At 71.2% G+C, this 57,671-nt stretch carries 52 protein-coding genes (2 of these 52 cut by a window edge); 46 read left to right on the top strand and 6 right to left on the bottom strand.

All coding sequences use genetic code 11. The annotated features are described in order from the left end of the window. The 15 genes from atpA to EDF24_RS16350 form a co-directional block, all read left to right on the top strand. Positions 1-165, top strand: partial view of a F0F1 ATP synthase subunit alpha gene (gene atpA, locus EDF24_RS16280; RefSeq protein WP_123653604.1) — the 3' portion only. The gene continues 1,464 nt to the left of window position 1, outside the view; the window shows 165 of its 1,629 coding nt (coding positions 1,465-1,629); the start codon falls outside the window, past its left edge; the stop codon is at positions 163-165. Beyond that, positions 166-1,068, top strand: a complete 903-nt coding sequence (locus EDF24_RS16285; protein ID WP_123653603.1) for a F0F1 ATP synthase subunit gamma — start codon at positions 166-168, stop codon at positions 1,066-1,068. Between the two features lie 47 nt (positions 1,069-1,115). Then, the gene (gene atpD, locus EDF24_RS16290) at positions 1,116-2,570 is read left to right on the top strand and encodes a F0F1 ATP synthase subunit beta (protein ID WP_123653602.1); all 1,455 of its coding nucleotides are present in this window, start codon (positions 1,116-1,118) and stop codon (positions 2,568-2,570) included. 1 nt (position 2,571) lies between these two features. Further along, positions 2,572-2,835 (top strand): F0F1 ATP synthase subunit epsilon, encoded by a 264-nt coding sequence (locus EDF24_RS16295; protein ID WP_056124084.1) that lies wholly within the window; start codon positions 2,572-2,574, stop codon positions 2,833-2,835. 5 nt (positions 2,836-2,840) lie between these two features. Further along, the gene (locus EDF24_RS16300; RefSeq protein ID WP_123704251.1) at positions 2,841-3,602 is read left to right on the top strand and encodes a YaaA family protein; all 762 of its coding nucleotides are present in this window, start codon (positions 2,841-2,843) and stop codon (positions 3,600-3,602) included. A gap of 116 nt (positions 3,603-3,718) precedes the next feature. Beyond that, on the top strand, positions 3,719-4,261 hold the full coding sequence (locus EDF24_RS16305; RefSeq protein ID WP_123653600.1) for a hypothetical protein: 543 nt from the start codon (positions 3,719-3,721) through the stop codon (positions 4,259-4,261). A gap of 31 nt (positions 4,262-4,292) precedes the next feature. Beyond that, the gene (locus EDF24_RS16310; protein WP_132049591.1) at positions 4,293-5,009 is read left to right on the top strand and encodes an FHA domain-containing protein; all 717 of its coding nucleotides are present in this window, start codon (positions 4,293-4,295) and stop codon (positions 5,007-5,009) included. Positions 5,010-5,046: 37 nt separating this feature from the next. After that, positions 5,047-5,868 carry a PP2C family serine/threonine-protein phosphatase gene (locus EDF24_RS16315; RefSeq protein ID WP_243698368.1) on the top strand — a complete coding sequence of 274 codons (822 nt, stop codon included), beginning with the start codon at positions 5,047-5,049 and terminating at the stop codon, positions 5,866-5,868. 140 nt (positions 5,869-6,008) lie between these two features. Beyond that, on the top strand, positions 6,009-7,421 hold the full coding sequence (locus tag EDF24_RS16320; RefSeq protein ID WP_123704256.1) for a serine/threonine-protein kinase: 1,413 nt from the start codon (positions 6,009-6,011) through the stop codon (positions 7,419-7,421). Next, positions 7,418-13,309 carry an Ig-like domain-containing protein gene (locus tag EDF24_RS16325; protein ID WP_148070914.1) on the top strand — a complete coding sequence of 1,964 codons (5,892 nt, stop codon included), beginning with the start codon at positions 7,418-7,420 and terminating at the stop codon, positions 13,307-13,309. The genes EDF24_RS16320 and EDF24_RS16325 overlap by 4 nt, the downstream gene beginning before the upstream one ends. A gap of 76 nt (positions 13,310-13,385) precedes the next feature. Further along, positions 13,386-14,357 (top strand): MoxR family ATPase, encoded by a 972-nt coding sequence (locus tag EDF24_RS16330; RefSeq protein WP_123653596.1) that lies wholly within the window; start codon positions 13,386-13,388, stop codon positions 14,355-14,357. Then, positions 14,354-15,766: a DUF58 domain-containing protein gene (locus EDF24_RS16335; protein WP_123704260.1), complete on the top strand. Its 1,413-nt coding sequence runs from the start codon at positions 14,354-14,356 to the stop codon at positions 15,764-15,766. The genes EDF24_RS16330 and EDF24_RS16335 overlap by 4 nt, the downstream gene beginning before the upstream one ends. Continuing rightward, the gene (locus EDF24_RS16340; protein WP_123704262.1) at positions 15,763-18,261 is read left to right on the top strand and encodes a transglutaminaseTgpA domain-containing protein; all 2,499 of its coding nucleotides are present in this window, start codon (positions 15,763-15,765) and stop codon (positions 18,259-18,261) included. The genes EDF24_RS16335 and EDF24_RS16340 overlap by 4 nt, the downstream gene beginning before the upstream one ends. Positions 18,262-18,284: 23 nt before the next feature. Continuing rightward, positions 18,285-20,132: a hypothetical protein gene (locus EDF24_RS16345; RefSeq protein WP_123704264.1), complete on the top strand. Its 1,848-nt coding sequence runs from the start codon at positions 18,285-18,287 to the stop codon at positions 20,130-20,132. Between the two features lie 111 nt (positions 20,133-20,243). Beyond that, positions 20,244-20,873 carry a hypothetical protein gene (locus EDF24_RS16350; protein WP_123704266.1) on the top strand — a complete coding sequence of 210 codons (630 nt, stop codon included), beginning with the start codon at positions 20,244-20,246 and terminating at the stop codon, positions 20,871-20,873. Between the two features lie 11 nt (positions 20,874-20,884). On the opposite strand, the gene EDF24_RS16355 is transcribed toward EDF24_RS16350, so the two are convergent. After that, positions 20,885-21,877 (bottom strand): asparaginase, encoded by a 993-nt coding sequence (locus EDF24_RS16355; RefSeq protein WP_123704268.1) that lies wholly within the window; start codon positions 21,875-21,877, stop codon positions 20,885-20,887. Between the two features lie 110 nt (positions 21,878-21,987). Here EDF24_RS16355 and EDF24_RS16360 point away from each other — a divergent pair, with 110 nt between their 5' ends. The 12 genes from EDF24_RS16360 to rbfA all read left to right on the top strand — a co-directional run bounded on the left by EDF24_RS16360 (position 21,988) and on the right by rbfA (position 36,152). After that, the gene (locus tag EDF24_RS16360; protein ID WP_123704387.1) at positions 21,988-22,509 is read left to right on the top strand and encodes an OsmC family protein; all 522 of its coding nucleotides are present in this window, start codon (positions 21,988-21,990) and stop codon (positions 22,507-22,509) included. A 6-nt stretch (positions 22,510-22,515) separates the two neighbouring features. Next, positions 22,516-23,484, top strand: a complete 969-nt coding sequence (locus EDF24_RS16365) for an FKBP-type peptidyl-prolyl cis-trans isomerase (protein WP_123653590.1) — start codon at positions 22,516-22,518, stop codon at positions 23,482-23,484. 4 nt (positions 23,485-23,488) lie between these two features. Then, positions 23,489-24,613 (top strand): 1-deoxy-D-xylulose-5-phosphate reductoisomerase, encoded by a 1,125-nt coding sequence (gene dxr, locus EDF24_RS16370; RefSeq protein WP_260233480.1) that lies wholly within the window; start codon positions 23,489-23,491, stop codon positions 24,611-24,613. A gap of 98 nt (positions 24,614-24,711) precedes the next feature. Next, positions 24,712-26,040, top strand: a complete 1,329-nt coding sequence (locus tag EDF24_RS16375; RefSeq protein WP_185021699.1) for an RIP metalloprotease — start codon at positions 24,712-24,714, stop codon at positions 26,038-26,040. Positions 26,041-26,083: 43 nt separating this feature from the next. Continuing rightward, positions 26,084-27,571 carry a cytosine permease gene (locus tag EDF24_RS16380; RefSeq protein WP_123704270.1) on the top strand — a complete coding sequence of 496 codons (1,488 nt, stop codon included), beginning with the start codon at positions 26,084-26,086 and terminating at the stop codon, positions 27,569-27,571. Continuing rightward, positions 27,568-28,107, top strand: coding sequence for a cysteine hydrolase family protein (locus EDF24_RS16385; RefSeq protein WP_123704272.1), 540 nt, complete (start codon positions 27,568-27,570; stop codon positions 28,105-28,107). Before EDF24_RS16380 ends, EDF24_RS16385 begins: the two co-directional genes overlap by 4 nt. Before the next feature lie 65 nt (positions 28,108-28,172). After that, complete coding sequence (gene ispG, locus EDF24_RS16390; RefSeq protein WP_123653871.1) at positions 28,173-29,303, top strand: flavodoxin-dependent (E)-4-hydroxy-3-methylbut-2-enyl-diphosphate synthase; 1,131 nt, start codon at positions 28,173-28,175, stop codon at positions 29,301-29,303. 44 nt (positions 29,304-29,347) lie between these two features. Next, positions 29,348-31,099: a proline--tRNA ligase gene (locus tag EDF24_RS16395; RefSeq protein WP_123704274.1), complete on the top strand. Its 1,752-nt coding sequence runs from the start codon at positions 29,348-29,350 to the stop codon at positions 31,097-31,099. Between the two features lie 183 nt (positions 31,100-31,282). After that, positions 31,283-32,281, top strand: coding sequence for a transcription termination factor NusA (gene nusA / locus EDF24_RS16400; protein WP_123653584.1), 999 nt, complete (start codon positions 31,283-31,285; stop codon positions 32,279-32,281). Between the two features lie 108 nt (positions 32,282-32,389). Next, a complete protein-coding gene (locus EDF24_RS16405) occupies positions 32,390-32,728 on the top strand; it encodes a YlxR family protein (protein ID WP_123704276.1) in 339 nt (112 codons plus the stop codon). 74 nt (positions 32,729-32,802) lie between these two features. Then, complete coding sequence (gene infB, locus EDF24_RS16410) at positions 32,803-35,634, top strand: translation initiation factor IF-2 (protein WP_123653582.1); 2,832 nt, start codon at positions 32,803-32,805, stop codon at positions 35,632-35,634. A 71-nt stretch (positions 35,635-35,705) separates the two neighbouring features. After that, positions 35,706-36,152, top strand: a complete 447-nt coding sequence (gene rbfA / locus EDF24_RS16415) for a 30S ribosome-binding factor RbfA (RefSeq protein ID WP_123653581.1) — start codon at positions 35,706-35,708, stop codon at positions 36,150-36,152. Here the strand turns inward: rbfA and EDF24_RS16420 are convergent. Further along, a complete protein-coding gene (locus tag EDF24_RS16420; RefSeq protein WP_185021700.1) occupies positions 36,149-37,063 on the bottom strand; it encodes an A/G-specific adenine glycosylase in 915 nt (304 codons plus the stop codon). The genes rbfA and EDF24_RS16420 overlap by 4 nt on opposite strands. 52 nt (positions 37,064-37,115) lie before the next feature. Between EDF24_RS16420 and EDF24_RS16425 the strand changes: the two genes are divergently transcribed. From EDF24_RS16425 to EDF24_RS16445, 5 genes are all read left to right on the top strand, one after another. Next, positions 37,116-37,562: a hypothetical protein gene (locus EDF24_RS16425; protein WP_123704277.1), complete on the top strand. Its 447-nt coding sequence runs from the start codon at positions 37,116-37,118 to the stop codon at positions 37,560-37,562. A gap of 22 nt (positions 37,563-37,584) precedes the next feature. Further along, positions 37,585-38,526 carry a tRNA pseudouridine(55) synthase TruB gene (gene truB / locus EDF24_RS16430; protein WP_123653579.1) on the top strand — a complete coding sequence of 314 codons (942 nt, stop codon included), beginning with the start codon at positions 37,585-37,587 and terminating at the stop codon, positions 38,524-38,526. Then, entirely contained in the window at positions 38,523-38,888 is a 366-nt protein-coding gene (locus EDF24_RS16435) for a hypothetical protein (protein WP_123653578.1), read from the top strand. Before truB ends, EDF24_RS16435 begins: the two co-directional genes overlap by 4 nt. A 100-nt stretch (positions 38,889-38,988) precedes the next feature. Next, on the top strand, positions 38,989-39,435 hold the full coding sequence (locus EDF24_RS16440) for a hypothetical protein (protein WP_123704279.1): 447 nt from the start codon (positions 38,989-38,991) through the stop codon (positions 39,433-39,435). Positions 39,436-39,447: 12 nt separating this feature from the next. Then, positions 39,448-40,410 carry a bifunctional riboflavin kinase/FAD synthetase gene (locus EDF24_RS16445; RefSeq protein ID WP_123704281.1) on the top strand — a complete coding sequence of 321 codons (963 nt, stop codon included), beginning with the start codon at positions 39,448-39,450 and terminating at the stop codon, positions 40,408-40,410. 171 nt (positions 40,411-40,581) lie between these two features. Here the strand turns inward: EDF24_RS16445 and EDF24_RS16450 are convergent, their stop codons facing one another. Then, the gene (locus tag EDF24_RS16450) at positions 40,582-41,814 is read right to left on the bottom strand and encodes a DUF349 domain-containing protein (RefSeq protein WP_185021701.1); all 1,233 of its coding nucleotides are present in this window, start codon (positions 41,812-41,814) and stop codon (positions 40,582-40,584) included. A gap of 112 nt (positions 41,815-41,926) precedes the next feature. Next, on the bottom strand, positions 41,927-42,751 hold the full coding sequence (locus EDF24_RS16455) for a peptidylprolyl isomerase (RefSeq protein WP_123653575.1): 825 nt from the start codon (positions 42,749-42,751) through the stop codon (positions 41,927-41,929). Between the two features lie 115 nt (positions 42,752-42,866). Here EDF24_RS16455 and EDF24_RS16460 point away from each other — a divergent pair, with 115 nt between their 5' ends. The 9 genes from EDF24_RS16460 (at position 42,867) to aroB (ending at position 53,038) form a co-directional block, all read left to right on the top strand. Next, the gene (locus tag EDF24_RS16460) at positions 42,867-44,231 is read left to right on the top strand and encodes a replication-associated recombination protein A (protein WP_123704397.1); all 1,365 of its coding nucleotides are present in this window, start codon (positions 42,867-42,869) and stop codon (positions 44,229-44,231) included. 226 nt (positions 44,232-44,457) lie between these two features. Next, positions 44,458-45,087 carry a 30S ribosomal protein S4 gene (rpsD, locus tag EDF24_RS16465; protein WP_071300659.1) on the top strand — a complete coding sequence of 210 codons (630 nt, stop codon included), beginning with the start codon at positions 44,458-44,460 and terminating at the stop codon, positions 45,085-45,087. A gap of 118 nt (positions 45,088-45,205) precedes the next feature. Continuing rightward, on the top strand, positions 45,206-45,388 hold the full coding sequence (locus EDF24_RS16470; protein ID WP_123653574.1) for a hypothetical protein: 183 nt from the start codon (positions 45,206-45,208) through the stop codon (positions 45,386-45,388). A gap of 50 nt (positions 45,389-45,438) precedes the next feature. Next, positions 45,439-48,096: an alanine--tRNA ligase gene (gene alaS / locus EDF24_RS16475; protein ID WP_123704283.1), complete on the top strand. Its 2,658-nt coding sequence runs from the start codon at positions 45,439-45,441 to the stop codon at positions 48,094-48,096. 8 nt (positions 48,097-48,104) lie between these two features. Then, positions 48,105-48,551 carry a Holliday junction resolvase RuvX gene (gene ruvX / locus EDF24_RS16480; RefSeq protein WP_165931529.1) on the top strand — a complete coding sequence of 149 codons (447 nt, stop codon included), beginning with the start codon at positions 48,105-48,107 and terminating at the stop codon, positions 48,549-48,551. Positions 48,552-48,621: 70 nt separating this feature from the next. Beyond that, entirely contained in the window at positions 48,622-50,127 is a 1,506-nt protein-coding gene (gene mltG, locus EDF24_RS16485) for an endolytic transglycosylase MltG (protein WP_185021702.1), read from the top strand. A gap of 57 nt (positions 50,128-50,184) precedes the next feature. Further along, entirely contained in the window at positions 50,185-51,405 is a 1,221-nt protein-coding gene (aroC, locus tag EDF24_RS16490; protein WP_123653570.1) for a chorismate synthase, read from the top strand. Next, complete coding sequence (locus tag EDF24_RS16495; RefSeq protein ID WP_260233481.1) at positions 51,402-51,944, top strand: shikimate kinase; 543 nt, start codon at positions 51,402-51,404, stop codon at positions 51,942-51,944. Before aroC ends, EDF24_RS16495 begins: the two co-directional genes overlap by 4 nt. Next, positions 51,941-53,038 (top strand): 3-dehydroquinate synthase, encoded by a 1,098-nt coding sequence (gene aroB, locus EDF24_RS16500; protein WP_395868337.1) that lies wholly within the window; start codon positions 51,941-51,943, stop codon positions 53,036-53,038. The genes EDF24_RS16495 and aroB overlap by 4 nt, the downstream gene beginning before the upstream one ends. Positions 53,039-53,046: 8 nt before the next feature. Here aroB and EDF24_RS16505 read toward each other — a convergent pair whose 3' ends face one another. Both EDF24_RS16505 and EDF24_RS16510 read right to left on the bottom strand, forming a co-directional pair. Continuing rightward, positions 53,047-53,241, bottom strand: a complete 195-nt coding sequence (locus EDF24_RS16505; protein ID WP_123653569.1) for a hypothetical protein — start codon at positions 53,239-53,241, stop codon at positions 53,047-53,049. Beyond that, positions 53,241-53,543 carry a hypothetical protein gene (locus EDF24_RS16510; protein ID WP_123653568.1) on the bottom strand — a complete coding sequence of 101 codons (303 nt, stop codon included), beginning with the start codon at positions 53,541-53,543 and terminating at the stop codon, positions 53,241-53,243. The genes EDF24_RS16505 and EDF24_RS16510 overlap by 1 nt, the downstream gene beginning before the upstream one ends. Before the next feature lie 128 nt (positions 53,544-53,671). Here EDF24_RS16510 and EDF24_RS16515 point away from each other — a divergent pair, with 128 nt between their 5' ends. The 5 genes from EDF24_RS16515 to EDF24_RS16535 all read left to right on the top strand — a co-directional run. Then, positions 53,672-55,363, top strand: coding sequence for an AarF/ABC1/UbiB kinase family protein (locus EDF24_RS16515; protein WP_132049553.1), 1,692 nt, complete (start codon positions 53,672-53,674; stop codon positions 55,361-55,363). 78 nt (positions 55,364-55,441) lie between these two features. Next, entirely contained in the window at positions 55,442-56,005 is a 564-nt protein-coding gene (gene efp / locus EDF24_RS16520) for an elongation factor P (protein ID WP_123653567.1), read from the top strand. Positions 56,006-56,016: 11 nt separating this feature from the next. Further along, positions 56,017-56,469, top strand: a complete 453-nt coding sequence (gene nusB / locus EDF24_RS16525) for a transcription antitermination factor NusB (protein WP_123704287.1) — start codon at positions 56,017-56,019, stop codon at positions 56,467-56,469. A 58-nt stretch (positions 56,470-56,527) separates the two neighbouring features. Beyond that, positions 56,528-57,133 (top strand): bifunctional pyr operon transcriptional regulator/uracil phosphoribosyltransferase PyrR, encoded by a 606-nt coding sequence (gene pyrR, locus EDF24_RS16530; protein ID WP_123704288.1) that lies wholly within the window; start codon positions 56,528-56,530, stop codon positions 57,131-57,133. Beyond that, on the top strand, positions 57,130-57,671 hold the 5' portion of the coding sequence (locus tag EDF24_RS16535) for an aspartate carbamoyltransferase catalytic subunit (RefSeq protein ID WP_123704290.1). Its footprint extends 454 nt past the window's final position; the window shows 542 of its 996 coding nt (coding positions 1-542); the start codon lies at positions 57,130-57,132; its stop codon lies beyond the right edge, outside the window. The genes pyrR and EDF24_RS16535 overlap by 4 nt, the downstream gene beginning before the upstream one ends.

A 57,671-nucleotide genomic window follows, 5' to 3' on the forward strand; every position in this document is an offset into this window, starting at 1 on the left:
ACGAACCAGCTCAGCGACGACACCGTCGCCGAGATGGGCAAGCAGATCGACGAGTTCACGAAGAGCTTCCAGACGAGCGACGGCAAGACGCTCGGGTCGGAGCAGGTCCAGGCGGCTGACGCCGAGGACGTCGACCAGGAGCAGATCGTCAAGGGTCGTCGCTAGATGGCAGCCCAGGTCCGGGTCTACCGACAGCGAATCAAGTCCGCGAAGACCACGAAGAAGGTCACGCGCGCCATGGAGTTGATCTCGGCGTCGCGGATCCAGAAGGCCCAGGCCCGCATGGCCGCGTCCGGTCCGTACTCGCGTGCGGTGACCCGGGCCGTGTCGGCCGTGGCGACGTTCTCGAACGTCGACCACGTGCTGACCACCGAACCCGAGTCGTCGACCCGCGCCGCCGTGGTGCTGTTCACCTCGGACCGCGGCCTGAACGGCGCGTTCAGCACGAACGTCCTCAAGCAGGGCGAGGAGCTCGCCTCCCTGCTCCGCAGCGAGGGCAAGGACGTCGTCTACTACCTCGTCGGCCGCAAGTCCGTCGGGTACTTCGCGTTCCGTGAGCGTTCGTCCGAGCAGCAGTGGGTCGGCAACACCGACCAGCCCGAGTTCTCGACGGCCAAGGAGATCGGCGACGCGGTCGTGTCGAAGTTCCTCCAGGACACGGCAGAGGGCGGCGTGGACGAGATCCACATCGTGTTCAACCGCTTCCTGAGCCTCGCGACCCAGGAGCCGCAGGTCGTCCGCCTGCTCCCGCTCGAGGTCGTCGACGGCGTCGACGAGCCGACGGACAACGAGCCGCTCCCGCTCTACGAGTTCGAGCCGGACGCCGACGCGGTGCTCGACTCGCTGCTCCCGGTCTACATCGAGAGCCGCATCTTCAACGCCATGCTGCAGTCGGCTGCTTCCGAGCACGCCGCACGGCAGAAGGCGATGAAGGCGGCCAGCGACAACGCCGACTCGCTGATCCGTGACTTCACCCGACTCGCGAACAACGCGCGTCAGGCCGAGATCACGCAGCAGATCTCCGAGATCGTCGGCGGCGCCGACGCCCTCTCGTCGAAGAAGAAGTAGTCCGCGTCGTTCGCGGACAGCAACCCACCCTCAGGAAGGCACCAGCCATGACCGACACCGCTACCACCGCGGTCGAGACGTCGTCGGCGCCCGGTGTCGGCCGGATCGCCCGTGTCACGGGCCCCGTCGTCGACATCGAGTTCCCGCACGACGCAATCCCGGAGATGTACAACCTCCTCTTCACGACGATCACCATCGGTGACTCGTCGCAGGAGATCGGCCTCGAGGTCGCGCAGCACCTCGGCGACGACCTGGTCCGTGCCATCTCCCTGAAGCCGACCGACGGCCTCGTCCGTGGTCAGGAAGTCCGTGACTCGGGCGCCCCGATCTCGGTCCCCGTCGGCGACGTCACCAAGGGCAAGGTCTTCGACGTGCTGGGCAACGTGCTCAACAGCGACGAGAAGCTCGAGATCACCGAGCGCTGGCCGATCCACCGCAAGGCCCCGGCCTTCGACCAGCTCGAGTCCAAGACCTCGATGTTCGAGACCGGCATCAAGTCGATCGACCTCCTCACCCCGTACGTGCAGGGTGGCAAGATCGGTCTCTTCGGCGGTGCGGGCGTCGGCAAGACCGTCCTCATCCAGGAGATGATCCAGCGCGTCGCGCAGGACCACGGCGGTGTGTCGGTGTTCGCCGGTGTCGGCGAGCGCACCCGTGAGGGCAACGACCTCATCGGTGAGATGGAAGAGGCGGGGGTCTTCGACAAGACCGCCCTCGTGTTCGGCCAGATGGACGAGCCGCCGGGAACGCGTCTCCGTGTCGCCCTGTCGGCGCTGACGATGGCGGAGTACTTCCGCGATGTCCAGAAGCAGGACGTGCTCCTCTTCATCGACAACATCTTCCGCTTCACGCAGGCCGGCTCCGAGGTCTCGACGCTGCTCGGCCGCATGCCGTCCGCGGTGGGCTACCAGCCGAACCTCGCCGACGAGATGGGTGTGCTCCAGGAGCGCATCACCTCGACGCGTGGTCACTCGATCACCTCGCTGCAGGCGATCTACGTCCCGGCTGACGACTACACCGACCCGGCGCCGGCGACCACGTTCGCGCACCTCGACGCCACCACGGAGCTCTCCCGCGAGATCGCGTCGCAGGGTCTCTACCCGGCGATCGACCCGCTGACCTCGACGTCGCGCATCATGGACCCCCGGTACCTGGGCGCTGACCACTACGAGACGGCGACGCGCGTCAAGCAGATCCTCCAGAAGAACAAGGAACTGCAGGAGATCATCGCCATCCTCGGTGTCGACGAGCTCTCCGAAGAGGACAAGATCACGGTCGAGCGCGCTCGTCGTATCCAGCAGTTCCTCTCGCAGAACACGTACATGGCCAAGAAGTTCACGGGTGTCGAGGGCTCCACGGTGCCGCTGAAGGACACGATCGAGTCCTTCCGCGCCATCGCCGACGGTGAGTTCGACCACGTGGCCACGCAGGCCTTCTTCAACGTCGGTGGCATCAACGACGTCGAAGAGAAGTGGGCGCAGATCCAGAAGGAGAACCGCTGAGATGGCGGGTCTCACCGTGAGTGTCGTCTCGGCAGACCGCGAGGTCTGGACGGGCGACACCACCATGGTCGTCGCACGCACGACGGAAGGCCAGATCGGCATCCTGGCGGGTCACGAGCCGATGCTCGCGATCCTCGCCCAGGGCCAGGTCCGCATCACGCGGGCCGACGGCTCGACCGTCGCGGTCGACGCTGAGGACGGCTTCCTCTCCGTCGAGCACGACACGGTCACGATCGTGGCGCGGCAGGCCGCGCTGGCGTCCTGACCGGACTGACCGTCCTCCTCCCGCCTTCGGAGACGAAGCGGGAGGGCGGGGAACCGGGCAGCACACTCGATCTGGGTGTGCTCTCGTTCCCGGAACTGACCCGAGAGCGGGCCGCGGTGATCACCGCGGCCCGCTCCGTCAGTTCCGAGGAGTCCTCGGCGCGGACGGCGTTGAAGCTCGGTCCGAAGTCGATCAGCGAGCGGTTCCGGAACCTCGCGCTCGGGACCTCGCCGACGCTGCCGGCGATCGAGCGGTACACGGGTGTGCTCTACGACCCGCTCGACGTCCCTGCGGCGTCCGACGAGGTCCGCGACTGGTGGTCCCGGCACGTGGTCGTGCAGTCCGCGATGTTCGGACCGATCGGTGCGGGGGACCCGATCCCTGCGTACCGCCTGTCGCACGACTCGCGGCTCGCGCCGCTGCGGCTCGCCGCGCACTGGCCCGCCGTCTCCTCGCATGCGCTCGCGTCGCGTGCCGACGGGTTGGTGCTCGACCTCCGTTCCGAGGGGTACCGAGCGCTCGGCCCCGTCGGGGGTGCCGTGGCACTGCGCGTGGTGAGCGTCGACGGCTCTGGCCGTCGCAAGGCACTGAACCACTGGAACAAGACGGCGAAGGGGCGCCTGGTGTCACTGCTCGGGCGGACCGGTGCCGAGGTCGGGTCGATGGACGACCTCGTCGGCTGGGCGCGTGGAACCGGCGTGGTGCTCGAACAGGTCGACGGTGGGTGGGACCTCGTGGCGGAGAGCCTGGAGCCCGTCCGGATCTGACCGGTGCGGTCGTTCCTGCACAGGCAGGGTGACCGGTCGCGTTCTCCACGGGGTCCGGTCCGGCACCGGCCTGGAGGCTCGGATCACGCTTCGATGGCGACATGAACCCAGACGCCATGACCTCCACCGCTGACCCGTACGTCCGCTACCCGCGTGAGATCGCTGCCGCGGTCACACTGCCGGTGGCCGCCACGGCGCTCGTCGCGCCGGGCACCGATCCGCCGTCGCCCGGTGCCAGGTCCGCGATCGGCACCGCGTGCGGAGCGCTGGCCACCCGGATGGCGCTGATCCGCTTCCTGGCGGCGCCGACCGCCGGGGAGCGCGCTGCCGGGGTTCGCCCCTTCGATCCCTTCCGTGATCCCACGCCGCTCGCGCTGCACGGGCAGGGGCCGTCCCCGGACCGTGACCGCATCCGCATCGCGGGGGACCGCGCTGTCGCCGTGTGGCACGGGTGGAAGGCACAGGGATCACCGCGCGACGACCGGCGGGGTGTCGCCGGGGCACTGGCCCTCGGCGCCTGGTGCTCCTGGGCGCTCGGGTCGTCGGCGCGGGCCGCGGTCCGGGCGCAGTACGCGCTCGACACCGTGCCGGACGACGCCCTCGCCGGGCTGGTGCAGCGCTCGTGCGCCGCCGGTTCCGCTCCGTCGTGGCAAGGGTGATGCGCGGTGCACCGGATCGTCTACGGTGGTGGTGACCACGCAGGAAGGGCACCACGTGCACGACGACGACGCCGACGACATCGAGGACACGGTGCTCCGTCCTCGGGTGTCCCGTCCGTCGGGGGTCGACGGCGCACGTGACGATGCCCTCGACGATGCGCTGGGGGACACGGTCATCCGTGCTCCGCGGCCCGCTCGCGCCGAGGAGCCGGACGCCCTCGACGACACGGTGGTGCGTGCAGGGGGAACCGACCACGTGCCCTGGACGCCACCGGGCGACGGCCGTGCGGCCGGTCTGCCGGGGGCGACCACGGGCCTCCCGGCGGTCGCGGAGCCGGTGCGCACCCGAGTTCCGTCGATCCGGATCGGCGACCGTGTGATCCGTCTCGACCGTCCGGTGGTCGTCGGCCGACGGCCGGCACTCCCGCGCATCGTGCGCGGCCCGGAACCAGAGCTCGTGACGGTGCGGTCCCCGAGCGGGCTGGTGTCGTCGTCGCACCTGCTCCTGCACGCCGAGGGCGAAGTGGCGGTGGTCGACGACCTCCGTTCGACCAACGGGACCCTCGTCCGGCCGGCCGGGGCTCCGGCGTACCGGATGCCGTCCGGTGCGTCGATCGTCGCGCTGACGGGTACGGTAGTCGAGATCGGGGACGGGGTCGCCATCGAGATCCTCTCGCCGCACCTCCGGGTGACCCCGCCGCCGGACGGATTCCCGCCGTTCCAGCACCAGCCTCCGATCACCCGTTGACCGGCACGCCCCGAACCCCCAGAGAGCGATCCAGAACGTGACCGAACTCGGCCGAGCCGCCGCCGCCCACGCCATCGACGTCCCGGGCAGGGACGGCGCCACCCTCACGCTCTCGTGGGGTGCCGCGACCGACGTCGGTCGTCGTCGCGACCACAACGAGGACAGCTACATCGTCGAAGCGCCGTTCTTCGTCGTCGCCGACGGCATGGGCGGTCACCTCGCCGGTGACCGCGCGAGCGACGCCGTGGTCCGTCGCCTCGGTGACGCGGTGGACGGGCCGTTCGGCAGCCGTCAGGAGATCCAGCGTGCCCTGCTGCTCGCGACGGCCGACATCGAACGTGCTGCCGGGGGCAACGCGATCGGTGCCGGCACGACCGTCACCGGGCTCGCGCTCGTGGCGTCGCACGGGCAGCCCGCCGCGCTCGTCTTCAACGTCGGGGACTCCCGCACGTACCGGGTGGAGGACGGGGTGCTCCGTCGGATCACCGTCGACCACTCCGTCGTGCAGGAGATGGTGGACGCCGGCGTCCTCCGTGCCGAGGACGCCGAGGCGCACCCGGACAGCAACGTCATCACCCGCGCCGTGGGCTTCGGCGAGCCGCCGTCGCCGGACTGGTGGACCCTGCCGCTCCGGACCGGTGACCGGTACATCGTCTGCTCGGACGGGCTGACGAAGGAGATCGGCGACGCCGGCATCGGCCGGATCGCCGCGAAGGTCACCGACCCGCAGGAACTCGCCGAGCGGCTCGTCGGGGACGCCCTCGTCGCCGGCGGCCGGGACAACGTCACGGTCGTCGTGCTGCAGGTCGACGGAGCGCCGACCGACGGCGACCTCGAGGACACGCTGCCCCGCCACTGAACCGGCCGCCGAACTGCCCCCCGAACTGGGGGACGGTGGCCGTCCACCGGATGCTGGTGTGCAGTGTTCCGGTGTCCCACTTCCGTAGGATGGAAGGCCGCGACGTACAACGGGCCGTGTCGGCCGGAGGGGAGCGAACGATGGCCCGACGCCTGCCGTCGACACCCCCTGTCATCCCCGGGTTCAGCCCGGTCCACGTGCTCGGCTCCGGCGGGTTCGCCGACGTGTTCCTCTACGAGCAGGACATGCCGCGCCGTCAGGTCGCGGTGAAGGTCCTGCTCGACGAAGTGGTCGACGACCGGGTCCGCCAGATGTTCCAGGCCGAGGCGAACCTGATGGCGCGCCTCAGCACGCACCCCTCGATCCTCACCGTCTTCCAGGCGAGCGTGGCGGCGGACGGTCGTCCCTACCTGGTGATGGAGCTCTGCTCGTCCTCGCTCAGCGAGCGCTACCGGCGCGAACCCGTCCCGGTGTCCGAGGTCCTCTCGATCGGGATCCGGATCGGGTCCGCGCTCGAGACCGCGCACCGCGAAGGCGTGCTGCACCGCGACATCAAGCCCTCGAACATCCTGCTCACCGCGTACGGCAACCCGGTCCTGTCGGACTTCGGCATCGCCGCGACGATCGGTGGGACGGACCCGGACGAACCGATCGGCATGTCGATCCCGTGGTCGGCGCCCGAAGTCCTCATCGACGAGTCGCGCGGCACGATCCAGTCCGAGGTCTACGCCCTGGCGGCCACCGTGTTCTCGCTCCTCGCGGGCCGCAGCCCGTTCGAGGTGGTCGGCGGCAAGAACGGCGCGTCGGACCTGATGTCCCGCATCGACAAGGGCGGCGTGAAGCCCACCGGCCGAGCGGACGTCCCGCCGTCGCTCGAGCGCCTGCTCGCGACGGCGATGTCCCGGAAGACGCAGCTCCGGCCGGGCACCGTGATGGAGCTCGTCCGCGGCTTCCAGCAGGTCCAGGCCGAACTCGGCCTGCCGCAGACCGCGGCGGACGTCGCCGTGGAAGCCTGGTCCATCGCCACGCCGTCCCCGGACGGCGACCGCACCATGGTCCGCGAACTGCAGCCCCCGAGCCGCGTCGGCCGTCGCCGACGCACGCGTCGACCGGTGCAGGGCGGCGTCGCGGCCACCGGGTCGCGGAGCGTCGGCACCGTCCACCGCACCGGCTCGGTCACCCGCGGACGGCGTCGTTCCCGCCGGACGGTCGTGTGGGTGAGCTCGCTCGCCGCCGTGGTCGTCCTCGCCCTCGCCGCGACGACCGTGGTGCTCGTGTCCCGCGTCGGCTCCGGCGCGATCCCGACCGTGGCGGACGTCCGGGCGTCCTCCTCGTCGGAGTCGGTGACGTTCCGCTGGTCCGACCCCGGCCTCCACAACGGCGACACCTACGTGATCTCCTCGAACGGTGCGTCGAGCCAGCAGTCCGGCACCTCGTTCGTGGTCTCCGGCAGCAAGGGCGACGAAGAGTGCATCTCCGTCGCCGTGAACCGTGACGGCAAGACCGGCGTCGCGAGCGCCGAACGGTGCGCGACGATCGGCAGCGGGTCGTGATCCGACGTCTCCTGACGCAGCACCGGTCGGCAGCGGTGACGCTCGGGGTCTCGGTGCTCGTCGGTGCGCTCGTCGCCGGCGCCGCCGTCGTGTCGAGCGGCTACCACACACAGCGTGTGGCGCTCGGCGACGGGACCGTGTGGGTCCCCTCGGCCGAGTACGGCGCCGTCGGTCGCGCGAACACCGCCGTCCTGCAGCTGAACACCGCCATCGAGGCATCGTCCGACTCCCTGTCCGTGCTGCAGCGCGGCTCGACCGTCTACAGCGTGGACGAGACGAAGGGCACGGTCGCGAAGGTGGACGTCGCGGACGCCACCGTCGGGGACGCCGTCACCCTGCCGTCGGGCTCGCCCCAGGTGTTCTTCGCTGGCCGAACCGCGGTCATCGGCAACCAGGACACCGGTGAGCTCTGGTCGACGCCCGCGTCCGACCTCGACGAGTTCGACGCCTCGACCAAGGCGGACCTGACCCTCGGCGCCGATGCGGTCTTCGATGCCTCCGACGACCACGTCGCCGTCTACTCACCCCGCACCGGGACCGCCTCCCTGGTCGACGTCGGCACGACGCTCTCCGTCGCGAAGCGGTGGACCGTGCGGATGGACCGGAAGGACGACTTCCAGGTCGCGGCCGTCGGCACCCACGTCGCGGTGCTCGACCGGACCGACGGCACCCTGTCGGTCGACGGCGCCGAGGTCGACCTCGGCGACCGGGTCGGGGGGTCCCCGTCGCTCCAGCGGTCGACCACCGACGGCGACGCGGTCGTGGTCGCGGGCGCTGCCGGGCTCGTCCGGGTGACGCCGTCCGGCTCGGCGACGAGCACCGCCCTCGCCGTCTCCGGGCGTGCGGCCCGGCCCTACGTGGACGGCTCCTGCACCTACGGGGCCTGGAGCGGCGGTCAGGCGGTCGACACCTGCGCCGGCCGTGCCCTGCAGCGGCTCGACCAGGTGCCGGGCGCCGCGGCGCTGCAGATCGTGCACAACGGCGACACGATCGTCGCGAACGACCCGTCGACCGGCCGTGCGTGGGCGATCGACCGCAGCGGCCAGCTCATCGACAACTGGGCCGACCTCATCAAGCGGGACGACGACCAGCAGCAGGAACAGGTCTCCGACGACGACCCTGAGGTCGAGAAGGACCAGAAGCCGCCGGTCGCGGTCGACGACGACCTGGGCGCTCGTCCGGGACGCACCACGAGCCTCCCGGTCCTGCTCAACGACTACGACCCCAACGGCGACCCGATCGTGGTCAGCGAGATCGGGACGGTCAACGGAGCCGGCGGCTCCGTCGCCATCGTGGACGACGGCCAACGACTCCAGATCACCCTCGGCGACAGCGCCAGCGGCACCGTCGCCTTCCGGTACACGATCACCGACGGCAACGGCGGATCCGCCAGCGCGACGGTACGGGTGTCGGTGCGACCGGACTCCGAGAACGAAGCCCCACGCCAGGTCCGTGACACCAGCGCCGACGTCGTCCAGAACGGGCACGTGTCCTCGAACGTCCTGGGGGACTGGGTCGACCCGGACGGCGATCCCGTCTACCTGAAGTCGGCGACGGCGTCCGACGGCGACCAGGCGTCGACGACACCGGACGGTCTGCTCGACTTCCGGAACGCGAGCGGGCGCACGGGGGAGCGGAACGTCCAGCTCGTCGTCAGCGACGGACGCGCCGACGGCCGGGGCTCGCTGACGGTGCACGTCGCGAAGCAGGGCAGCGTCCCGCTCCGCGCCGACGCGTTCCCGGTGCAGGGGTACGCCGGCAAGGCCTTCACGGTCGACCCCCTCGAGCACGTGCGCGGGGGCAACGGCACGGTCACCCTGACGAGCGTCTCGTCGACGAGCGGCGTGACGATCACCCCGAGCTACGACGCCGGCACCTTCCGGGTGCAGGGCGACGCGGTGGGGGACCACCAGGTCGAGTACACGGTGACCGACGGCACGAAGACCGCGAGCGGCATCGTGCGGATCACGGTCCTGGCACCGCCGGACGCCTCCACCGCGCCGATCACCACCCCGAAGACCGTCTTCGTGAACACGCTGTCCACGAAGGACACCGACGTCACCGCGACCGACATCGACCCCGCCGGCGGCGTCCTGCTCGTCACCGCGCTCGACGGCCCGGACCGGACGTCCGGCGTGCAGGCGAGCATCCTCGACCAGCACACCGTCCGGACCACCCTCACGGCGCCGCTCGACGGCCCGGTCACCTTCACCTACACCGAGACGAACGGACTCGCCTCGGCGACCGGCACGGTCACCGTGGTCGAGATCCCGAAGCCCGACCGGATCCAGCCGCCCGTCGCCCAGTCCGACAGCGCGACCGTGCGGGTCGGAGACGTGGCGAACATCGACGTCCTCGCGAACGACACCCAGCCCGAGGGCGAGCCGCTCACCCTGCAGCCCGACCTCGTGCAGAACGTCCCGGGCGACGGCGGTCTGCTCTTCGCCTCCGGGGACCACCTCCGCTACCTCGCGCCGAAGACCCCCGGCAACTACACGGCCGTGTACCGCGTCGCCGGTCCCGACGGGCAGACCGCGGACGCCGCCGTCTCGATCTCCGTCCGGGAGAAGGACAGTGCGACGAACAACCCGCCGGTGCCGGAGACGGTGACCGCGCGGGTCGTGGCCGGACAGGCCGTGCGGATCTCGATCCCGCTCAACGCGATCGACCCCGACGGCGACTCCGTCCAGTTGGTCGGCGTCGGGTCGAACCCCGACAAGGGCTCCGTGAGCGACGTCGCCGCCGACTCCCTCACCTACGAAGCCGGTGACTACTCCGCGGGGACCGACGAGTTCACGTACACGGTGGTCGACGCCCTCGGCGCCCGTGCGACCGGCACGATCCGCGTCGGCATCGCCCCGCGGGCCGAACAGGCCGCCAACCCCGTCGCCGAGGCCGACCACGTGACGATCCGGCCGGGCGGGACGGTCACCGTCCGCGTGCTCCAGAACGACTCCGACCCCGAGGGCGGTGACCTCGCCGTCACGAAGGCCGAACCCACGGCGAAGGACGTCACGGCCAAGGTCCTCCGGAAGCAGGAGATCCGGGTCACCCCGCCGAAGACGGCGAAGTCCGGGGACTTCGCGGTGCTCTACACGGTCGCGAACGAGAACGGCGGCGCGAGCACCGCGTTCCTCACCGTCACCGTCGACAAGGACGCCAGCCCGCTGCGCCCGGAAGTCGACGACACCACCCTCGACCTGCAGGACATCCTGCACCGGCAGAGCGTCACCGTGGACGTCCTCGAGAACGTGTTCTTCGCCGAGGGCTCGACGTCCGACCTGACCGTCGGCGTCGTCGACGGGTACGGCGACACCGCCCGGGTCAACGACACCGGACGCATCGTCGTGCGGCTGACCGACGACTCACAGGTCATCCCGTTCTCCGTGGCGCGCCAGGACCACCCCGACATCGTGTCGTACGGCTTCATCCACGTGCCCGGCTTCGACGACGCGCTCCCGCAGGTGAACCGGACCGCCGGTGCCATCACCGTCAAGAGCGAGGCGACGGTCCGCATCCCGCTGTCGAAGTACGTCGTCACCGCGAACGGGCAGACCGCGAAGGTGACCGACTCCGGCACGGTGAAGGCCACCCACGCGAACGGCGCCGACCTCGTCGTCGACTCCTCGACGCTGCAGTTCACGTCCGCGAAGCTCTACTACGGCAACGCGTCGATCTCGTTCGAGGTCACCGACGGGTCGAACGCGAACGGCGGCAAGGGACGCGTCGCGACCCTCGTGCTGCCGGTGAAGGTCACTCCGCGGTCGAACCAGCCGCCGGCGTTCACCGGGTCCTCGATCGACATGCAGCCGGGGGACTCGCGGACGATCGACCTCACGAAGCTGACCGACTACCCGTACCCGAAGGACCTCCCCGAGCTGCGGTACTCGGTCGTCAGCCAGCCCGCCTCGGGCACCACGGCGACGATCTCGGGGCAGCGCCTGACCATCAAGGTCGCCGACTCCGCCCGGAAGAACACCACGGCGACGATCGGGGTCGGGGTGGCGGACGCCACGAACTCCGGCAGGTCCGGCCTCGTCCAGGTGGGGATCGTCGCCTCCACCCGACCACTCGTGCAACCCGGCGCCGACAAGGCCACCGTGAAGCGGGGGTCCTCGACCACCATCGACGTGCTCGCCAACGACCAGCCGACCAACCCGTTCCCGGACGAGCGGCTCACCGTGACGAACATCCGCGGACTCGCCGGCGGCCTGCCCTCCGGCGTCACCATCATCCCGAGCGCGGACAAGTCCCGCCTGCAGGTGAGCGTGTCCGACTCCGCGAAGCCCGGCAACACGAACCTGCAGTACCAGGTGTCCGACGCCACGAAGGACGCGGACCGCGCGGTCTGGGGTGACGTCACGATCTCCGTGCAGGACGTCCCCGACGCCCCGGGCGCGCCCACCCGGACCGGTTCCTACGACGGCGGCCAGGTGACGCTGACGTGGGCGACCCCGCAGGCGAACAACTCGCCGATCACGGGGTACCGCGTCACCGGGACCAACGGCGTCGCGAAGGACTGCGGGCTCGCCACGGTGTGCACGATCACCGGGCTCGACCCGACCGCGTCCTACCGGTTCACCGTCTCGGCCGTGAACGCCGTGGGCGCGTCGGACGCCTCGAAGCAGTCCGCGCCGATGAGCGCCGACTTCGTCCCGGCGCCGCCCAAGGACATCACCGTCACCGCGGACAAGAACACCCCGAACCAGCTCGACGTGTCGTGGAGCGCGGTCAAGGCGCCGAACAACGGCAGCGCGGTGAACAACTACGTCGTCACGATCGACGGCCCTGGCCTGTCCACCACGAAGAACGCCGGGACGTCGACGACCGCGACCTTCGGCGGTGCCCAGAGCGCGGCGCAGTACACGGTGACGGTGTCCCCGCGGAACAGTGCCGATCGCGACAACACGGTGGTGCAGTGGAACACCGGTTCCGCGACGGGCACGGCGATCGGCACCCCGAGCGCGCCGCGGTCCCTGTCAGCCACCGCGAGCACCGACCAGATCTCGAACGGCCGCTCGCCGGTGACGGTGAAGTGGAGCGCGGCTGACGCTGCCGGTGCGCCGTCGGTCAGTTACCGCGTCTACCGGATCGCGAGCGGCAGCCCGTCGTGCACGAGCCTCGGCGGCGACGTCGTCGGGACGAGCAGCCCGGTGACCGACAACAACCCCGGTCGCGGCAGCCAGCGGTACGCCGTGGTCGCCGACAACGGGTCCTTCTGCAACGTGGACTTCGTCGACTCGGTGACGTACTCGCAGGCGACGAGCACGGGCAACGCCAGTGTCGGCGTCGACCAGACCGGGACCAACCGCTGGAACGCCACGATCACGGCCCCGCGTGAGTCGGTCGACCACTACGTGCTCAGCGTCGGTGGGACGACGGTCACGCTCCAGCCCGGCGGCGTCTGGTCCGGCGTCCCGAGCGGTGGGTACAACGTCGCCACGAGCTTCACGCTCACGGCCTGCGGCGGCCCCGGGGACAACTTCTGCGCACCGGACTCGGGCCGGTCGTCCGGCACGGTCGCCGCACTGAACACCGCGGTGTCGGTGACCGACGCCCAGAAGGGCAGCGCACTCGCGGTGAGCGGCCCGCCGGCGGCGAGCGGCGTGACGATCCGGTACACCGCGGAGTGGTCCGTGGGCGCCATCCCGCTCTCCGAGTCGTCCTGGAACGCCGGCGACGAGCCGCCGACGGTTCCGCAGCTTGCGACCTCTGTCCGCGTGAGCGCGACCGCCACCCTCAACGGCACGCAGGTCCGGGTCGCCGGCTCGCAATCAGACGCATTCGAGGCCACCGACCCGCCGGACACCGGCGGCGGGGACACCGGCGGCGACCCGAGCACCCCGCCCGACACGGGTACGGACACGGACCCCGGCGCGGGCGGCTGAACCACCGCACGTCGACCAGCGACAATGTGAGTCGTGCCCCCGGGGCACGACCGACACCACGAGGAGAACTCCCCGCATGAGCATGACCCCCGAGCAGGCCACCTGGTTCGCCGACGTCGCCGGCCGCATCGTGACCAACGTCGAGCAGGTGCTCCTCGGGAAGACCTTCGTCATCCGCCTCGCGGTCACGGCGATGCTCAGCGAGGGCCACCTCCTCCTCGAGGACGTCCCCGGCACCGGCAAGACGAGCATGGCGCGGGCACTCGCGCAGAGCGTCCAGGGCTCGACGAACCGCATCCAGTTCACCCCGGACCTGCTCCCCGGCGACATCACCGGCATCAGCGTGTACGACCAGCGCAACCAGGAGTTCGAGTTCCACCGGGGTCCGGTGTTCGCGAACATCGTCCTGGCGGACGAGATCAACCGTGCGAGCCCGAAGACCCAGTCCGCACTGCTCGAGGCGATGGAGGAGGCCGCGATCACGGTGGATGGCGTCAACCACCGCCTGGCGGCCCCGTTCATGGTGATCGCGACGCAGAACCCCATCGAGCAGGCCGGCACGTACCGCCTGCCGGAGGCCCAGCTCGACCGCTTCCTCATGAAGACCTCGATCGGCTACCCGGACCACGCCGCGACGGTGAAGATCCTCGAGACGTCCTCCGCGCCGTCCTCGTCGGTGCCGCTCGCGAGCGTCGTCCCCGCCGCGACGATCACCGAGATGGCCGCCCTCGCCCGGACCGTGCACGTGGACGCGACGATCGCGGACTACGTCGCCCGCCTGGTGGACGCCACGCGCGCGGCGAGCGAGGTCCGCCTCGGCGTCAGCGTGCGCGGTGCGATGGGTCTGATGCGCGCCTCCCGCGTGTTCGCCGCGCTGAGCGGCCGTCACTACGTCACCCCCGACGACGTCAAGGCCCTCGCCGAGCCGGTCCTCGCGCACCGTCTCGTCCTCGACGCGGAGGCCGAGTTCGACGGCGTCAGCGCCACCAGTGTCGTCTCGCAGCTCCTCGTGGAGACCCCGCCGCCCGCGGACCGGGTCGCGTCGTGACGGACCGCCGGCCCGTCTCCACGCGCTCGCGTCGCCCCTCGTCGACGCGGTCGCGTCGCACGAGCACGGCGTACGAGCGCACGGGGACGGTCGCCGGCCTGACGAACGTCCGCACCCGCCTGGTCGGTGACCGTGACGGGGTGGCCGCGGATGCGGTCGTCGGTGTCGTCCGTCTGTGGCGGTCGGTCTGGAGGCTCGTCACGCGCTCCTGGGACGAGGTCTCGTCCGTGGTCACCGGTCTGGGCTGGACCGTGGCCGTCCTCACGCTCGTCGCGTTCGTCGTCGGGTACCGCTTCGGCCTGCGTGAGGTCGTGGTCGTCGGCTTCGCCGGCGCCGTGCTCGTGGTGGTCGCGGCGGTCGCGCTGATCGGCCGTTCGCGGTTGCTGATCCGGATGAGCCTGCCGGTCCGGCGGGTCGCGGTCGGCGACGAGGCCGGTGTCACGGTGACCGCGGAGAACCCCACCCGGCTGCCGTCCGTCCCGACCACCGTCGAGGTCCCGGTCGGCAGCGGCCTGGTCGACGTCGCGATCCCGACCATCGCCCCGCGCGGGACGTTCGAGCGTGCCGTCCCGGTGCCGACCCTGCGACGCGGCGTCCTGGACGTCGGCCCGGTGACCGGTGTCCGCGCGGACCCGGTCGGCCTGGTGCGCCGCGAACTCGTGTGGACCGAGCGGGAGCAGGTCATCGTGCACCCGCGGACCGTGGCGATCCCCGCGACGAGCACCGGCCTCGTTCGAGACCTGGAGGGCCAGGCGACGACGGACCTCTCCCCGGCGGACATCTCGTTCCACGCCATCCGCGAGTACATGCCGGGCGACGACCCCCGCACGATCCACTGGAAGTCGACGGCGAAGACCGGTGCCCTGATGGTGCGTCAGTTCGAGGACACCCGGCGGTCGCACCTCGTCGTGGCGCTGGGGATCTCCCGGACGGAGTTCGCCGACGACGAGGAGTTCGAGCTCGCGGTCAGCGCGGCGGCGTCCCTCGGCAGCCGGGCCGTTCGCGACGGCCGCGAGGTGACCGTGGTGGTGTCCGAGCGCACCCCGGAGTTCGCGAAGCGCCCGGTCTACGCCGTGCACGAGCTCCCCACGATCACGCCGACGCGCCTGCTCGACGACTTCGCGACGGTCTCGCTCGCGGACGCCTGTCTGCCCGTGGCGGAGGTCGCCCGGATCGTCGGCAACGACACCGCGGGCATCTCCGTCGCCTTCCTGGTCGTCGGTTCGACGGTCGAGCTGCCGGCACTCCGACTCGCGGCCACGCGGTTCCCGATCGGGGTCGAGGTCGTCGCGGTGATCTGCGAACCCGAGGCCGTCCCGCGCTTCGTGCGGGTCCCCGGACTGACCGTGATGACCATCGGCTACCTCGACGACCTCCGTCTCGCGCTGCACCGATCGGCCGCCGCATGAGCGCCCCCTCCGTCGCACCCGCACCCCCGGCGGCCCCGACCCCGCCGCGCCGGACCACCCGCCGCGCGGCCCGACGCGTCGCTCGTCGGGTCTCCCCGTTCCGGCTCGTCGGCGGCACCCTCGTCGTCTGGCTCCTGCTCGCCGTCGCCAGCGTCGCGTGGTGGCCGATCTACCGCAACAGTGGCATGCTCGTCGCCGCGGTCACGGCCGTCGTGTTCGGGACGCTCATCGCCCTCCTCGGCGCGGTGCTCCGGCTGCCGACCGTCGTCGTGGCCGTCGCGACGGTCGCGGCGTTCACGCTCACCGGCGTCCCCGCTGCCGTTCCCGGCCAGGCCGCCGGACTCCTGCCCACCGGCCACGGGCTCCTCGACCTGTACTCCGGCGTCGCCCTCGGGTGGAAGCGCCTGATCACCATCAGCCTGCCGGTCGGGACCTACGAGGCCCTGCTGGTCCCGTTCTTCGTGACGCTCCTCGTCGCCACGGTGACGGCCGTGAGCGTGGCGACCCGTGCCTCCCGGCAGGAACTGGCGAGCATCCCGGCACTGGTCCTGTTCGCGGCCGGTGTGGTCGTCGGGCCGAGCCGACTGGACACGTCGATCGTGGTCGCGGTCGCGCTGACCGCGATCGCCCTGGTGTGGGCGGTGACGGTGCGGCACGCGCGCCGCGCGGTCGCGGTGGCGGAGACCATCGGCGCTCCCGTCGCGGTCGGCAGGTCCGTGCTCCGTCCCGCGCTCGTCGGCACCGGGACCGTCGTCGCGGCAGCCGTCGTCGCGACCGGACTCGGACTCGTCGCACCGCCGAGCACGCCACGGACCGTGGCGCGGACCGACGTGGTGAAGCCGTTCGACCCGCGCGACTACGTCAGCCCGCTCAGCGGGTTCCGCGCCTACGAGGAATCGACCGAGGCAGAGACCACGCAGTTGCGGGTGACGGGGTTGCCGGAGAACGGGTTCGTGCGGATCGCGACGCTCGACACGTACGACGGGGTGACGTACCGGGTGGGCGGGACGGACGGCGCGTCGGCGTCCGGCACGTTCGAGCGGGTGCCGACCTCCGTGGACGTGCGCGGGGTCCGGGGCACGACGGTGCACGTCGGCGTGACCGTCGACGGGTACAGCGGCGTGTGGCTGCCGACCGTCGGCGACCTGGAACGCGTCGAGTTCGGCGGCAGCGCTGGGGACCGTGAGCGCGGCTCCTTCTTCTACAACGCATCCACGGGGACCGGGGCGGTCCTCGGTGGGGTCGACGACGGCACCCGCTACGACCTCACCGCCGTCGTGCCGGACCAGCCGACCGACGAGCAGCTCGCGAAGGCGCAGCCCGGCGACGCCGCCGTGCCCGCAGCCCGCAACGTGCCGGATGCGGTGCGCGACACCGTCGAGTCGACGACGAGCGACGCCGGGAGCGACGGCGCGAAGCTGATCGCGATGATCCGGGCACTCAAGCAGAACGGCTACATCAGCCACGGTGTGGGGGACGACCGCGTCAGCCGCTCCGGGCACGGAGCCGACCGCATCCAGGAGCTCCTCACGTCCCCGCTGATGCTCGGCGACCAGGAGCAGTACGCGGTCGCCGCGGCGCTCATGGCCGAGGACATCGGGTTCCCGACCCGCGTGGTGCTCGGGTTCGCCGCCGGCGGGGACTCCGGCACCACCGCGTCGACGAGCGGCAGCGCCGGGACGACGACGTTCCGCGGGTCCGACGTGACCGCCCGCATCGAGGTGGACACCGCGCAGTGGGGCTGGGTGACGATCAACCCGAACCCGGCCGTCCGGGAGATCCCCGCGGAGCAGCAGCAGACCCCGAAGCCGGTCACGCGCCCCGAGACCGTCGTCCCGCCGCCCCCTGCCGACCAGCAGGACCAGGACCAGCAGGCACCGCCGCAGAGCGACCGGAACACCCCTGACCAGCCGCCGTTGTGGTTGCAGATCCTCCTCGCGGCGCTGCCGTGGGTGATCGGGACGCTCGCCTTCGTGGCGCTCGTGCTGCTGCCGTTCGGCGTGATCGTCCTGGTCAAGCGCGTCCGTCGGCGTCGACGACGTCGCGCGGCGACCGCACGCGCGCGGATCACCGGCGCGTGGGACGAGTACCGCGACGCCCTGCTCGACCGGGGCGAGGACGTCCCGGTGACGGCCACCCGGCGCGAGGTCGCCGTGAGCGCACCCGGTGACGGCGGGAGCGGCCTCGCTGCACTCGCGGACCGTGCGGTGTTCGGACCGAGCGACGCCGACGACCGCGCGGCGGACCGGATGTGGGACGCGACCGACACCGCGATCGGGCAACTGCGGGAGGGCCGGACCCGACGGCAGCGGATCCGCACCGCGGTCTCGGTCCGGTCGCTCCGGACCGGGCCGGCGGCCGTCGCACGCGTCGGCCGGGCGGTCGCGGGACGTGCCCGCGCCGTGCGCCCCGGACGCGGAGCCGACGGTGACTACGATGTCCGGAGGCCCGCCGAGCGTCGCAGCGGGCCGGATGAGGACAGAGGCAACCTGTGATCAGATGCGAACACTGCGGATCGGTGCTCCCCGACGGGGCGATCTTCTGCGGTGAGTGCGGGCGTGCGGTGAACACGGCGTCCAGCCGCCGGACCGTCGCCCCCGAGCCCGTCGATCGGGGCACCCCGCCGCCGCTCCAGCAGCCCGACCCGCACGGGCGCCGGCCCGACCCTGCCGCCGAGGCGTGGTTGCCGGAGTCGACGCTCGACCCGGCGACCCGCGCGTGGCTGACCGGCGCCGACCGTCGCCGGAACGAGCCGGTCGCGCCGGTCCCGGTGCAGACGCCGGACTCCTTCGCCCCGCGCTCGGCGCCGACGCACGTGCACGGTGCCGGCAGCGGACTCGGCGAGTGGACCGGGGCGCCCGACTCGGCCGACGCCGCCGACCCCGTCGACGCGGTGGACTCCGTCCAGGCGTCCGCGCCCGCTGAACCGCCGCTCGACCCCGATGCGTTCCCCGCAGAACCCGCCCTCGCCGAGGACGACCCGGAGATCACCCGGGTCGCGCCGCGTGCGGACGCGCCGCCCGTGGTGCCGTCGGCAGCCGCCCCGTCGCCCGTCGCTCCGGCTCCGGCTCCTCCTCCTGCTCCTGCCCCTGCTCCGGCCGATCTTGCTCCCGCAGCTCCTGCGGAGTCCGCGGTGCCGTTCTGGGCTGCACCCGAGGAACCTGCCGCCGCACCGGCGCCGAGCGCTCCGTCATGGTGGATCGGCCGCGCGACCGACGAGCCCGCCGAGGAAGCCGCTCCGGACACCGACGACTCCGCGTCGACCGACGAGGCCGCCGCGGCTCCGGCCGACGGTGCCGCCACCGCCGACGACGCAGTTGCTGCGCCCACGGAGGCGCCGTCGCCGACGGACTCCGCCGCACCCGGAGCGCCTGCTGCTCCCGAAGCGCCCGAGGCTCCTCGGGCGGGGGACACCGTGGCCGTCGAGCCGCTGATCGACCGGCGCCCACCGCGCCCCACGCCGCTGGTGCAGCCGGGATCGCAGCCGACGACGTGCCACGTGTGCGGCAGTCGACTCGAGCCGGACGACATCTTCTGCAACGAGTGCGGGGCGGTCCGCCCGGCCGTGACCGCTGCCTTCACGGGCCCCGTGATGCCGCTGCCGATCGCCCGCCCGGACTGGGCGGCGCAGGACGACGTGGTCGCCGACGACGAGATCGTCGACGAGATCGCGGACGACGACGAGGACGACGAGGTCGCCGAGCATCTCGACGAGATCGTCGCGGACGAGGTGGCTGATTCGGTCATGTCCGACGCCCCGGCCGACGCCCCGTCCGTCGACTCGTCGGTCGATGAACCCTCGGTCCCCGCATCACCGACCGCACCGTCCTCGGTCCCCGCACCGGACGAGTCCGGCCCGGTCCTCTCCGCGACGCCGATGGTGCCGACCGCCGCACCGCTCCCGCCGATCCCCGGCGCAGCCACGCCGGAGCTCCCGCAGCCAGCGGAGGACGCCGCGCCCTCGAGCTCCGACGCCGACGAGAGCGCCCAGCTCGACGAGGACGTGGACGAGACCCGCATCGTCACGAAGACGCCGACCCGCGCACCCTTCGTCCTGCACTTCAGCACCGGCGAGCGACTCGGGGTCCACGGCACCGGACTCCTCGGGCGCCTGCCCCGCCCGGAGCCGGGCGAGCGGTTCGACGACCTGCTGACGATCCACGACCCGGGCAAGTCCGTGTCGAAGACGCACCTCGAGCTCGGGCGCGACGGGGACGACCTGTGGGTGTCGGACCGGTTCTCCGGCAACGGTTCGGTGATCCGGCACATCGACGGGTCCATCCGCCGGTGCGAGCCGGGCCGTCGCTACCGTGTCGAGCGCGGTGCGCGCGTGGACGTGGGGGAGCAGTTCTTCCTCGTGCAGTGACCCGCTCCTGCACGGCGCTCCGTTCCTGCACAGACACCTCGACGGCATCGGTTCTCCACCGGTGCCGTCGATCTGCGTCCAGGGGCCGACGGGTGCGCTGGACTGGTGCGCATGAGGGTGGTGCTCGTCCGGAGCGTGGTGATCGTGGCAGCGGTCGTGCTCGCCGTGGTCGGGTCCGACCGGGTCGTCGGCGCCGTCGCCACGCTGGCTGCCGCCGCCTGCCTGGTGGTCATCGCCTTGCTCGTGCGGAGCGTTCCCACACGCCCTGACGTCGCCGCGGTCGACGTCCGCGCACCTACCACGTCGGGAACGCGTGCACCGCCGGCCGCCGACCCGCGTTCACTGTCGGTGGGTTCGGCGTCCGACGGCAGCCCGGTCGGACTCGACGCGGCGACCGGCATCGTCGTCGTCGGTCGGGGCGCGCTCGCGGTCGGGGTGTTCGTGGCCCTGGCGGCCGAACTCGGTCGCTGTGCCACGGGTGACGACGAACTCCGCACGGTCGGTCCGTCAGCGGGTGCGCTGCCCGACGGAGTCGCCGTCGCGGTGGTCGTCGACCAGGCGGGCCAGCGCGTGGGGTCGGTCGTGCTGGTGCCCGACCTCCGGAGCACCCCGCGGCAGCGGTCGCCGACCATCGACGTCACGCGCTACGGGTGCGCCGTCCGCAGCGACCCGGACGCGCGCGCGAGCACGCGGGTCCTGCCACGCCTGCCGGTCCTCGACGGCCCGGCTGGTCCGCCGTGACCGAGTGCTGGTCAGCGCAGCCCGGCACCCGGTCGGATCGCCCCGACGCGCACCCCGCCGCCGAGCACCTTCTCGCCGGTGGCCGCGAGCACGTCGGCCACGCCGTCCGCCGGGACGACACCGTTGCGCTCCAGCATGGTCAGCGCGGCGAGGGTCCCGGCGCGGAGCGCTCCGTCGAGGACCTTGACGACGACGGCCGCCCCGCCGGGCTTCCCCATCACCATGACGCCCTCGGCGCCGAGCTTCGCGACGAGCCCGAGCCGTTCGATCGTGACGGTGTTCGCGCGGCCCACGCCGTCGATCGCCCACGCGTTCGCGAGCACCGCGTCGGTGAGCTCCGCGGAGTCGGCGTCGGCGCGCCGCACCAGGCCGGCGATGCCCCGAGCCAGGCCGGTGAGCGTCAGCGGGAACACCGGGGCGCCGCACCCGTCGATGCCGACGACGTCGACGGTCTCGCCGGTGGCGTCCTCCACGGTGGAACGCACGATGCGCTGCATCGGGTGGTCGATGTCGAGGTAGGTGGCCTCGTGCCAGCCGTTCACCCGGCACGCGGCGAGCATGCCGGCGTGCTTGCCGGAGCAGTTCATCGTCAGGCGCCGGGGCTCGGTCATGGTGCGTCCGGTGGCGCGGTCGTAGGGCATGTCCGGCGGGCACCCCAGGTCGGCCTCGACGTGGTCGAAGGACTCGAGCATGTGCTGCACGACCGCCTGGTGCGACGGCGTCCCGGCGTGACTCGCCGTGGTGAGGACGAGTTCGGCGTCGTGGAACACCGCACCGGCACGGCGGACCGCCAGCGCCTGGAACGGCTTCATCGTGGACCGCGGGTAGATGCTCGCGCCGATGTCCCCGACGGAGTCGATCACCGTGCCGCTAGCATCGACGACGACACCGGCGCCGACGTGGCGGCTCTCGTCGAACCCGGAGCGCTCGAGCACCGCCAGCTCGACGGACCCCGCTGCGGTGAGAGGATGGCGGTCGGTGCGGACATCGGTGCTTCCCGTCATGTCGACGATCGTACCGAGACCGAACGACGCCGACGGACGGCTCGGTGGCGCACCGCACGCCGACGGACGGCTCGGCACCGCACCGCACGCCGACGGACCAGGGAGTTGCCATGCAGGACCACAGCTACGAAGTCGCGATCCGGTGGACCGGCGACCGCGGGACCGGCACCAGCGGGTACCGCGAGTACGGCCGCGAGCACGTCGTCACCGCCGCGGGCAAGCCGGACCTGCCCGGCTCGGCCGACCCGACCTTCCGCGGCGACCGCGACCGCTGGAACCCGGAGGAGCTCGTCACCGCAGCGCTCGCGCAGTGCCACATGCTCAGCTACCTGCACGTCGCCGTCACCCAGGGCTTCACGGTCCTGGCGTACGAAGACCGTGCGACCGCGACGCTGAACCTCAACCGCGACGGCTCCGGCGAGCTGACCGGCGCGACGCTGCACCCCGTCGTGACCATCGCCGAGGCGGACCGGGTCGCGGACGCCGAAGCCGCCCACGCCGCCGCGAACGCCCTCTGCTTCATCGCCCGCTCCGTCGCTTTCCCGGTGCACCACGAGCCGGTGACCCGCGTGCAGGAGACCGTCGACGCAGACGCACTCGGAGCGGACTCATCGAAGCGTGAGGCAGACTAGGTCCCCGTGAAGCGTCTCCGCCTGCTCCCGATCGCCCTCGTTCCCGTCGTCGTCCTCGGGCTCGCCGCCTGCTCCGGCTCCGGCTCGAGCGACGCCTCTGCGTCCGCCACCGCCTCCGCGAGCGCGACGGCCTCCGCGATCACCAGCTGCCCGAAGCCCGGCAAGTCCTCCGCCGCGATCGACGTGTCCGGTGACTTCGGTGGCACGAAGGCCCCGACGGTCACGTTCGACAAGGGCCTGAAGGCGACCCCGCCGCAGGCCACCACCGTGATCAAGGGTTCCGGCGCGGCACTGAAGGACGGCGACTACGTCCAGGTCGCCTACAGCGTCTACAAGGCGTCCACGGCGAAGGCGCTCGGCACGGTCGGCTTCGACCAGGGCAACGCGCAGGTGCTCTCCGTCGGCGGGACCGGCTTCGGCGCGCTGCTCGCCTGCTCGCACGTCGGCGACCGCATCGCCGCCGTCGGCGCTTCCTCGGCGCTCGGCTTCAACACGGGCGGCAACATCGTGGTCGTCGCGGACGTCATCGCGCAGACGCCGACCAAGTCCACGGGTGCGGCGCAGACCCAGGACCCGAAGCTCCCGACCGTGAAGGACAAGGCCGACGGCGAGCCGGAGATCACGATCCCGAAGGTGGACGCGCCGTCGAAGACCACGGCCGAGGTCATCAAGCAGGGCACCGGTGACGAGATCGCCGACGGCGACACCGCACTCGTGCAGTACAAGGGCGTCCTCTACGACACGGGCAAGGAGTTCGACTCCTCCTGGTCGAAGGGTGCGCCGACGACGTTCACGGTCGCCGAGGGGTCCCTCATCAAGGGCTTCGTGACCGGTCTCGTCGGCCAGAAGATCGGTTCCCAGGTGATGATCGTCGTCACGCCGACCGACGGTTACGGCTCGACGCCGCCCGAGGGCTCTGACATCCCGAAGAACGCGACGCTCGTCTTCGTCGTCGACATCCTCGCCAAGGGCTGACCCGATGACCCAGGGTGCAGCCGCGATGACCACGGGGGCAGCCGCGACGACCCGCCGCCGCGTCGTCCTCCTCGGCAGCACGGGGTCGATCGGCACCCAGGCGCTCGACGTCATCGAGCGGAACCCCGACCGCTTCGAGGTCGTCGGCCTCACCGCGGGGTCCAACGCCGACCTCATGGCCGAACAGGCCGCCGCCCACGGGGTCCGCGACACCGCACTCGGCGCCGCCGACGCCGAGCGCCTCGTCCGGAGCGTCGAGGCGGACGTCGTCCTCAACGGCATCACCGGCTCCGTCGGCCTCGGCCCGACGCTCGCCACGCTCGAGACCGGCGCGACGCTGGCCCTGGCGAACAAGGAGAGCCTGATCGTCGGCGGCGCGCTCGTGCAGGCTGCCGCGGCGCCCGGCCAGATCGTCCCGGTCGACAGCGAGCACTCCGCCATCGCGCAGGCGCTCCGTTCCGGCACCGACGCCGAAGTCCGGCGCCTGGTCCTGACGGCGAGCGGCGGACCGTTCCGTGGCCGTTCGCGCGACGAGCTGCAGGGCGTCACCCCGGCCGAGGCGCTCGCCCACCCGACGTGGGACATGGGCCTCGTGGTCACCACGAACTCGGCGACGCTGGTGAACAAGGGCCTCGAGGTGATCGAGGCGCACCTGCTCTTCGGCGTCCCCTACGACCGCATCGACGTCACGGTGCACGCGCAGTCGATCGTGCACTCGATGGTCGAGTTCACCGACGGTTCGACGATCGCGCAGGCGTCCCCGCCGGACATGCGCCTGCCGATCGCGCTCGGCCTGGCGTGGCCGCACCGCGTGCCCGGTGTGGGCGTCCCGCTCGACTGGACCACGGCGAGCACCTGGACGTTCGAGCCGCTCGACACCGATGCGTTCGGCGCGGTCGCGCTCGCGAAGCGCGTCGGGGTGCTCGGCGGGACGTACCCGGCGGTCTTCAACGCGGCGAACGAGCAGGCGGTCGCGGCGTTCCACGCCGGTGCGATCGGGTTCCTCGACATCGTGGACACGGTCGAGCGGATCGTGGAGTCGCACACGCCGGGGGAGTCGTCCCTCGAGGGTGTGCTCGCCGCGGAGCGCTGGGCGCGCGACGCCGCCGACCGCGCGTTGGCACGCTGACGGACGGGCAGCGCTGACACGCGTCTGGCCGGGAGGCTCGACCCACCACCCAGCGCACGCTCGGCTGGTTCTTTGGCTGCGTCCCGTACGCTCGTCCGGTGACCGTCGGAACCGTGCTCCTCTTCGTCCTCGGCGTGGTCGTCTTCATCGTCGGCCTGCTGATCTCGATCGGGCTCCACGAGCTCGGTCACCTCGCGTTCGCGAAGCTGTTCCGCGTCAAGGTGACGCAGTACTCGCTCGGGTTCGGCAAGGCGATGTGGTCGTTCCGTCGCGGCGAGACGGAGTACGGCATCCGACCGATCCTGCTGGGTGGCTACATCTCCATGGTCGGGATGCTGAAGCCCCGCGCCTCGGGCCGGGCGATCACGAACACCGGCATGTACAGCGCGTTCGTGCAGGACGCCCGCCAGGCCAGTGCCGAGCAGATCGCCGAGGCCGGCGGGGACGACTCCCGTGCGTTCTACCGGCTCACGCCCTGGAAGCGCATCATCGTGATGGTCGCGGGTCCGGCGATGAACCTCGTGATCGGCATCGTGCTCTTCGGCGTGCTGCTGGTCGGCTTCGGCGCCCCGACGACGACGTTCACCTCGAGCGTCGACTGCGTGCTGCCGACGACGGCGACCACGACGTGCTCCCCGAACGACGCGGTGTCCCCGGCGAAGGAAGCCGGCATCGAGTCCGGTGACGTCGTCCTGGCGGTCGGCGGGGTCGAGGACCCGACCATCACCCAGGTGTCGGACACGTTCCAGAAGGCCGCGGGCAAGTCGGTCACGGTGGTCGTCGAGCGCGACGGCTCGCGGAAGACGCTCGAGGTCACGCCGGCCCTCGCCACCCGCGACGTGTACGACGCCGAGGGCAAGGTCGTCAAGAACGACGACGGCACCACGAAGACGCAGCAGGTCGGCGTGGTCGGCGTTTCGATCGGCCAGACGCTGGTGCGGCAGCCCGTGACCTCCGTCCTGCCGGCGACCGGCGCGCAGATCGCCGCGTCCGCGCACCTCATCATCGACCTGCCGCAGCGGCTCGTCGCGGTGTGGAACGCGGCGTTCGGCAGCCAGGCGCGCTCCGCCGACAGCCCGGTCTCGGTGGTCGGCGTCGGTCGTGCGATCGGCACGGTGTCCTCGATGAGCGGCGTGCCGGTGGTCGACAAGATCTACACGATCCTCGGTCTGCTCGCCTCGCTGAACATCGGGCTGTTCGTCCTCAACATGGTGCCGCTCCTGCCGCTCGACGGCGGGCACATCGCGGGTGCACTGTGGGAGGCCGTGAAGCGCCGGTCGTTCAAGCTCGTCGGCAAGGCGGACCCGGGTCCGATCGACCTCGCGAAGACGATGCCGCTGACGATGGCGGTCGTGGTGCTCCTCGCCGGGATGAGCGCGCTGCTGATCTACGCCGACATCGTCCGGCCGGTCAACCTCTTCGGCTAGCCCGCGCCGGTACCAGGACGCACGACGCCGCTACGCTCAGCCCATGAGCACAGCGCCCGAGGTCCGCACCGTCGAGCGGCAGGGCATCGACGTCATCGCCGAGTCCGAGCGGAAGGGGCGCCCGCGCGGGCTGTTCTGGCCGTGGTTCGCGGCGAACATCTCCGTGCTCGGCCTGAGCTACGGCTCGTTCGTCCTCGGCTTCGGCATCTCCGCCGCTCAGGCCACGATCGTCGCGGTCGTCGGCGTGGTGTTCTCGTTCCTGCTCTGCGGGATCGTGGCGATCGCCGGCAAGCGTGGGTCCGCCCCGACGATGGTCCTCAGCCGTGCCGCGTTCGGTGTCCGGGGGAACCGGCTGCCGTCGTTCCTCAGCTGGATCCTCACCGTCGGGTGGGAGACGTCCCTGGCAGCGCTGGCGGTCCTCGCGACGTCGACGGTCTTCCGCGAGCTGGGCTGGGACGACGGGGTCGTGACGAAGCTCGTCGCCCTGGTCGTCGTCGCCGCGCTCGTGATCGGCGCGGGCATCGCCGGGTTCGACGTGATCATGCGCCTCCAGACGTGGATCACCGTCATCACCGCGGTCCTGACGGTCGTCTACATCGTGCTCGTCGCACCGTCGATCGACCTCGGCGCGATCGGGGCCCTGCCGGCGGGCAGCGGGCAGAACGTGATCGGCGCCCTCGTCCTCGTGATGACCGGCTTCGGGCTCGGCTGGGTGAACGCCGCCGCGGACTACTCGCGGTACCTGCCGCGGTCGTCGTCGACCGGTGGCGTGGTCTGGTGGACGACCTTCGGCGGTGCGCTCGCGCCGGCCGTCCTGGTCGTCGTGGGGATCCTGCTCGCCGGCTCGTCGAAGGACCTCAACACGGCGATCAGCGCCGACCCGATCGGGGCGCTGACGACGCTGCTGCCGGTCTGGTTCCTCATCCCGTTCGCGATCGTCGCGATCCTCGGGCTCGTCGGCGGCGCGGTGCTCGACATCTACTCGTCGGGCCTGGCGCTCCTGAGCGCGGGCATCCGGATCCCGCGGCCGGTGGCGGCCGGGGTGGACGGCGTGTTCATGATCGCCGGCGCCGTGTACGTGGTGTTCTTCGCCACCGACTTCATCTCGCCGTTCCAGGCGTTCCTCGTGACGCTCGGTGTCCCGATCGCCGCCTGGTGCGGGGTGTTCGTGGCCGACGTCGTCCTGCGCCGGACGGCGTACGCCGAGGCGGAGCTGCACGACCGTCACGGCCGCTACGGCGACGTCCGGTGGGGCGCGATCGGGCTCGTCGTCCTGGGGACCGCGCTCGGCTGGGGGCTCGTGACGAACACGTACGGCGTGCCGTCCTGGCTCAACTGGCAGGGGTACCTGCTGGAGCCGTTCGGCCTCGGCGGGCGGGACGGCGCGTGGGCGTACGCGAACCTCGGCGTGCTCGTGGCCCTGGTCGTCGGCTTCGTCGGCACGCTCTTCTCCCGCGGCGCGATCCGGCGCCAGGAGGCCGGGACGGTCACGCGGGAGTCCGGGACGAGCGCTCAGGGACCCCGGGCATGACCCAGCTGGACACCGACGGCGCCTGGCTCGTCGCGATCGACATGCAGCACGTGTTCACCGGGGACAGCCCATGGGCGACCCCGGGGTACGACCGAGCCGCAGCGGGCATCGAGCGCCTCATGCCGCGGTTCGCCGGCCGCACGGTGTGCACCCGCTTCGTCGCGCCGGAGCACCCGCAGGGGGCGTGGGTCGACTACTACCGGGACTGGCCCTTCGCGCTGGTGCCCGCGGACGACCCGCTGTACGACCTGACGGAGCCGTTCGCGGCACTGGACGGCCCCGTCGTCACCGCGACGACGTTCGGCAAGTGGGGGACGAGCCTCCAGGCCGTCGTCGGTGACCAGCAGCACCTGGTGCTCACCGGCGTCTCGACCGACTGCTGCGTGCTGTCGACCGCGTTGGCGGCGGCGGACGCGGGCGTCCGGGTGACCGTCGTGGCGGACGCGTGCGCCGGGGTCAGCGACGCGGACCACGAACGGGCGCTCGACGTGATGCGGCTGTACGGCCCGCTCGTCACCGTCGTCGACACCCTGTGAGCCAGCGCGCGGTCGTGTCGGCACGAGCGCGTAGAGTTCGAATCGTGCCCGCAGTGAATCTCGGTATGCCCAAGGCCCCCGAAACCCTCGCCCCCCGCCGCAAGTCCCGCCAGATCAGGGTCGGCAAGGTGCTGGTCGGTGGTGACGCGCCGGTGTCCGTGCAGTCGATGACCACGACACCGACGACGAACATCAACGCGACCCTGCAGCAGATCGCCGAGCTCACCGCCTCCGGCTGCGACATCGTGCGCGTGGCCGTCCCCAGCCAGGACGACGCCGACGCGCTGCCGATCATCGCGAAGAAGTCGCAGATCCCGGTGATCGCGGACATCCACTTCCAGCCGAAGTACGTCTTCCAGGCGATCGACGCCGGCTGCGCCGCGGTCCGCGTGAACCCGGGCAACATCCGCAAGTTCGACGACCAGGTCGGCGCCATCGCGGCGGCGGCCAAGGCGGCGAACGTCAGCCTCCGCATCGGCGTGAACGCCGGGTCGCTCGAACCGAGCCTGCTCCAGAAGTACGGCAAGGCCACCCCGGAAGCGCTCGTCGAGTCCGCGGTGTGGGAAGCCTCCCTGTTCGAGGAGCACGACTTCCACGACTTCAAGATCTCGGTCAAGCACAACGACCCGATCGTGATGGTCAAGGCGTACCGCCAGCTCGCCGAGCGCGGTGACTGGCCGCTGCACCTCGGCGTGACCGAGGCCGGCCCGGAGTTCCAGGGCACGATCAAGAGCGCCACGGCGTTCGGCATCCTCCTCGGTGAAGGCATCGGCGACACCATCCGCGTGTCCCTGTCGGCACCCCCTGCGCAGGAGGTGAAGGTCGGCCTGCAGATCCTGCAGTCGCTGAACCTCCGCGAACGCAAGCTCGAGATCGTCTCCTGCCCGAGCTGCGGCCGCGCGCAGGTCGACGTCTACCAGCTCGCGAACGACGTCACCTCGGGGCTCGAGGGCATGACCGTCCCGCTGCGCGTCGCCGTGATGGGCTGCGTCGTCAACGGTCCCGGTGAAGCCCGCGAAGCCGACCTCGGTGTCGCCTCCGGCAACGGCAAGGGCCAGATCTTCGTCAAGGGCCAGGTCATCAAGACCGTGCCGGAGTCCGAGATCGTCGCGACCCTCATCGAAGAGGCGAACCGCCTCGCCGACGAGATGGGCCCGGCAGCCGAGACCGGCAAGCCGCTCGTCGTCACCTCGTAGCCAGGCGCGCGAGCAGGCTCCGGCACCGCCGGTAGGCTTGCCCCGTGGTCACTCGGCTTTCGCATCTGTTCCTCCGTACGCTCCGCGACGACCCCTCCGACGCCGAGGTGACGAGCGCCAAGCTGCTCGTCCGCGCCGGGTACATCCGTCGCCAGGCCCCCGGCATCTTCGCCTGGCTGCCGCTCGGACTCCGCGTCCGCGCGCGCATCGAGGGGATCATCCGCGACGAGATGCAGGCGGCCGGTGCACAAGAGGTGCTGCTGCCGGCGCTCGCCCCGCGCGAGCCGTACGAGGCGACGAACCGCTGGACCGAGTACGGCGACGGCATCTTCCGTCTGCAGGACCGCAAGGGCGCCGACTACCTCCTCGCCCCGACGCACGAAGAGCTCTTCGCGCTCCTGGTGAAGGACCTTTACTCCTCGTACAAGGACCTCCCCGTCACGCTGTTCCAGATCCAGGACAAGTACCGCGATGAAGCGCGGCCCCGTGCGGGTCTCCTCCGCGGCCGCGAGTTCACGATGAAGGACGCCTACTCCTTCGACGTCACCGACGAGGGGCTCGACACGAGCTACCAGACGATGCGCGACGCCTACGAGCGCATCTTCGCCCGCCTCGGCCTCGAGTACGCGATCGTCAAGGCCGACGCCGGCGCGATGGGCGGCTCCAAGTCCGAGGAGTTCCTGCACCCGATCGCCGTCGGGGAGGACACGTTCGTCCGGAGCGCCGGCGGCTACGCGGCCAACGTCGAGGCCTACGTCACCCCGGTCCCCGCCGCGCTGCCGATCGACGGCCAGCCCGAGTCGGTGCTGCTCCCCGCCGCCGACACCCCGACCATCCAGACGCTCGTCGACCACGCGAACCAGGTCGCCCCGCGCGACGGCGCGCCGTGGACTGCTGCCGACACGCTGAAGAACGTCGTGCTGGCGCTGACCCACCTCGACGGCACGCGTGAGGTCGTCGTGGTCGGCCTCCCCGGCGACCGCGACGTGGACCTCAAGCGCGCCGAGGTGGCGTTCGCCCCGGCCGAGGTCGAAGCCGCCGGCGACGACGACTTCCGGAAGCACAAGGGCCTCGTGAAGGGCTACATCGGCCCGCAGGTGCTCGGCGCGGACAGCGCGACCGGCATCCGTTACTTCGTCGACCCGCGCGTCGTCGACGGCACCGCGTGGCTGACCGGCGCGAACGAGCGCGGCGTGCACGTGTCCGGCCTGGTCGCCGGCCGTGACTTCGTCGCCGACGGCGTCGCCGAGGTCTCCGACGTCCGCGCCGGCGACCCGGCACCCGACGGCTCCGGCCCGCTCGAGACCGCGCGCGGCATGGAGATCGGGCACGTCTTCCAGCTCGGCCGCAAGTACGCCGAGGCCCTCGGGCTCAAGGTGCAGGACGAGAACGGCAAGCTCGTGACCGTCACGATGGGCTCGTACGGCATCGGCGTGACGCGCATCCTCGCGATCCTCGCCGAGGCGCACAACGACGAGAAGGGCCTCGCCTGGCCGAAGCACGTCGCACCGTTCGACGTGCACGTGGTCGCGACGGGCAGGGACACCACGGCTTACGACCTGGCGACGAGCGTCGTCGCCGAGCTCGAGGGCGACCGCTTCGACGTCCTCTACGACGACCGGCCGAAGGTCTCGCCCGGGGTGAAGCTCCGCGACGCCGAGCTCCTCGGCATGCCGATCGTCGTCGTCGCCGGTCGCGGAGCGGCCGATGGCATCGTCGAGCTCTGGAACCGCGCGAGCGGCGAGCGCACCGAGGTGCCGGTCGCCGAGCTGTTGGACGCGGTCCGCGCGATCTAGCGGGTGGCGTGTCGCGCACTGGTCGCGACCGAGAACACGGCCTGGAGGCTCGTGGCGGGCCCCGCCACGAGCCTCCAGGCCGTTGACGGGCACGGTCCGCGACCCGCAGTGCGGTAGTCTGGACGCCGACTTCTGCGCGGTACCAGTGCGCCGGAGCGACTCAGCTGAATACGGAGGCCCTCGGTGAAGATCGATCTCGCAGTCCTGCGACTCATGGAGCGTGAACGGGAGATCCCGTTCGAAGAACTCGTCCAGATCATCGAGTCGGCCATCCTGACCGCGTACCACAAGCACACCGCCGAGAACGGCGAGCCGGCGGACGCGCAGTCGCGGGTCGAGCTCGACCGCAAGTCCGGTGAGGTCAGCGTCTTCGTGCCGGAGCGCGACGACGAAGGCACCGTCATCGGTGAAGCCGTCGACCAGCCGAGCGACTTCGGTCGCATCGCGGCGTTCGCGGCGAAGCAGGTCATCAACCAGCGTCTCCGCGACATCGGCGACGACAAGATCCTCGGCCAGTTCCGCGGCAAGGAAGGCGACATCGTCGCGGGCGTGGTCCAGCAGGGCCCGAACCCGAAGATGGTGCACGTCGACCTCGGCACCGTCGAGGCGATCCTGCCCCCCGAGGAGCAGGTGCCCGGCGAGACCTACGCGCACGGCTCGCGCATCCGCGTGTACGTGACGAGCGTCGGCCGTGGCCCCAAGGGCCCGCAGATCATCGTGTCGCGCACGCACCCGGGCCTGGTCCGGAAGCTCTTCGCGCTCGAGGTCCCGGAGATCGCGTCCGGCGTGGTGGAGATCACCTCGCTGGCCCGCGAAGCCGGTCACCGCACCAAGCTCGCGGTCAAGGCGAACGAGCCCGGCGTGAACGCCAAGGGTGCCTGCATCGGTGAGCTCGGCGCCCGCGTGCGGGCCGTGACGACGGAGCTCGGTGCCGAGAAGATCGACATCGTGGACTGGTCCCCGGACCTCGCGACGTTCGTGGCGAGCGCGCTGTCGCCGGCGAAGGTGACGAGCGCGTTCGTGCTCGACGTCTCGACGAAGGCCGTCCGCGCCCTGGTGCCGGACTACCAGCTGTCGCTCGCGATCGGCAAGGAAGGGCAGAACGCCCGTCTCGCCGCGAAGCTCACGGGCGCGCGCATCGACATCCAGCCGGACTCGATCCTGGACGACGACGAGTCCTGATCGACAAGTCCGAGAACGCGCGTCGGACCGCGTCGGCGCACGGCGTTTCGCCCGTGGCGATGCGGATCCGGGCGCGCCGGATCGCGGTCGTCAGAGGGGAGGAGTAGAGTGGTCGCCGTCAGAACGTGCATCGGCAGTCGTCGTCGCGCGCCCCGATCCTCCCTCCTCCGAGTCGTCGCCCTTGGCGAAGACCGTGTGGTGGCGGATCCGAAGGCAGTCATGCCGGGCCGGGGAGCGTGGCTCACACCGACCGTCGAAGCGTACGAACTGGCCGTCAAGCGCAAGGCTTTCCGCCGGGCGCTGCGGCTGGAACGTGAACCGGACACGTCTGCGGTGCTCGATCACCTGCGGAGCCTGCCCGACGTGGGACCCAACCACGCGGCGCAGGACGTTGCAGAAGAGCGCCCGGACACGACAGAACAGGCTGAACGGCTTATGGACAACTGATGAGCGGCTCGAAATGAGACCCATCATCCAGTGAGTCCTGCCCCTTGACGGGGTGGGACCCGTGAAGGAGAACAGTGGCGAAACCACGCGTACACGAGATCGCAAGCGAGCTCGGCGTCGACAGCAAGACCGCACTCGAGAAGCTCAAGGAGCTGGGCGAGTTCGTCAAGGGACCGAGCTCGAGTGTCGAGCCCCCCGTGGCACGGAAGCTCCGTGCCGCACTGCAGGCCGAGGGTGCTTCGGCATCCGCGAAGCCCGCAGCCGCAGCAGCCCCCGCTCCGGCGGCGGCGAAGTCGGCCGCACCGAAGCCCGGTGGCCCGAAGCCCGGCCCGAAGCGTCCCGCTCCGGCCCCGGAGCCCGAAGCCCCCGCGCAGCCGGCCGAGAACACCGACGTGCCCGTCACGCCGGCCCCCAAGTCCGTCGCGCAGCGGCAGGCCGAAGCCGAGGCAGCGCGCAAGGCCGCTGCCGAGGAGAAGGCAGCCGCCCCCAAGGACTCCGGTGACGCTCCGAGCGCGCCGAAGAACGACGCCGTCAAGCCGGGCAGCGCGAAGCCCGCGGCGGCCGGTCCGAAGCCGGGTGGCCCGAAGCCGGGTGCCCGTCCGGGCAACAACCCCTACGCGTCCAGCCAGGGCATGGGCTCGCGCCCGCCGCGCCCCGGCAACAACCCGTACTCGTCCAACCAGGGCATGGGTCAGCGTCCCGCCGGCGGTGCCGGTGGTGGCGGGATCCCGCGTCCGCAGCCCCCGCGTCCCGGCGCACCCCGTCCGGGTGCTCCGCGTCCGGGTGGTCCCGGTCAGGGCAACCGTCCGAACGGCTTCGGGCAGCGCCCGGGCCAGGGTGGCGGCGGTCGTGGCGGCCCCGGTGGCGGTCGTCCCGGTGCCGGTGGCGGCGCTGGTGGCGGTTTCCCGCGTCCGGCGTTCAGCGGCCCGCGTCCCGCCGGTGGCGGCGGTCGTGGCCGTGGCCCCGGTGGTGGTACCGCCGGTGCGTTCGGTCGCGGTGGCGGCAAGAGCCGTGCCCGCAAGTCGAAGCGGACGAAGCGCGCCGAGTACGAGATGCGGCAGGCGCCGTCGCTCGGCGGTGTGCAGGTCCCGCGCGGCGACGGCAACACGGTCGTCCGTCTGCGTCGTGGTGCGAGCATCTCGGACTTCGCGGACAAGATCGACGCGAGCCCCGGCAACCTCGTGACGGTGCTGTTCCACCTCGGTGAGATGGCGACCGCCACGGAGTCCCTCGACGAGGCGACCTTCGAGGTCCTCGGCGAAGAGCTCGGCTACAGGATCCAGATCGTGTCGCCGGAAGACGAGGACCGCGAGCTCCTCGAGGGCTTCGACATCGACATCGACGCCGAGTACGCCGACGAGGACGACTCCGTCCTGCAGCAGCGTCCCCCGGTCGTCACCGTCATGGGTCACGTCGACCACGGCAAGACGCGCCTGCTCGACGCCATCCGCAACTCCAAGGTGGTCGAGGGCGAAGCCGGCGGCATCACGCAGCACATCGGTGCGTACCAGATCGTCGCGGAGCACGAGGGCATCGAGCGTCCGATCACGTTCATCGACACCCCGGGTCACGAGGCGTTCACCGCCATGCGTGCCCGTGGTGCGCAGGTGACGGACATCGCGATCCTCGTGGTCGCGGCGGACGACGGCATCATGCCCCAGACGATCGAGGCGCTGAACCACGCGCAGTCGGCCAACGTGCCGATCGTGGTCGCGGTGAACAAGATCGACAAGGAAGGCGCGAACCCGGCGAAGGTCCGCCAGCAGCTCACCGAGTACAACCTGGTGGCCGAGGAGTACGGCGGCGACGTCATGTTCGTCGACGTCTCCGCGCGGCAGAACATCGGCATCCAGGAGCTCCTGGACGCCGTGCTGCTCACCGCTGACGCCGGGCTCGACCTGCGTGCGAACCCCGACAAGGACGCCCGCGGTGTCGCGATCGAAGCACGCCTGGACAAGGGCCGCGGTGCAGTCGCCACGGTGCTCATCCAGTCGGGCACCCTGCACGTCGGCGACGCGATCGTCGCGGGAACGGCCTACGGCCGCGTCCGTGCGATGGCGGACGAAGACGGCAACCCGGTGACCGCCGCGACGCCGAGTCGTCCGGTCCAGGTGCAGGGCCTGTCCTCGGTGCCCCGCGCCGGTGACACCTTCCTCGTCACGGAAGAAGACCGAACCGCCCGTCAGATCGCTGAGAAGCGTGAAGCGGCCGAGCGCAACGCCCAGCTGGCCAAGGCCCGCAAGCGCATCTCGCTCGAGGACTTCACCCGTGCACTCGAAGAGGGCAAGGTCGACTCGCTCAACCTCATCATCAAGGGTGACGTCTCCGGTGCTGTCGAAGCACTCGAGCAGTCGCTCCTCGACATCGAGGTGGACGACAGCGTCCAGCTGCGGATCCTGCACCGCGGTGTGGGTGCGATCACCGAGTCGGACATCGACCTCGCCACGATCGACAACGCCATCGTCATCGGCTTCAACGTCCGTCCGGACGTCAAGGCCCGTGAGCGTGCGGCGCGTGAAGGCATCGACGTCCGGTTCTACTCGGTCATCTACAACGCACTCGAGGACATCGAGCAGTCCCTCAAGGGCATGCTCAAGCCCGAGTACGAAGAGGTGCAGTCCGGTGTCGCCGAGATCCGCGAGGTCTTCCGGTCCTCGAAGTTCGGCAACATCGCGGGTGTCATCGTCCGCTCCGGCACGATCACGCGCAACGCCAAGGCGCGCGTCATCCGTGACGGCGTGGTCCTTGCGGACGGGCTGGCCATCGAGTCGCTCCGTCGCTTCAAGGACGACGTCACCGAGGTCCGTACGGACTTCGAGGCGGGTATCGGTCTGGGCAAGTACAACGACATCCAGATCGGTGACGAGATCGAGACCACCGAGCTCGTCGAGAAGCCGCGCGACTGATCGTGTGACTACCCTGGGCCCCGGCCTCCCTCGCGGGAGGTCGGGGCCCACCCATTCCCAAGGAGGAACCCATGGCTGATCCGCAGCGCGCACGCAAGATGGCCGACCGCATCAAGGAAGTCGTCGCACGTCGACTGGACAAGGGTCTGCGCGACCCGCGTCTCGGCTTCGTGACGATCACCGACGTCCGCGTGACCGGTGACCTGCAGCACGCGTCGGTCTTCTACACCGTGTACGGCACCGACGAGGAGCGCGCCGACTCCGCCGCCGCGCTCAAGGCCGCGACCGGCATGCTCCGCACCGAGGTCGGCAAGAACATCACGGCGCGGCTCACCCCGTCGCTCGAGTTCATCGCCGACGCCCTGCCGGACACCTCCGCGCACCTCGAGGACCTGCTCGCGCAGGCCAAGATGCGCGACGAGCAGGTCCGCTCGGCATCGGTGGGCGCCACGTTCGCCGGCGACGCCGACCCGTACAAGCGCGACGAGGACGACGACGAGTCCGAGGAACAGGCCTAGGCGGCGCCGCCGGGCAGCTGGTAGCCGCTCGCGTCGTCACCCACCGCGAGACCATCGCGGAGGAGCGACGCGAGCGCCCGGTCCCGCTGCTCGGCATCCGGCCAGACCATCGCGATCTCCGCGGGGGTGACGGGGACGTCGCTCGCGCGGAGTTCGGCCATCACGAGACCCCGCACCTGCCGGTCGCTGCCGGCGAACTTCGCCTGCTTCGGCGCGCGCGGGCCGTCGTGCTCCGGGTAGCCGGCCGCACGCCACGCGCAGCGGTCCGCGATCGGGCAGGCGTCGCACGCGGGGGAGCGTGCGACGCAGACGAGCGCACCGAGTTCCATCACCGCGGCGTTCGTCGCGGCCGCGTCCTCGCGGTCCTCCGGCAGGACCGAGGCCATCAGCGGCAGGTCCTGCTTCGCGTTCGCCGGTCCGGGTTCGCCCTGCCCGAGGAGCGCCCGCGCGAGCACCCGGCGCACGTTCACGTCGACGACGGGGTGCCGGTCGCCGTACGCGAAGACCGCGACCGCCCGCGCCGTGTAGTCACCGATGCCGGGCAGCGCGAGGAGCGCGTCGACGTCCCGGGGCACGACGTTGTCGTGCTGCTCGGCGATCGCCGTCGCCGCCGCGTGCAGCGCGAGCGCCCGTCTCGGGTAGCCGAGCCGGTCCCAGGCACGCACCGCGTCCGACGGCGGTGAGTCCGCGAGGTCGCGAGGCGTCGGCCACCGGGTGAGCCATGCCTCCAGGCGGGGGATCACGCGTGCGACCTGCGTCTGCTGCAGCATGATCTCGCTGACCAGCGTGCCCCAGGCGGGGAAGCCGGGACGGCGCCAGGGGAGGTCGCGCGCCTCGGCGCGGAACCACGCGACGAGCGGGGTCGCGATGTCGGGCCGCGTCGCGCCCTGCGGGCCGGTCGCGTTCTCCACAGGCTGACGGGAGGCTCGACTCGCGTTCACCACGACAGCCTACGGTGGGTGCATGGCACGCTGGGCACCCGAAGAGACCGACACGATGGCTGCGATCGCGGGAGAGGTGATCGCACAGGTCGGCACGAACCGCACCGTCGTCGGCATCGACGGGCAGGACGGCGTCGACCTCGAACACGTCGCCGCGGCCATGGTCGCCGGCTTCGAGCAGCACGGCGTCTCGGCGATGGCCGCTGCCGCTCCCTCCGCCGACGTGGACGCGCTGCGCTCCGGACTCGTCGCGCCGTTCCGGTCCACCGGTGCGGGTGACGGGGTCCTCGTGGTGCACGGCCACGGCGTCCTCGGCGCCGGTGCGCGCGGCCTGTGGCGCTGGTCGCTCTGGGTGGAACAGGAGTCCGGTCGGCTGGAACGTCGCGCCGACGTCAAGATCGCCGCGTCCGCGGTCCTCGACGTCACCGATCCGGCGCATCCGCGTCGCGAGTGGAACGATGCCTGCTGACGTGCGCTGGTAATCTCCTCGGGTGCTCGTAACCGCTCCCGACGGCATCCTCCTCGTCGACAAACCGCAGGGGATCTCCAGCCATCGCGCGGTCTCGATCGCCCGACGCCGTCTCGACCTCAAGAAGATCGGCCACGCCGGCACCCTCGACCCGATGGCGACCGGACTGCTGCTCCTCGGAGCCGGTCCGTCCACGCGGCTCCTGACGCACCTGGTCGGCCTCGACAAGACCTACACGGCGACCATCCGGCTCGGCGTGTCCACCGACTCGGACGACGCCGACGGCGACCCCGTGGCCGCGGTGGGCGTGTCCGGCGCGGACGTCTCCGAAGCCGCGGTCGAAGCGGCCGTTGCACAGCAGCGCGGCCCCATCTCGCAGGTCCCGTCGACGGTCAGCGCGATCAAGGTCGACGGTCGACGCGCCTACGACCTGGCGCGGAAGGGCGAGGAGGTCACGCTCAAGGCCCGGGCGGTGACGATCTCGCGGTTCGAGGTCACCGGTCGGAACGAGGACGTCGTCTCCGTCGACGGGGTCCCCACGAGCGTGGTCGACCTCGACGTCGTCGTGGCCTGCTCGTCCGGCACCTACGTGCGGGCGCTCGCCCGCGACGTCGGTGCGACCCTCGGCACCGGGGCGCACCTCACGGCCCTCCGCCGGACGCTGGTCGGCCCGTTCTCCGTCGACGACGCGATCGACCTCGAGGACGACGCCGTCGACGTCCGCGCGGCCCTGGTCCGCCCGGCCGAGATCGCCCGACAGCTGTTCCCGGTCGTCACGCTCGACGCTGCCCGCGCGAAGGACCTCGCCGACGGCAAGCGCATCGACGCCGACCACCCGGACACCGACGGCCCGGTCGCGGCCGTCACCGCACGCGACGACCGGCTGATCGGTCTCGTCTCCGTGCGCCGCGGACTGCTGCGGGTCATCACCAACTTCCCCACGGCGTCAGGAGCGAACGCGTGATCGAGTGGTTCATGTGGGTGCAGCTCGTGCTGGCCTGCGTCGTCGGCGTGTTCGCCGTCGTCGTCGGCTTCATCGGCTGGAAGCCCAACGACTACACCGTCGGGTCGCTCGTGCTCATCGAGCTCCTGCTCATCGCGCAGCTCGTCGTGTCGCTGGTGCAGCCAGCGGTCGGGAACCCGGCGACGGGCAACCTGCTCGAGTTCTGGGTCTACGCGGTGTCGGTGCTGCTCGTCCCGCCGGCCACGATCGTCTGGGCGCTCATCGACCGCACGCGGTGGAGCACCGTCGTGCTCGGGGCGGGCGCGTTCACCGTGGCCGTGATGGTCTACCGGATGTACCAGATCTGGTTCGCCCTGAACTGAGGTGTGCGGTCCGTGACGCGTGCGGCCTGTGAGGTCTGCAGTCTGCGGTCTGTGACGTGTGCGGTCGGCGGTGTCGCCGGTCGTCGGTAGAATCGGTGCAATGGCGACCAAGTCCTCCCTCGCGACCGGCATCGGGCGCGTCCTCATCGCCGTCTACGGCATCCTCGCCCTGGCAGCGACGGGCCGCAGCGTCGTCCAGATCGCCGAGAAGTTCTCCTTCGCGCCGTTCTCGTACACGCTGAGCGCCATCGCCGCCGTCGTGTACATCGTCGCGATGATCGCCCTCATCGTGCCCGGACGCTTCTGGTACCGGGTCGCCTGCGTCACCATCGTCTTCGAGATGACGGGCGTGCTCGTGATCGGGACCCTGTCGCTCTTCGACCACGCGCTCTTCCCGGACCTGACGATCTGGTCGTACTACGGCATGGGCTACGCCTTCGCGCCGCTCGTGCTGCCGATCGCGGGCCTCTGGTGGCTCCGGAAGCACCACCGCACCGCCGGAGCACCCGTCACCGAACCCGAGCCCGCCGTGGCGGCCGGCGAGTAGGCGGGGAGCGACATGCAGTACTACGAAGACGTCGAGGACGTCGCCCAGGGCTTCGGGCCGAGTGCCGTCACCATCGGCAAGTTCGACGGCGTGCACGTCGGGCACCGTGCGGTCATCGCGCACCTCGAGCGCGCCGCCCGCCAGCAGGGACTCGTGTCGACGGTCGTCACGTTCGACCGGCACCCGCTGAGCATCATCGACCCGGCGAAGGTCCCGCCCGCCCTGACGAGCATCGCGCAGCGTCGCGAGCTCCTCGACGACGTCGGTGTGGACGCCACCCTGCTGCTGCGGTTCGACGCGGAGCTGCAGTCCTGGTCGCCGGAGACCTTCGTCGCCCGGATCCTCGTCGACACCCTGAACGCCAAGCTCGTCTTCGTCGGCAGCGACTTCCGGTTCGGGGCGAAGGGCGCCGGCGACGTCGCGCTCCTCCGGTCTCTCGGCGCCCAGCACGGCTTCGCGGTCGAGCTGATCGACGACGTCGACCTCATCGACGACGTCCGGCCCGCGGGTGAGCGCCGCGTCTCCTCCACGTGGATCCGGGAGCTCCTCGGCGAAGGCCGCGTCGCCGAGGCGGCACGGCTCCTCGGGCGTGAGCACGCCGTCCGCAGCGTCGTCGTCCGCGGGAACCAGCGCGGCCGAGCGATGGGGTACCCGACCGCGAACCTCGACCCGTCGTGCGAGGGGTTCGTCCCCGCGGACGGTGTCTACGCCGCACGCGTGCTGCACAACGGCACGACGTACCCGGCGGCGGTGTCGGTGGGGAACAACCCGACGTTTGAGGGGGTCCCCGCGAAGCAGATCGAGGCGCACCTGCTCGACGTCGACATCGACCTCTACGGGGACACCATCGCGGTGCTCTTCGTGTCGTACGTCCGCGGCATGGTGAAGTTCGGCTCGATGGACGAGCTCGCGACGCAGATGCGCCAGGACGACCTCGACATCCGCACCCTGCTCGGGCTCCCCGCCCCGGTCTGACCCGCGGTCCGCCGGGCGCGCGCGACGCGGCTCTGTGCGCGAGACGCCGCTGTGTGGGTGAGACGCCGCGGTCTCCGGCGGCGTCTCGGCACGCGGGCGGCGTCTCGGAGCGCGGACGACAGCGGCCCCGCGACCGGATGGTCGCGGGGCCGCTGCCGTGGTGCCGTGTGATCAGCCGCCGAGGGCGTCGAGCCAGATCTTGCGGGCGTCCAGGGCTTCCTGCGCGTCCTTGATCTTGCGGGCGTCGTCGGAGGCCTTCGCTGCTTCGAGTTCGGCCTCGAGCTTGCCGATCGCGTCCTCGAGCTGGCTCGCGAGCCCGGTCGTGCGGGCCTTGCGCTCCGGGTTCGACTCGCGCCAGTGCGCGTCCTCGAGCCCGCGGACGTGGTCCTCGACGGCACGGAGGCGGTCCTCGACCCGACGGACGTCGGCGCGGGGGACCCGGCCGATCTCGTCCCAACGACGCTGGATGTCGGTCAGGGACTTCCGTGCGGCGGCACGGTCCTGCTGCTGCAGGAGCGGTTCGGCTTCGGCGACGAGCGCGAGCTTGGCCTCGAGGTTGGCGGAGTACTCCTCGTTCTCCGCGGCGCTCTCGGCGTGGCGCTGCTCGAAGAGGACGTCACCCGCGGCCTTGAAGCGGGCCCAGAGTGCGTCGTCGTGGCGCTTGCCCGCACGGCCGGCACGCTTCCAGTCGTCGAGGAGCTGGCGGTAGGTCGGGATCGCGTCGGAGCCCCGGGGCGCGAGTGCCTCGGCCTGCTGGACGAGTTCCTGCTTGCGGGTCCGGGCGTCGCGGTGCTGCGCGTCGAGGTCCGAGTAGAACGCACGACGGTGCTGGTCCACGGTGGAGCGGGCCGAGCGGAACCGCTTCCAGAGCTCGTTGGCCTCGTTCTTGGGGATGCGCGGTCCCTCGTGCTGGTGCTGCTGCCAGCGGGAGAAGACGTCGTCGAGCTGCGCGGTGATCTGCTTCCACTGCGCGCGTGCCGGGTCGACGGCCGCCAGCGCCTCTGCCTCTTCGACGAGGCCGGTGCGGAACGCGAGCGCCTCGGTCAGCGCCTGCTGCGCCTGTTCGGCCTGCTCCTTGGTGAGCGACCCGAGCTGCTCGGACAGCGCCGCGACGCGGTCTTCGAGCGACTTGATGTCGCCGACGACCCGCGCTTCGGTGACGAGCGCCGTCAGGTGCTCGACCGTCCGGGCGACGTCGTTCGCCGATGCGCCGCGCTGCACGCGCTGCTCGGCGATCTTCACCTGGCCTTCGAGGTCGGCGTACTTCCGGGCGAAGTACGCGAGCGCTTCGTCGGCGGTGGCGTCCGGGTACTCACCCACGACACGCTCGGTGTCCTGGTACCGGACGTACACGGTGCCGTCGTCGTCGACGCGCCCCCAGGTCGTTGCTTCGTCAGATCCCACAGGTCTCGCCTCGATCGTGGTCGTGCATCACCGACGTCACCGTCGGCACGGTCAGGAAGCCACCCTATTGCACGGGCGGCCCCAGCGGCCCGCCGATGCGCTCGGCTGTGGACTACTGGTCCTGCTTGATGGTCGCCGCGGTGATCGTGGTGGCCACCTTCGGGGCGCCGGTGCCGTCCGAACTCGCGTCCGAGATGCCCTTCGACGTGATCTTCGACTGGAGCTCGGAGAGCCCGCTCGTGACCTTGCCGACGACGGTGTACCCACCGGTGGAGCCGTCGAGCGTGGTGTCGCCGTAGACGATGAAGAACTGGGTGGACTGCGAGGACGTCGAGGAGCTCCGCGCGATGGCGATCGTGCCCTTGTCGTAGACGTCGTCGCTCGGGGTGTTCTCGATCGGGCCGTACTCGAAGCCGGCGTCACCCGTGCCGTCGCCGTTCGCGGAGCCGCACTGCAGGAACTTGAACCCGTCGCTGTCCGCGAGCCGGTGGCAGGTGGTGCCCTCGTAGAACTGCTTGCGGATGAGGTCGATCTCGACGCTCGTGGCCTGCGGCGCCTTCTTCCCGTCGAGCTCGATCCCGAGCTTCACGTCCTTGTTCAGCGTGATCGAGCCGGTCCACGTGCTGTTCTTCGCGATCGACTTGCTCGGCACGTCGCCCGTGTTGCTCGCGGTGGCGCTGGCGGAGGGGGTGGGCGTCGCGGACGCACTGGCACTGGCGGACGCCGAGGCGCTGGCCTTCCCGGACGGCTGCGAGCCGGCGAAGGCGAGTTGCGACCCGGTGGCGAGGGCGGCGACGACGACGAGAGCACCCAGTCCGACGAGGTTGTCGCGGCGACGGCGACGACGTTGGCGGTCGTGGAGGCCCTGTCGTGCCTCGTAGAGTCGGAGCCGCTCGCGCGCCTCGCGGTTGTCACGCGCCTGGTTCTTGGGTGCCACGGTGCTGATCTGCCCTCTCGTCGCAGTGTGCGACGAGCGTATCGGACCCCTCCCTATGAAGGAGGTGTCGGTGCGCCCGCCTACGATTGAGGACATGGCAGCGGACCGATCGGGCATGAACGCGCCCACGACCGGCGGTCGGACCGGCCTGGCGCAGGGCTCGGTGCCGCTCGCCGTGCGGATGCGGCCGACCAGTCTCGAGGAAGTGGCCGGGCAGCAGCACCTCCTCGGCCGGGGCTCGCCGCTCGTGCAGCTCGCCACCGGCACGCGGGAGAACCCCGGTGGCGTCTCCGTCATCCTCTGGGGGCCGCCCGGCACGGGCAAGACCACCCTGGCCCAGGCGATCGCCCGGCAGTCCGGGCGGGAGTTCGTCGAGCTCTCCGCGGTCACCGCCGGCGTCAAGGACGTGCGCGAAGTGATGGAGAAGGCCCTCACCCACCGTGACCTCTACGGCTCGACGACGGTGCTGTTCCTCGACGAGATCCACCGCTTCAGCAAGGCCCAGCAGGACGCCCTGCTGCCCGGCGTCGAGAACGGCTGGGTGATCCTCATCGCCGCGACGACCGAGAACCCGTCGTTCTCGGTGATCTCCCCGTTGCTCTCCCGTTCGCTGCTGCTCACCCTGAAGCCGCTCACCGACGCCGACCTCGGGATGCTCGTCGACCGCGCCGTGGAGGACCCGCGTGGCCTCGGCGGCTCCGTGGTCCTCGGCGACGAAGCCCGGTCCGCGATCGTCCGGCTCGCGTCCGGTGACGCCCGTCGTGCGCTGACGGCCCTCGAAGCCGCCGCCGCGTCCGCCGGTGCGGCGCAGGACGACGACGACGACCAGGTCCCCGTCGTCGACGCGGACACCGTCGCGGCCGCGGTCGACCGGGCACTGCTCCGCTACGACCGGCAGGGCGACGAGCACTACGACGTCATCAGCGCGTTCATCAAGTCGGTGCGGGGGAGCGACGTCGACGCCGCGCTGCACTACCTGGCTCGGATGATCGAAGCGGGGGAGGACCCCCGGTTCATCGCCAGGCGGATCATCATCTCCGCGTCGGAGGACATCGGCATGGCGGACCCGCAGGCGCTGCCCATCGCGGTCGCCGCCGCCCAGGCCGTCCAGCTGATCGGCATGCCCGAGGGCCGGATCCCCCTCGCCGAAGCCGTCGTCTACCTGGCGACCGCACCGAAGTCGAACGCCGCCTACAACGGCGTGAACGCCGCGATGGCGGACGTCAAGGCGGGGCGGATGGGCGTCGTGCCGAACCACCTCCGGGACGCCCACTACGCCGGGGCGAAGCGGCTCGGGCACGGCAAGGGCTACATCTACTCGCACGACGCCGAGCACGGGGTCGCCGAGCAGCAGTACCTCCCGGACGCGCTCGAGGGCACCGAGTACTACACGCCGACCACGAACGGCTACGAGCGTGAAGTCGGTCCCCGCCTCGACCGGCTCCGGAAGATCACGCGTGGCGCTTCTGGCGACGCCTGAACCCTGCTATCGTTGACGGGCCTAAGTCCTGGTCCTCGCGTGCGGCTGCGTCGAGGACAGAGTGTCGCCTCCACCTCGTGTGGTCCCGCGGCACGGGGGCAGAGGTTCGGACTGTAGCCGTCCGATCCCACAGGCTCATCCCTCTGGATCCCGTCACGGGGTTCGTCGACACGTGCGCGTGCCGAGACCCGCGACAACTTCAGTTCAGTACAGAGAAAAGGACCCTGTGTCTACCAAGTCACGCACCCGCAGCAAGACCCGCCTGTCGCGCGCGCTCGGCATCCCGCTGACGCCGAAGGCGGCCCGTTACCTCGAGAAGCGCCCCTACGGGCCCGGTGAGCACGGCCGTACGCGCCGTCGTGCGGACAGCGACTACGCCGTCCGCCTCCGTGAGAAGCAGCGTCTGCGCGCCCAGTACGGCATCCGCGAGAAGCAGCTCCGCATCGTCTTCGAAGAGGCCCGCAAGACCAACGGCCTGACCGGTGAGAACCTGGTCGAGCTGCTCGAGCAGCGCCTCGACGCCCTCGTGCTCCGTGCCGGCTTCGCCCGCACGACCTCGCAGGCCCGTCAGCTGATCGTGCACCGCCACATCCTGGTGGACGGCAAGCTCGTCGACCGCCCCTCCTTCCGCGTCAAGGAGGGCCAGCTGATCCACGTCAAGCAGCGCTCCGAGTCGCTCGAGCCCTTCCAGGTCGCCGCTGCCGGTGGCCACCAGGAAGTCCTCCCGAAGGTCCCGGGTTACCTCGAGGTCGAGATCGACAAGCTCCAGGCCCGCCTCGTGCGTCGCCCGAAGCGCGCCGAGGTCCCCGTGACCTGCGAAGTGCAGCTCGTCGTCGAGTACTACGCAGCTCGCTGATCCATCGCACTGCCTGAACGGCGGGTCGTCCACTCCGGACGGCCCGCCGTTCGGCGTTCCCGGGGCTGCGGCTAAGCTGGTCGGACGCGCGCCTCGGCGTGCTCGACAAGGAGGCCCCGTGAAGCAGCTGTTCTTCGTCGCCGTCGGCGTCGTCATCGGGTTCCTCGTCGCCCACCGGGTCAGCAGGACCTCCGCAGGCGCGACGTTCCTCGCCGAGGTCGACGCCCGCACGAAGGCCTTCACGAGCGCCGTGGCCGACGGCTACCGTTCCCGCGAAGCCGAGCTCCGCACCGACGCCTGACCGTCGCGCTCACCAGCACGTCCCGCCCTCCCACGTCATCAGGAAGCACCATGCAGACCGCAGAGATCCGCCGCCGTTGGCTCCAGTACTTCGGTGACCGCGGCCACACCGTCGTCCCGTCCGCCTCGCTCGTCTCGGACGACCCGTCGCTGCTGTTCACGGTCGCCGGCATGGTCCCCTTCATCCCGTACCTCACCGGGCTGATCCCGGCGCCGTACCCCCGCGCGACGAGCGTCCAGAAGTGCATCCGCACGAACGACATCGAAGAGGTCGGCAAGACCCCGCGGCACGGCACGTTCTTCCAGATGAACGGCAACTTCTCGTTCGGGGACTACTTCAAGGAGCAGGCGATCCAGTACGCCTGGGAGTTCCTCACGGGCGCGGAGTCCGACGGTGGGCTCGGGTTCTCGGCCGACGACCTCTGGGTCACCGTGTACGAGGACGACGACGAGGCGATCGCGTTCTGGAAGCAGCACTCCTCCCTGCCCGACGAGCGCATCCAGCGCCTCGGCAAGGACACCAACTACTGGTCGACCGGGCAGCCCGGTCCGGCGGGCCCCTGCTCGGAGATCTTCTTCGACCGCGGTCCCGCGTACGGCATCGACGGTGGTCCGGCGACGGACGACGACCGTTACGTCGAGATCTGGAACCTCGTGTTCATGCAGTACCAGATCGCCGACGTCCGCTCGAAGTACGACTTCGAGATCACCGGCGAGCTGCCGAACAAGAACATCGACACCGGCATGGGCCTGGAGCGCGTCGCGTTCATCAAGCAGGGCGTCGACAACATGTACGAGATCGACCAGGTCCGCCCGGTCCTCGACAAGGCGGCGGAGATCTCCGGTCGCCGGTACGGCGCGGTGCACGAGGACGACGTCCGCATGCGCGTCATCGCGGACCACGTCCGTTCCGCGCTGATGCTCATCGCCGACGGGGTCTCGCCGTCGAACGAGGGTCGCGGCTACATCCTCCGTCGCCTGCTCCGCCGGACGGTGCGCGCGATGCGCCTGCTCGGCGTGGAGACCGCGACGTTCCCGCAGCTGTTCCCGGAGTCGCGTGACGCCATGCGCGACGCCTACCCCGAGGTCGCGTCGGACTACGACCGCATCGCGCGGATCGCCTACGCCGAGGAAGAGACCTTCCTCCGCACGCTCGCACAGGGCACGACGATCCTCGACGTCGCGGTGGAGCGTGCGAAGCAGGACGGCCAGCCGTCGATCGGCGGTGACACCGCGTTCCTGCTCCACGACACGTTCGGGTTCCCGATCGACCTGACGCTCGAGATGGCGGAGGAAGCGGGGGTCCACGTCGACCGCACCGCGTTCGACACCCTGATGTCCGAGCAGCGTGCCCGCGCCAAGGCGGACGCGAAGAGCAAGAAGACCGCCCTCGCGGACCTCAGCGTGTACAGCGCGTTCCGGGCCAGGGGCGAGACCACGTTCCTCGGCTACGACGCGCTCGAAGCCGAGTCGAACGTGCTCGGCATCATCGTCGGCGGCGTCAGCGTCGATCGCGCCGTCGTGGGCGACATCGCCGAGGTCATCCTCGGTGAGACCTCGCTCTACGCGGAGTCCGGCGGCCAGGACGCGGACCAGGGCTCGATCATCGGCAACGGCTTCGACCTCGAGGTCCTCGACGTCCAGCGCCCGGTCTCCGGCCTCTGGAGCCACACCGTGCAGGTGCGCTCGGGTGAGGTCGGTGTCGGCGACGCGGCCACCACTGTCGTCGACGCGGAGTACCGCCGCGGTGCCACGCAGGCGCACTCGGCGACCCACCTCGTCAACGCCGCACTCCGTGACATCCTCGGCCCGGAGGCGCTGCAGGCCGGCTCCTACAACAAGTCCGGCTACATGCGCCTCGACTTCTCCTGGAGCCAGCCGATCTCGCTCGCGACGCGCTCCGAGATCGAAGAGGTCGTGAACACCGCGATCCGCTCCGACCTCGAGGTCTCGACGCGCGTGCTGCCCCTCGACCAGGCCAAGGAACTCGGCGCCCAGGCGCTCTTCGGCGAGAAGTACGGCGCCGAGGTCCGCATGGTCGACATCGGCGGCCCGTGGTCCCGCGAGCTCTGCGGTGGAACGCACGTCGCCTCGAGCGCGCAAGTCGGTCTGGTCAACCTGGTCGGTGAAGCCAGTGTCGGGTCGACCAACCGTCGTGTCGAGGCGCTCGTCGGCCTCGAGGGCTTCCGCGACCTCGCGGTCGAGCGCACCATCGTCTCGCAGCTCTCGAGTGCACTGAAGGCACCCCGCGACGACCTCCCGACCCGCGTCCAGTCCCTGATGGAGGACCTCCGCACCGCGCAGAAGCGCATCGCGGAGTTCGAGTCCGCGGGGCTGCAGCAGCGTGTGCCGACCATCGCCCGCCAGGCGACGACGATCGGCGGCACCACGGTCGTGGCCGAGTCGGTCGACGGCCTGAAGTCCGGTGACGACCTCCGCGCGCTCGCGACCGGTGTCCGTGGTCAGCTCGGCGACGGCGCCGCCGTGGTCGTCCTCGGTGCGGTCGTCAACGACAAGCCGGTCGTCATCGTCGCCACCAACGACGCCGCGCGCGCCGCCGGTGTGCAGGCCGGCCCCCTCGCCAAGGAAGCGGCCGGTGTCCTCGGCGGCGGTGGCGGCGGCAAGCCGGACCTCGCCCAGGGCGGCGGCACGGACCCGGCGGCACTCCCGGCGGCGCTCCGGGCGGTCACCGCTCGGCTCGCGGGCTGAGCGTGTCGATCCGCTCCGGGCGTCGGCTCGGCGTCGACGTCGGCCGTGCCCGGATCGGGGTCGCCGTGTGCGACCGCGACGGCCTGATCGCGACACCGGTGGAGACCGTCAAGCGCGACGACTCCGGCGACCTGGTCCGGATCCTCGCGATCGCGGACGAGTACGACGTGCTCGAGGTCGTGGTCGGCCTGCCGCTGTCGATGTCCGGCGGCGACACCCCGTCCACGACCGACGCACGCGAGTTCGCCGCGCGGATCGCGGAGCACCGGCCGGTGCGCCTCGTCGACGAGCGGCTGTCCACGGTGACCGCGCAGCGCGGCATGCGGCAGGCCGGGCGCAACGCCAAGAAGTCGCGGTCCGTGATCGACCAAGCGGCCGCTGTTATCATTCTGCAACATGCGCTCGACCACGAGCGCGCGTCCGGTGCCCCTCCTGGGGCCACGCTCCCCGAGTAGGGCTGCCCTCCCGCCGATCCGATCGGCGGTGCCCCCCGCGGAGCCTTCCCGACCGAGAGACCGAGGACCGTTGGCAGACGACCTGGACTGGAACGCGATCATCGCGCCCGGCAACGACGCCGAGCGGCAGGACCAGCAGTCCGCCGCCGGCGCATCAGACGACGCTCCTCGGTCCGCCGGGCCGGCAGACCCACCACTCTCCCGCCGGGAGGCCCGTGCCCGGGAAGCCGCATCGGCTCGCCGCGCTGAGCCCCCGGCTCCAGAGCCGGAACGGCCGGTCTCGCCGGCCGACGACGGCCAAGCGGAGCCGGCCGGTGAGCCGGCGGCGCCGGCCGCCGAACCGGTGGCGGAACCCACCGACGCGCTGCACCCCGAGCTGCACCCGGAGGTGCACGCGTTGCTCGGTCCGGACGACGGCGGGGCCGACGGGGGCGGTGGAGCCGCGGGAGGCGGCGGACGCGGGCGACGTGGCGGCGGCGGGCGAGCCTCCAGGCCGCCGCGGGAACCGCACCGACGGTCGCGTGGCGGACTGATCGCCGGGATCGTCATCGTCGCGGTCGTGCTGGCCGCCGGTGTCGGGGCGTACACGTTCGCGGCGCCGAAGGTGCAGCAGGTCATCGGCGCGCTGACCGGCGCCAAGGAGACCGACGACTACACCGGCTCCGGTACGTCGAAGGTCACCATCACGATCAAGCAGGGCGACATCGGCGAGGACGTCGCGAAGACCCTCCAGCGGAGCGGCGTCGTGAAGACCTCGTCCGCGTTCTACAAGCTGCTGCTGGCGTCCAGCGACGTCCAGTTCCAGCCGGGCTCGTACGCGATGAAGAAGCACATGAGCTCGAAGGCGGCACTGGCCGCGCTCCAGGACGACAAGAACAAGGTCACGGCGTCGATCGTGATCCCCGAGGGCACCGCGCTCAAGGACATCGAGGCGGGCATGGTCTCGAAGGCCGGCCTCAGCGAGGCCGAGGTGTCCGCGGCGGCGAAGGACCTCTCCGCCTACGACCTGCCGTCCGGCGTCACCACGCTCGAGGGCTGGTTGTTCCCGGCGACCTACCCGATCAACCCCGGGTGGACGGCGAAGCAGTACTTCCAGTCGATGGTCAGCACGATGAAGCAGCACCTCACCGCGGCCGGCGTCGCCGAGGCCGACCAGGAGCACGTCATCGTGTTCGCGTCGCTCGTGCAGAAGGAAGCAGGGCTCGCGGCGGACTACCCGAAGGTCGCGCGGGTCTTCCAGAACCGTCTCGACCAGGGCATGAAGCTGCAGTCCGACGCCACGGTCGCGTACGGCACCGGCAACACGCACCGGGTGACGACGACCGACGCCGAGCGGAACGACGCGTCGAACGTGTACAACACCTACCAGCACGCCGGGCTGCCGCCCGCGCCGATCTCGAACCCGGGTGACATCGCCATCAAGGCCGTCACCGCGCCCGCGACCGGCAACTGGCTGTACTTCGTGACCGTGAACCTCGAGACGGGTGAGACCGCGTTCTCGGACACGTACGCGCAGCACGAGGTCGCCGTCAAGCAGTTCCAGGCGTGGCTCCGCGCACACCCCTCCTACCAGTAGCGTGGCGTCCTCCCACGGGCGCGTCTTCGAGCCGACGCCTGTGGGAGGATGGACACCATGCTTCGTTGGTTGACCGCTGGTGAGTCCCACGGACCCGAACTGATCGCGATGCTCGAGGGCCTGCCCGCCGGCGTCCCGGTGTCGTTCGAGTCCATCCGTACCGACCTCGCGCGGCGCAAGCTCGGCTACGGCCGCGGCTCCCGCATGAAGTTCGAGCAGGACGAGTTGCACGTGTCCGGCGGCGTCCGCCACGGGTACTCCCTCGGCAGTCCGATCGCCATCCGCATCGGCAACACCGAATGGCCCAAGTGGGTCGAGGTGATGAACCCGGAGCCCGTCGAGGAGACCGAGCTCTCCCGTGGCCGCAGTGCGCCCCTGACGCGCCCCCGCCCGGGTCACGCCGACCTGGTCGGCATGCAGAAGTACGGCTTCGACGAAGCCCGCCCGATCCTCGAGCGCGCCTCGGCACGAGAGACCGCTGCCCGCGTCGCGCTCGGCGCCGTCGCGAAGTCCTTCCTCGCCGAGCTCGGCATCCGGTCCGTCGCGCACACCCTGCAGGTCGGGACCGTCCGCGTGCCGGACGGCACCGCGCTCCCGCAGCCGGACGACGTCGACCGCCTCGACGAGGACCAGCTGCGGTGCTTCGACGCGGAGACGTCGGCCCGCATGGTCACCGAGGTCGAAGCCGCCAAGAAGGACGGGGACACCCTCGGCGGTGTCGTCGAGGTGCTCTTCTACGGCGTCCCGCCGGGGCTCGGCTCGCACGTGCAGTGGGACCGCCGACTCGACGCACGGCTCGCCGCAGCGATCATGGGCATCCAGGCGATCAAGGGCGTCGAGGTCGGTGACGGCTTCCAGACCGCCGGCCGCCGCGGCTCCGAGGCGCACGACGAGCTCTACCGCGAAGACGGCGAGATCATCCGCACGAGCGACCGTGCCGGCGGCACCGAGGGCGGCATGTCCACGGGCACCGTGCTCCGGGTCCGCGCGGGCATGAAGCCGATCGCGACCATCCCGCACGCGCTGCACACCATCGACGTCACCACGGGTGAGGACGCCTCGGCGCACCACCAGCGGTCCGACGTCTGCGCGGTCCCCGCAGCGGGCGTCGTGGCAGAGGCGATGGTCGCACTGGTGCTCGCCGACGCCGTGCTCGAGAAGTTCGGTGGCGACAACGTCGTGGAGACCAAGCGCAACCTCGAGTCGTACCTGGCCTCGATCCCGGAGACCCTGCGCTCCCGTCGGACCGAGCCGGCTGCGCACTCGTCGTCCTGGTGAGCACGGAGGGCGTCGGCACCCCGACGGCCCCGACCGCGCCCGTCGTCATCATCGGTCCGATGGGCGCGGGCAAGTCGAGCGTCGGCAAGCGCGTGGCGAAGCAGCTCGGCGTGCCGTTCACCGACACGGACCGCGTCATCGTCCGTGAGCACGGGCCGATCCCCGGGATCTTCGCGGACCGCGGGGAGCCGGCGTTCCGTGCCCTCGAAGCCGAGGCGGTCCGTCAGGCGATGGCGACCGGCGGCGTGATCGCCGTCGGTGGTGGCGCCGTCACGCACGCCGCCACCCGCGAGGCACTGGGCGGCGCGCGGGTCGTGCTGCTCACGGTCTCACCGGAAGCCGTCGCCGAACGCATCACCGGGTCCGACCGACCCCTACTTGCGTCGGGCGGCATCGACGCGTGGCAGACCATCATGGACGAGCGCGCCGCGACCTACGCGGAACTCGCGCACACCGTCGTCGACACCTCTCGTCGGCCGATGTCCCACGTCGTCGACGACGTGGTGACCTGGCTGACGAGCACCGAAGGAGCACCGTGACCGAGTCGATCCTGCCCGAGGGCACCACCGAGATCCGCGTCGGCGGGGACGACGGGTACGTCGTCGCAGTCGGTACCGGGCTGCTCGGCTCCGTGCCGGCGCTGCTCGGACCGCGGGTCGCGAAGGTGCTCATCGTGCACGCACCGACGCTGGGCGCCCGCGCGGAGGAACTGCGCGTGCAGCTCGTCGACGCCGGCCTCGAGGCGCTCATCGCCGAGGTCCCGGACGCCGAGGGAGCCAAGCGCGTCGAGGTCGCCGCGTTCTGCTGGCAGATCATGGGCCAGTCGGACTTCACCCGCACCGACGCCGTCATCGGCCTCGGCGGGGGAGCCGTCACCGACCTCGCCGGGTTCGTCGCAGCGACGTGGCTCCGCGGCGTGCCGTACATCGCGATCCCGACCAGCGTCCTCGGCATGGTCGACGCGAGTGTCGGCGGCAAGACCGGCATCAACACGAACGAGGGCAAGAACCTCGTCGGGGCCTTCTTCGCCCCCAAGGCGGTCGTCGCGGACATCGACCTGGTCCGCACCCTGCCGAAGAACGACGTCCTGACCGGGTTCGCCGAGATCGTCAAGGCCGGGTTCATCGCCGTCCCGGAGATCCTCGACGTGATCGAGGCCGACGTCGAGCGTGCGACCGACCCCACCACGCCGGAGTTCCGCCGCGTCGTCGAGCTGGCGATCGAGCTGAAGGCGCAGGTGGTGTCGGACGACTTCACCGAGCAGGGCCGCCGCGAGATCCTGAACTACGGCCACACCCTCGGCCACGCGATCGAGCACGCCGAGCGGTACCAGTGGCGCCACGGTGCTGCGGTGTCGGTCGGCATGGTGTTCGCGGCCGAACTGGCCCGTCTCACCGGGCACCTCGACGACGCGACCGTCGATCGGCACCGGGCGATCCTGGAGTCGCTGTCGCTGCCGACGACGTACCCGCTCGGCCGTTGGGAGGGGCTGCTCGCGACCATGCGCCGTGACAAGAAGGCCCGCGCCGGGATGCTCCGGTTCATCATCCTCGACGGTGTCGGCAAGCCGACCACGCTCGAGGGTCCCGAGGACCACCTCCTCTTCACCGCGTACCAGGAGGTCGGGGTCTAGCCGACCCGCTACCGGAGCACCCGGAGCGTCCGCCGCCACCACCACTTCACGTGCATCGACACCGTGACGACTCCGGTGCGCTCGTACTCCCGCCATTCGTCGACGGTCGCCCCTTCTTGCCAGGCATCGAGCACTTTGTCGTCCTCTTCGGTGCCGTTGACGTCGAACACCGGTCGGTCGGGCAGCGGGGCGAACAACGGCATCAGGGTTCCTCCTGGTCGTGCGGCGGGTGGTGGCGGTCGAGTACATGGCGCCGGAGAGCTCGGCGTGCGAGTTCCTGGTCCGGCTTGGGCGCCCACCGTACGTCGATGAGGCGCTGGAGGACAGTTCTCGAGATGTCGTATTCGGACTGGCTCCGGTTCGCGCGAACCGCCCAGGTCAGTCGTTCCCATGCGTGGTTCCGGTCGGCGGCGCGGCGGGCCTGGAACGCGCCGAACCAGCTGACCACGGCGGCCGCGATGGCGGCGGCAGCCGCGACGGCGGCGGCGATGAGTGCTGTGTCCATGGGACGAGCGTGACGCCCTGGCGGCGGTCGACCGACGGGGGCGAGCCGACCTGTGGAGGGGGAGCCGTGCCTCCCGGCTGTGGAGGAACGACCCGGGGAAGCCCAGGCCGGGGGAGCATGCTGGCCGTGTGCCCAACCCACCCCGCCTGAGCGACCTCGGCGGCGGCCCGACCGTGGACGCGGGGACCCTCAGGACCCGCGCGCGCCGCTTCGCCGAACTCCTCGCCATCGCCCGCCGCCACGGCCTCGTCCCCTTCCGCCGCCTCGACTTCACCCGCGACCCGGAGACCTCCGACACGCGCCGTGACCAGGCCGAGCACCTGCGCCGCGCGCTCGAGGAAGCGGGCGGCGGGTTCGTGAAGATGGGCCAGCTGCTCTCCACGCGCGACGACCTGCTGCCCGACGAGTGGACCGAGGGGCTCGCGCACCTGCAGCGGAACGTCACGCCGGCGGACCCGACGGCGGTCGCCGAGCTCCTCGCACGGGAACTGCACGCTCCCGTCGACCAGGTCTTCCAGTCCTTCGACAACACACCGGTCGCGGCCGCGTCCATCGCGCAGGTGCACCGTGCGCGGCTGCACGACGGCACCGCGGTGGCCGTGAAGGTGCAGCGCCCCGGCATCGACGACGCGGTCCGGCGTGACGTGGACATCGCGCTGCGGGTCGTCAAGTTCATGGCGCGCACCTCCGCCGAAGCGCGACAGGTCGGCGTGCAGGACGTCGCGGCGCAGTACGCGGCCGACCTGATCCGGCAGGTCGACTTCGGGTCGGAGCTCCGGAACCTCGAGACCCTCCGCGCGGCACAGGCCAGGAGCGCCCGTCCGGACGAGATCCGGTTCCCCGATCCCTACCCGGAGCTGTCCGGCCGGCGCGTCCTGGTGATGGAGTTCCTCGAGGGCGACACGCTCAGCGCGATCCGGGCGTCCCGCGCAGACCGCGACCTGGACGAGCCGATGCGGGCGATCCTCCGGGCGTTCCTCCGGCAGGTCGTGTTCGACGGGGTCTACCACGGCGACCTGCACCCCGGGAACGTCCTGCTGCTGCCCGACGGCCGACCGGCGCTCATCGACTTCGGGTCGGTCGGGCGCCTCGACCCCGGGCTCCGCGACGTCGTGCAGGAACTGCTGGCCGCGTACATCCAGGACGACACCGCCCGCATCGCCGACGCGGTGCTGCGGATGGCACCGGTCCGACGTGCCGAGGACGAGCCGGACTTCCGTCGCGACATCGCCCGGTTCGTCGCCGACGAGCTCGGACCCGGCGCGCGCATCGGGGTGGAGACCGTCGACGACGCGGTCGAGGTGTTCGGGCGGTACCGGCTGAAGGCGCCGCCGGACTTCGTGGCGGCTGCGCGGGCACTCGCGATCTTCGAGGGGACGCTCCGCAGTCTTGTGCCCTCGTTCGACCTGCTCGAGGAGTCCCGGAACCTGGCGCGCGAGCAGATCCGCGACCAGCTCCGCCCGAGTGTCCTGCGGGACGTCGCAGCACGCGAGCTCTTCGGCCTGTTCTCGACCGTCAGACGACTGCCGCGGCGGGTCGACCGCATCGGGGAGGCGATCGAGCACGGCCGGCTCTCGGTGAACATCCGCCTCCTCTCCGACCGGCGGGACCGGCAGACCCTGTCCGGGATGATCCGGCGGGTCCTCCTGGTGCTGCTCGGTTCCGGTGCCGGGATCCTGGCGATCGTCTACCTGGCGTCGCCGGCTCGTCCCACCGCCGTCATCGGCACCGGGACGGCCGGTGGGCTGCTCGGGGGAGCGGCGGTGGTGCTGCTCGTCTGGGCCGCGATCGACGCGTGGCGTGCCCGCCGACGGGACTGAGCCGGTCGGCTACACTCGACCGGGGCGCGCAGCCGCCCGCACACTTCATTCATCAACACGAATTGGACATCGACACCCATGGCCAGTACCACTGACATCAAGAACGGCGCCGTTCTCATCATCGACGGGCAGCTCTGGTCGGTCGTCGAGTTCCAGCACGTGAAGCCCGGCAAGGGTGGTGCGTTCGTCCGCACCAAGCTGAAGAACGTCGTCTCCGGCAAGGTCGTCGACCGCACGTTCAACGCGGGCGCGAAGATCGAGACCGCGACGGTCGACCGCCGCGACTACCAGTTCCTCTACGAGGACGGCGACTCCTACGTGTTCATGGACACCGACACCTACGACCAGATCCCGGTCCCCGCGACCGTCGTCGGCGACGCGAAGAACTTCCTCCTCGAGTCCGCGATGGTCACCATCGCGATGAACGAGGGCAACCCGCTCTACATCGAGCTCCCGACGTCGATCGTCACCGAGATCGAGACCGAGCCGGGCCTGCAGGGCGACCGTTCGTCCGGTGGCACGAAGCCCGCGACGATCAAGGCCACCGGCTACCAGATCCAGGTGCCGCTGTACCTCGAGACGGACACCAAGGTGAAGATCGACACGCGCGACGGCAACTTCCTCGGCCGCGTCAACGACTAGGCGCTGACCGTATGAGTGCTCGTTCGAAGGCCCGCAAGCGCGCCCTCGACATGCTGTACGTGGCCGAGGTCCGGGAACTCCCGATCGCGGACGTCCTCGCCACGGAGACCGTCCGGCACCTCGACCAGCCCGAGCGTGCGTCCAGCTGGGACTACGCCCGGCAGGTCGTCACCGGCGTCGAGGACGCCCGCGCGGAGATCGACGCGGTGATCGTCGAACACGCCCAGGGCTGGTCGATCCCGCGGATGCCGGTCCTCGACCGCTGCATCCTCCGGATGGGCGTGTGGGAGATCCGGTTCAACCCGGAGGTCCCGGACGCCGTCGCCATCGCCGAGGCGGTCGAGCTCGCGCAGTCGCTGTCCACCGAGGAGTCGGCGGGCTTCGTCAACGGCGTGCTCGGAGCGATCGCCGGGGGCCGTGCACCGTCCGGTCGGTCGGTCGCAGGGGACCAGGAGTCCCGGTAGGGTTGACCACGTCAGCATCCTTTAAATGCCGTCCTGAGAGGCGGGGAAGGAGGTCGGCGTGGGTACCAGAACGGTCCTGCAGCACTCCGACATCACGCGTGCTCTGACACGCATCGCGCACGAGATCCTCGAGGCCAACCACGGCGCCTCGGACCTGGTGCTCCTCGGCATCCCGACCCGGGGTGCCGTCCTCGCGGAGCGGCTCGGCCGCATCCTCGCGGACATCGAACCCGAGTGGGACGGCCGCGTCGGCACGCTCGACGTGACGATGCACCGCGACGACCTCGGTCGCGGCATCGGCCGGGCGCCGCACCGGACGACCATCCCCGCCGGCGGCATCGACGGCCGGGTCGTCGTCCTGGTCGACGACGTGCTGTACTCGGGGCGCACGGTCCGAGCGGCCCTCGACGCCCTGCAGAACATCGGTCGGCCGCGGGCGGTCCGCCTCGCCGTGCTCGTGGACCGCGGGCACCGGGAACTCCCGATCCGTGCGGACCACGTCGGCAAGAACCTGCCGACCGCGTCCGACGAGCGCGTCACCCTCCGGCTCACCGAGACCGACGGCGCCGACGAGGTCGTCATCGAACAGCCGCAGCAGCCGCAGCAGCCGCCGCCGCAGCTGCAGCAGCAGCAGCAGCAGCCGGCACCGGGAGGCGTCGCGTGAAGCACCTCCTCTCCACCGCCGACCTCTCCCGCGCCGACGCGATCCAGATCCTCGACGTCGCCGAGGAGATGGCCGAGGTCAACCAGCGCGAGGTCCGGAAGCTCCCGGCCCTCCGCGGCAAGACCGTCGTGAACCTCTTCTTCGAGGACTCCACCCGCACGCGGATCTCCTTCGAGGCCGCCGCGAAGCGCCTCTCCGCCGACGTCATCAACTTCGCCGCGAAGGGCTCCAGCGTCTCCAAGGGCGAGTCGCTCAAGGACACCGTGCAGACCCTCGGCGCGATGGGCATCGACGGCATCGTCATGCGCCACGGCGCCTCCGGTGCACCCCGGGTGCTCGCCGACGCGGACTGGATCGACGTCCCGGTGGTGAACGCCGGCGACGGCACGCACGAGCACCCGACGCAAGCGCTCCTCGACGCGTTCACGATGCGGCGGCGGCTGCACGGCGCCGGCAGTCGCGGGCAGGCGCTCGACGGGGTCCGTGTCCTCATCGTCGGCGACGTGCTGCACAGCCGCGTCGCCCGCAGCAACGCGTG

It is taken from the genome of Curtobacterium sp. PhB130 (genome assembly GCF_003755165.1).
Lineage (GTDB): Bacteria > Actinomycetota > Actinomycetes > Actinomycetales > Microbacteriaceae > Curtobacterium.

Bases quoted from the DNA above. Each gene is read 5' to 3' on its own strand.
- EDF24_RS16285 (WP_123653603.1), top strand. From the start codon at position 166: ATGGCAGCCCAGGTCCGGGTCTACCGACAGCGAATCAAGTCCGCGAAG.
- atpD (WP_123653602.1), top strand. From the start codon at position 1,116: ATGACCGACACCGCTACCACCGCGGTCGAGACGTCGTCGGCGCCCGGT.
- EDF24_RS16295 (WP_056124084.1), top strand. From the start codon at position 2,572: ATGGCGGGTCTCACCGTGAGTGTCGTCTCGGCAGACCGCGAGGTCTGG.
- EDF24_RS16305 (WP_123653600.1), top strand. From the start codon at position 3,719: ATGACCTCCACCGCTGACCCGTACGTCCGCTACCCGCGTGAGATCGCT.
- EDF24_RS16320 (WP_123704256.1), top strand. From the start codon at position 6,009: ATGGCCCGACGCCTGCCGTCGACACCCCCTGTCATCCCCGGGTTCAGC.
- EDF24_RS16330 (WP_123653596.1), top strand. From the start codon at position 13,386: ATGAGCATGACCCCCGAGCAGGCCACCTGGTTCGCCGACGTCGCCGGC.
- EDF24_RS16340 (WP_123704262.1), top strand. From the start codon at position 15,763: ATGAGCGCCCCCTCCGTCGCACCCGCACCCCCGGCGGCCCCGACCCCG.
- EDF24_RS16350 (WP_123704266.1), top strand. From the start codon at position 20,244: ATGAGGGTGGTGCTCGTCCGGAGCGTGGTGATCGTGGCAGCGGTCGTG.
- EDF24_RS16355 (WP_123704268.1), bottom strand. From the start codon at position 21,877: ATGACGGGAAGCACCGATGTCCGCACCGACCGCCATCCTCTCACCGCA.
- EDF24_RS16360 (WP_123704387.1), top strand. From the start codon at position 21,988: ATGCAGGACCACAGCTACGAAGTCGCGATCCGGTGGACCGGCGACCGC.
- dxr (WP_260233480.1), top strand. From the start codon at position 23,489: ATGACCCAGGGTGCAGCCGCGATGACCACGGGGGCAGCCGCGACGACC.
- EDF24_RS16380 (WP_123704270.1), top strand. From the start codon at position 26,084: ATGAGCACAGCGCCCGAGGTCCGCACCGTCGAGCGGCAGGGCATCGAC.
- EDF24_RS16385 (WP_123704272.1), top strand. From the start codon at position 27,568: ATGACCCAGCTGGACACCGACGGCGCCTGGCTCGTCGCGATCGACATG.
- ispG (WP_123653871.1), top strand. From the start codon at position 28,173: ATGCCCAAGGCCCCCGAAACCCTCGCCCCCCGCCGCAAGTCCCGCCAG.
- rbfA (WP_123653581.1), top strand. From the start codon at position 35,706: ATGGCTGATCCGCAGCGCGCACGCAAGATGGCCGACCGCATCAAGGAA.
- EDF24_RS16425 (WP_123704277.1), top strand. From the start codon at position 37,116: ATGGCACGCTGGGCACCCGAAGAGACCGACACGATGGCTGCGATCGCG.
- EDF24_RS16440 (WP_123704279.1), top strand. From the start codon at position 38,989: ATGGCGACCAAGTCCTCCCTCGCGACCGGCATCGGGCGCGTCCTCATC.
- EDF24_RS16445 (WP_123704281.1), top strand. From the start codon at position 39,448: ATGCAGTACTACGAAGACGTCGAGGACGTCGCCCAGGGCTTCGGGCCG.
- EDF24_RS16460 (WP_123704397.1), top strand. From the start codon at position 42,867: ATGAACGCGCCCACGACCGGCGGTCGGACCGGCCTGGCGCAGGGCTCG.
- alaS (WP_123704283.1), top strand. From the start codon at position 45,439: ATGCAGACCGCAGAGATCCGCCGCCGTTGGCTCCAGTACTTCGGTGAC.
- aroC (WP_123653570.1), top strand. From the start codon at position 50,185: ATGCTTCGTTGGTTGACCGCTGGTGAGTCCCACGGACCCGAACTGATC.
- EDF24_RS16505 (WP_123653569.1), bottom strand. From the start codon at position 53,241: ATGCCGTTGTTCGCCCCGCTGCCCGACCGACCGGTGTTCGACGTCAAC.
- EDF24_RS16510 (WP_123653568.1), bottom strand. From the start codon at position 53,543: ATGGACACAGCACTCATCGCCGCCGCCGTCGCGGCTGCCGCCGCCATC.
- efp (WP_123653567.1), top strand. From the start codon at position 55,442: ATGGCCAGTACCACTGACATCAAGAACGGCGCCGTTCTCATCATCGAC.
- nusB (WP_123704287.1), top strand. From the start codon at position 56,017: ATGAGTGCTCGTTCGAAGGCCCGCAAGCGCGCCCTCGACATGCTGTAC.